The following is a 52,323-nucleotide window of genomic DNA, read 5'->3' on the forward strand; positions in this document are numbered from 1 at the left end:
GCCGTCAGCAGGAGCGCTTCTTTACAGACGACGAGTTTTCCGGCAGCGGCGAGCATTCCCAGCGAGGCGCAGAACAGAGCCGAAGCCGGCACGGGCAGCCCCATGAATTCGGTCTGCTGCGAAGTGTCGACATTGAATCGCGCCAGACGCAGGGCCGAAAAAGCCGCCACCGCGAAGAGCGCATACCGCCCGAGCACGTCTGCACCGCCGCTCCAGCCGAACGCCGAGGGTGCGTCGGCCCAAAGCGTGAAGAGCACCGCTGCCGGAGCCAGTCCGAACGAAATGTCGTCGGCCAGCGAATCGAGTTCGACGCCGATGGGCGACGTCCGGCGCAGAAGCCGCGCGGCGAACCCGTCGAAAAAGTCGAACACCGCGGCTGCGACGATCAGCCAGAAGGCCGCACCGAGATCGCTCCGCACGAGAGCGGCCTCAACGGCCAGACACCCGCACATGAGATTCGAGAGGGTCAGCAGATTGGGTATTGTAATCAGTTTGATCTTCATTCCTTAAAAATTTATCGTCGCAACGGAGGACAAAGTTACGAATTATTTTTATCTTTGTCTAACCGAATGGCAAATCCGACGTTTACGCCGAGCCGGACGCGATCCCGAGCCTGCTCGGAGACGACCCGGACGAGAAAGACCGTCGACATGACAACAGAACGTATATATAACTTATGGATAACCGAAAATATTGCGTGATCATGGCCGGAGGCATCGGGGCACGCTTTTGGCCCAAGAGCCGCCAGACGATGCCCAAACAGTTCCTCGACATCCTCGGAACGGGCAAATCCTTCATCCGCCACACCTATGAACGCTTTGCGAAAACAGTGCCCGGCGAAAACTTCCTCGTCGTTACCAACCAGCGTTACAAGGATCTGGTGCTGGAACATCTGCCCGAACTGCGGCCCGAACAGGTGCTCTGCGAGCCGGTGGGCCGCAACACGGCCCCCTGCATCGCCTATGCGGCCTACACGCTGCTCAGGAAAGACCCCGAAGCCGAGATGATCGTAACCCCGGCCGACCATCTGATCCTCGACGAAGAGGGCTTCCGCGCCGTGATCGGCGAATGCCTCGCCTTCGCCGCCGAACACGACGCGCTGATGACCGTCGGCATCAAGCCCACCCGCCCCGACACGGGCTACGGCTACATTCAGGTCTCGGACAGCAAGCCCGTCAGCAAGGTAAAGTGCTTCACCGAGAAACCCAATCTCGAACTGGCGCAGACGTTCCTCCAGTGCGGCGAATTCTTCTGGAATTCGGGCATCTTCGTCTGGAAGGTCTCGGCGATCGTCGAAGCGTTCCGCCGCTACCTGCCCGAACACGACCAGCTCTTCAGCGGCGTGATGCGCGCGCTGGGCACCGACGCCGAGCAGAACGTGGTGAACATGGCCTTCTCGGAGTGCCGCGCCATCTCGATCGATTACGGCATAATGGAGAAGGCCGACAACGTCTACGTCCGCTGCGGCGACTTCGGCTGGAGCGACGTCGGGACGTGGGGCTCGGTCTACCAGCACGCCCGCAAAGACCGCTACGCCAACGCCGCGCCGGCCGAGGGCTGCTACCTCTACGACACGCGCAGCAGCATCATCTCGCTGCCCGAAAAGAAGGTGGCCGTCATCAGCGGCCTGAAGGAGTATATCGTCGTCGATACGGACGACGTACTGATGATCTGCCCCCGCTCCGAGGAACAGAACATCAAAAAATACATCGACGAAGTGAAGTTCCACACGGGCGAGAAATACGTATAGCGATGTCCCGTCTGTACGACCTTTTCACGGCGCATCCCGCGGTTTCGACCGACTCGCGGCGCGTCGCACCCGATTCGCTCTTCTTCGCGCTGCGCGGCGCTTCGTTCGACGGCAATCGTTTCGCGGCCGAGGCGCTGGCCCGCGGTGCGGTCCGTGCCGTCGTGGACGACCCGGCGACCGCCGCGACGGACCCCGAGCGCATGATCCTCGTGCGCGACGCACTCGCCGCCCTGCAAGATCTCGCACGCGAACACCGCCGCGCGCTGGGGATTCCGATCCTCGCCATCACGGGCAGCAACGGCAAGACCACGACCAAGGAGCTGGTGAGTCGCGTATTGGCCGAGCGGTTCGAAGTCTGCGCCACCCGCGGCAACCTCAACAACCACATCGGTCTGCCGCTCACGCTTCTCTCGATGACCCGCGACACGGAGTTCGGCGTCGTGGAGATGGGCGCGAGCGCCTGCGGCGAGATCGCCCTGCTCTGCTCCGTCGCCGAACCCAACTACGGACTGATCACCAACATCGGACACGCCCACCTCGCAGGTTTCGGCGGTCCCGAAGGGGTGCAGCGCGGCAAAGGCGAGCTCTACGACTATCTCGCCGAAAACGGAGGCCGCGCATTCGTCGCCAGCAACGACGATACGCTCGTGGCGATGGCCGTCCGGCGCGATCCGCTGGCCGTGGAGTACTATCCGGCCGCATTGGGCGACGGAGTGGAAAACCGCCTCGAAGGAGCCTACAACCGCGCCAACATCGCCGCGGCGGTCGCCGTCGGCCGCTACTTCGACGTGGACGAGACGCGCATCCGCCACGCCATCGCCTCCTACCTGCCCGACAACTGCCGTTCGCAACGGACCGAGACCGGGCGCAACACCCTCGTCGTGGACTGCTACAACGCCAATCCGTCGAGCATGCGGGCCGCCCTTCGGAACTTCCGCACCGAGCAGCTCGGCGATCGGACATCGAAGGTACTGATCCTCGGCGATATGCTCGAACTCGGCGCATGGTCGCGCGAAGAGCATGCCGGGATCCTCGAAGCCGCCTGCGCCATTCCGGACGCACGGATTCTCGCGGTCGGCCGGGAGTTCGCCGCAGCCTGCGACGCGATCGGAGCCCTCCCCTCCGCTGCGCGGAAGTACGGCCCGCCATGCTCTCCGGTCGGAGAGCCATGCCGCGACGCACCGAAGTCGGCGTTCTTCGGCGACCCGGACACAGGGGCGCACGGCACCGTATGGACCTCCGGCTCGCCCGTATCCGGCCCGTCGGAACTTCCGGACCCCGCTTTTCGGACGAAACTCTCGGCCGCAGCCTCTCAGGCGGCACGCACCTCGTCGGAAGAATCCCGCATGCCGGAAGCATCCCGTATTACGGGATTTTCCGCCCATGCGGCGGCGCACCTTTCGGCCGCGAACGACCCGGCGACAGCTCTTCCGGCCGCGGAATCAGCGTCCGGCCGCCTATCCGCGACGGAGGCCGCCCAGCCCCGGTCCGCCGCACAGGAGTGTTTTCCGCAGGAGGCCGCAGTGCGGAAAAACGCCGAGCGGGAATCAACCGCACGGGAACACGCCGCACAAGGATGCGATACGGAGGAATCCGCCGCGGCGAATCCGACCGACGCCAAATCGTCCGCCCGTGCGGAGCACGTCGCCGGCCGACGGGAGAAGGACGACTGCGGCACACCCGGACGCCAAGCGCCCGAGTGGGGCGGGTCATTCCTCCGGCAGGACCATCCCGGCCCCCCGACGGCGGACGCACCCCGTCCGGCATCCGCCGCCGGAACGCCACTCCCCCCGCCGGAACAGGCGTGTGCGGCGCGCATCCTCCGCTTCCCCTCGCGCGACGAGCTGGCCGCCTTTCTCTCGGAGCATCCCGTGCGCAATGCCCTCGTACTGATTAAAGGCTCGCGCGGCATCGGTCTCGAAAAGATCGTGGAACTGCTTTAAGCGGCCGCCCCCCCCGAACGGCGGCGGTGCGGCAAAGAACCCCACCATACCGCACATACTATTCAGCGAACGACAAACGATGCGACGATGCAAGACCTGATCAACGGACGGTGCGGCTGGTGCGGAACGGACGAGCTGTACGTACAATACCACGACGACGAGTGGGGCAAACCGACCACCGACGACAAACGGCTGTTCGAACTCCTCGTACTGGAGAGCGCTCAGGCCGGCCTGAGCTGGATCACGATTCTCCGAAAACGGGAGGGATACCGCCGCGCTTTCTGCGATTTCGACGCCGTGCGCGTGGCACGCATGACCGACGCAGAGACCGAACGGCTGATGCGGTTCGACGGCATCGTAAGGAACCGGCTGAAAATCGAAGCGACCGTCGCCAATGCGAGACGGTTTCTCGCCATACAGAAAGAGTTCGGCAGTTTTTACCGCTACACGCTCTCGTTCTTTCCCGGCGGGCGACCGATCCGCCACACGTTCCGGTCGCTGGACGAAATACCGGCAGCGTCTCCCGAATCCGATGCCATGAGCCGGGACATGAAAATGCGAGGATTCAAATTCTTCGGCACGACGATCTGCTATGCCTTTCTCCAAGCCGCGGGATTCGTCGACGACCATCTGGCGGATTGCGTCTGTCGAAAAAGATAAACACGCTTCATGCGGCATATCGTTTCCCGCATACCTGCGGGACGGAAACGGATGCGATGCGGACACCTTCGTCCGCAATGCCCGACAGGCGCAGGACCGTTCGTCCCGCGGATGGTTCGGAGGACCTTTCCGACATCGGCCGGATTGCAACGTTTACGATCCGAAAAGTCCCGTGCCGTTTGTGCCGCAGCGGCTCGGCCGGCCACGAGCCGTCCGCGGACGCACCCCGCCGCTCCCTCGGAGCCGGCTGATTCGGGCATAGGACCGGCAAGTACAGGAAATTGCGTACTCAGACAACATTCCGGCAGCTTTCGAGCCGCCAAAATCCGGGAAAAGGCAGACTTTCATTCCATAGATCCGATCTTTACCTGCTTCCATATCGAATGGAACGGGATTTTCTCTTTCTTCCGCAGGCGCCGATCCGTCGCGGCGGCCAGCTTCGAACAAATCCGGCTTTCCCGCTCCGCCCGGCGGAAACGCCGGATTCTTTTCTTCCGTTTCGCGCCTCGGCAGAACCCGAATTCCCGTTCGCTCTGCGCTCGGCCCAAGGAAACGGTCGATTCTCACCCTTCGTATTCCCGCCCGGCAATTTCCCCGGCAAATTCGGATTACTCCCGACTCGGCGCAAATGTTCGTTTCCGAGCAATCGTTATCCCGCTCCGGAGTGCCCCGACCGGTCCGGCACTCGGCCGCTGATTCTACAGGCGCAAATAACGAAAGAATTGTTTTTATCCGATTTTATTCCTAATTTTATTGGCAAATCTCGCTCACGTATGATGAAATCGTTCCTTACCTTCGCAGCCCTGCTGCTCCTGCACGCCGCACCCCTCGCGGCGGCAGAACGGGAAGTCCGTCTCGAACGCGGCTTCGGCACCCTCTACGGCACCCTCCGCATCCCCGCAGAGGGCGCCCGCACAGCAGCTCTGCTGATCGCCGGCTCGGGTCCCACCGACCGCAACTGCAATTCGCGTCAACAGGGGCTCTACACCGACACGTTCCTCTATCTGGCCGATGCGCTGGAGAGGCAGGGCATCGCCTCGCTCCGCTACGACAAACGGGGTATCGGAGCCAGCCGCTACGACACGCCGGAAGGAATCTACGGCGTCTCGCTCGACGATTACATCGACGATGCGGCGGCATGGGTCGACTTCCTGCACGACGAAGGCTTCGAGAAGGTCGTGCTCGTCGGCCACAGCGAAGGGGCGCTGATCGCCCTCTGCGTAGCCGCGGATGCCGCCGCGGAAGAGACGCAGACAGTGCCGCCGCTCCCGACAACGGCCCCCGCGGCCGAAGCCGGGAACACGGCAGCCGGAGAGGCGTGCGGAACCGCCCGTACCGATAAAACCGCTCACGGCAAGACCCCCGGTCCGAAAGACAGGACGACGAGCCGCACGGCAAACGACGCAGCAGCAGACACAGCGGCAGCGGCGACAGGTCGAACGTCCGCCTGCACGACAGGGCATGCCACAGTCCATGCAGCCGGGCAGACGGCGGATCGTGCGGCAAAGGACTCGACGGTATTCGCAGCCGAACGCACGACCGGCGACGAGGCCGGCAAGACCGAATCCGGAACCCGGACGGCCGAAGCAGGCCCCAGCCGCAGACCGGATCACAGGATCGGCGGCGTCGTATCGCTCGCCGGCCCGGGATACCCCATCGACCGGATGCTGCTCACGCAGCTCGCGCCGCGCCTCGACATCGGAACGACGATGCGGCTGTCCGAAATCTTCAATGCGCTGCGTCAGGGCAAACCCGTGGACGACTGTCCCCGCGAACTGTCCGCGCTGTTCCAGCCCTACCTACAGAACTATTGGACCTCGCACCTCAAACGCGATCCGCAGCAGACGATCCGCCGTGTTCGCGTTCCGGTGCTGATCGTGGGCGGCACGAACGACATACAGGTTCCGCCCACCGATGCCCAAGTGCTCAAAGCGGCCCGACCGGATGCCGAACTGCTCCTCATAGAGGGCATGACGCACACGCTCAAGCAGGGCGAAGGGCGCACTGCCGAAGAGCAGATGGCGGTCTACATGGATGCCTCGCTGCCGCTCGATCCGACGCTCGCGGAGGCCGTCCCCCGTTTTATCCGCGGTCTGTGATTCGCGCAGAGTGTTCTCCCCCGAAAACCGCTGCCCGTTCGTCCGCAACCCGCCCCCGGAGGTCGCGGGGATCACCCGCCGTATGCACCCCGAAATGCCGGACGCCGAAACTCCGTCTCTTTCCCCGACGCGCGGCAACCCGCAGCGTCGCATCCGACCGACGATCCGGCAGTTGGGAAACCCCTGACTGCCTGCCGGACGTTCGTACGACGTGGAATCCGGGACCGTCTTTCGCTCCGCCGCGGAAGACGGGAACAGACGTGTCGGTGCGTCCCCATTCGCGGAACACCGCCCGCACGCCCCGGTCCGCAACCGCACCCCGCAGGTCGCCCGGCCCCTTCCGCCTCCTCGAAGCCCCCTCCTCGGGCCGGAGAGTTGGCGTTTCGAAAAAATTTCGTTATATTTGTCGTTCGGACAAGTATAAAACACAAAACGATGACCCTCAACGAATACCAGCAGCATGCGCTCGAAACGGCGATCTACCCCGACGACCAGCGCATCGTCTACCCCACGCTCGGCCTCACGGGCGAAGCGGGCGAAGTGGCCGACAAGGTGAAAAAAGTGATCCGCGACAATTCGCAGCAGTTCACCGACGAGCGCCGGCTCGAAATCGCCAAGGAGATCGGCGACGTGCTGTGGTACTGCGCCACGCTGTCGCGCGATCTGGGATTCGAACTGGACGACGTGGCCCGCTGGAACGTCGAAAAACTCCGCTCGCGCAAGCAGCGCGACCTGCTGCACGGAAGCGGCGACAACCGCTGACGGCATTCCAAAGCGGAAAGGCCGCAAACTGCGCGACTGCCGACCGGCACGAGAGCGGAGCCCCGCCGACTGCGGTCCGCGCAGCGACGACCACCGGGAAAAAGCGGCGGACAATGGCGGGGAGGGGAAGCACCGGAAACGCTCGCGGCAGACAGTGCGGACAGCGACGGTCCGGCACGAGACGCAACGGCCGCCGCCCCCCCTTCCGCGACGAAGCCGGAAGCGAAACAGGCAGGAGGCAGCCCACACCGCCGCAAAACAACCGCCGCCACGACCGAAAACGCACCAGACGGTACGGCAGACGAGCGACCAAGCCGCAGTTCCCACCGCGGCGATGGCGGCGACAGGCCTCGCAGACGATACCGGCGTAGACATCGCGGCCGCACGACGGCAAATGCGTCCCGCACACGACGCAGGCGGCCGGCGGACTGTCGCAACCGAAACGGCAGAAGGCGCGGCAGAAGGGACCGTACTCCGCAACAACCGGCGGCAGACGACACGCCCGAACCGACGAAAAGAATGGAAGACTTCATACTCAGAGAGATCGACAAGATCGGCGTATTGCTCCGGGGCATGCTGCACAAAATCGGCATACTCCGGCGAAGCGACGCACCGGAAACCGTCGGTCCAACCGCGAAAACCGAACTGGCAGACCGGCTCGACATCGAGGCACTGCTGGCCGAGGAGGACTTCGTGTCCGTGCTCGTCGAACGGCACGGATTCGGGCCGGACGATCTGGAGCTTTTCGCCGAACTGCTGGCCGATCTGGCCGCCGCGGCCGAGACGTCCGACGAAGCGCGGCGATGCGCCGCGGCGGCCTGCGCCGTCTACAGGCATCAGGATGCGCACAAGGCTCCCGCCTCGCTCGGCCGGTACTACATCCTCAAGGAATTAGCTAAGTACAACCCATAAAAACACTACCCGAAACTCCCTATGGAACAGAAACGACAACAGACCTCGATCCCCGAGAACGCCTACCGCGAACTGCGGCCGGGCGAGGAGTACACACCGCTGATGCCCGCATCGGCCAAACCGAAAGAGGTAACCCCCTACTCGGTAGGAATGGGCCTGCTGATGGCCATCGTCTTTTCGGCTGCTGCGGCCTATCTGGGCCTCAAAGTCGGTCAGGTGTTCGAAGCGGCGATTCCGATCGCCATCATCGCCGTCGGCGTAGGCAATCTGACCGGACGTAGGAACATGCTGGGGCAGAACGTCATCATACAGTCGATCGGCGCCTCGTCGGGCGTGATCGTCGCCGGAGCGATCTTCACCCTGCCGGCGCTCTACATCCTCGGACTCGACGCCCGGTTCTATCAGGTCTTCCTCTCGTCGCTCTTCGGCGGCATTCTGGGCATCGTGCTGCTGATCCCGTTCCGCAAATATTTCGTCAAGCAGATGCACGGCAAATACCCCTTCCCCGAGGCCACGGCCACGACCGAAGTGCTCGTCTCGGGCGAAAAGGGCGGCAATCAGGCCAAGCTGCTGGCCGCGGCCGGTCTCACGGGCGGCCTCTACGATTTCGTGGTCGGAACGTTCGGTCTCTGGACCGAGTCGGTCTCGACGCGCATCTGCGAGTGGGGCGCCGCAGCGGCCGATAAATTCAAAGTGGTCTTCGGCATCAACACCTCGGCCGCACTGCTCGGTCTGGGCTACATAATCGGTCTCAAATACGCGCTCATCATCACCGCGGGTTCGTGCCTCGTGTGGTTCATCGTCGTGCCGCTGGTGGGATCGTTCGCCCAGAGCATCGACCCCGCGGGCCTGACCGCACTCCTCGGCGTAACGAACGAAGCGATCCTCGCCGACCCGCAGAGCATCTTCACCCCCGAAAACCTCTATCAATTCATAGGCAAGCCGCTCGGCATCGGCGGCATCGCCATGGCCGGACTGATCGGCATCGTGCGTCAGTCGTCGATCATCAAACAGGCCGTGGGGCTCGCCGTCAAGGAGCTCGGAGGCGGCAAAAAGCAGGTCGAAACCTCCGTGCGCACGCAGCGCGACCTGACGATGAAGCTGATCCTCACGATACTCGTCGCCACGCTGGCCACCACCTTCCTCTTTTTCCAGTTCGGCGTGCTGCACAACTGGATGCAGTCGGTCGTGGCCATCGCCATCGTCTTCGTGATCGCCTTCCTTTTCACCACCGTGGCGGCCAACGCCATCGCCATCGTAGGTTCGAATCCCGTGTCGGGCATGACGCTCATGACGCTGATCCTCTCGTCGCTCGTGCTGGTGAGCGTCGGACTGAGCGGCCCGAGCGGCATGACGGCGGCGCTCGTGATCGGCGGCGTGGTCTGCACGGCGCTCTCGATGGCCGGCGGCTTCATCACCGATCTGAAGATCGGCTACTGGCTCGGCACCACGCCCCGCAAACAGGAGGGCTGGAAATTCCTCGGCACGTTCGTTGCCGCGGCGACCGTGGCGGGCGTGATGATCATCCTCAACAAAACCTACGGATTCGGCGCCGACAGCGTGCTCGTGGCGCCGCAGGCCAACGCCATGGCGGCCGTGATCCAGCCCCTCATGTCGGGCGGCACGACGCCGTGGACGCTCTACTGCTGCGGGGCGGTGCTGGCGCTCGTGCTGACGGCCGTCGGCGTGCCGACGCTCCCGTTCGCACTGGGCATGTTCATTCCCATGTCGCTCAACGCCCCGCTCGTCGTGGGCGGTCTGGTGGCATGGTTCGTCTCGTCGCGCTCGAAGGACGAGGGGCTGAACAAAGCCCGCATGGACCGCGGCACGCTCATCGCCTCGGGCTTCATCGCCGGCGGCGCCCTGATGGGCGTGGTGAGCGCCATCCTCAAATTCGCGGGCGCCGAGTGGAAGCTCACCGAGTGGGCGGCTTCGAACGGCGCCGAGTGGCTCGGACTGGCGATGTACGTCGTCCTGATCGGCTACTTCGGCTGGCATACGCTCAGAGCCCGGAAAGAGGAGTAACCCGCACACGACGGATCGCCGGAACCACGCACGGCCGTCCCGAAACCGGCGGTACGGAAGAGAGCGGAGCCGATGCGGACGGCGTGTACGCCGGCCGCGACCGACAAACGGCGCATGCGTCCGCATTCCGGCGACCGTCGTTTCCGGCAAACCGAGCGAAGAGCTTGTGCGAACTCCGTCAAGGCGAAAAAGCGAAACGAAAGATTCAACGAATAAAAAACTCGAAATATCATGGATTTAAAAGAACGTTTTCTGAAATACGTCTCCTTCGACACGCAGAGCTCGGAGGAGAGCGAAACCTACCCCTCGACCGACAAGCAGCTCGTGCTGCTGCATGAGTTGGCCGACGAGATGCGTGCGCTGGGACTGCAAGAGGTCTCGACCGACCGCTTCGGCTACACGATGGGCACGATCCCCGCGACACCCGGCTGCGAAAACGCTCCGGTCGTGGGTTTCATCGCCCACGTGGACACCTCGCCCGACATGAGCGGCAAGGACGTGAAGCCCCGCACCGTCGAGAACTACGACGGCGGCGACATCGCACTGAACGGCCATCTGACGATGAAGGTGGCGGACTTCCCCGAACTGAAGGAGTTCGTGGGCCATACGCTGATCCACACCGACGGCACGACGCTGCTCGGAGCGGACGACAAGGCGGGCGTGGCGGAGATCATGACGGCGGCCGAATACCTGATGGCCCATCCCGAGATCGCGCACGGCAAGATCCGGATCGGCTTCACGCCGGACGAAGAGGTGGGCCGCGGCGTGGACCACTTCGACGTCGCCGCTTTCGGCGCGGATTTCGCCTACACGGTGGACGGCGGTTTCGAAGGCGAACTGGAGTACGAGAACTTCAACGCCGCAGGCGCGAAGATCGAGATTCAGGGGCGCAACGTCCATCCGGGCTACGCCAAGGACAAGATGATCAACGCCATCGAAGTGGCCTGCGAGCTGAACGGCATGTTGCCCGCATGGGAACGCCCGGAGCACACCGAGGGCTACGACGGATTCTATCACTGCGTGGGGCTGAACGGCACGGTCGAGAAAGCTTCGGTGAGCTACATCATCCGCGATCACGACGCTTCGAAATTCGAACAGAAAAAGGTCTACCTGCACGACTGCGTGGCGCTGCTGGCGAAAAAATACGGCGAAGGCGTCTTGAAACTCACGCTCAAGGACCAATACTACAACATGCGGAAGATGGTCGAGCCGCATCCGCAGGTGATCGACAAGGCGCTCGAAGCGATGCGCATGGCCGGCGTCGTGCCCATCGTGAGGCCCATCCGCGGCGGCACGGACGGCGCCCGCCTCTCGTTCATGGGACTGCCCTGCCCCAATATTTTCACGGGCGGCATGAACTTCCACGGTAAATTCGAGTACGTCTCGCTCACCACGATGCACAAGGCGATGCAGACGATCATCAACCTCGCGCAGCTCTGGGCGAAGTGATCTTTCCGGACCGGCGGCGGAGCTCCGCCGCCGGTCCGGAAATTTCGAATACCGGTCCGCCACCACGCCTCCGCCCGCAAAGAAGCTGCGGACCGCCCAGCGGCGGCAACGACACGAATCCGAGGCGCGGTACAATCCGCAGCCGAGGACGGTGAGGGGAGAGACGGCCGAATTGCCGAACACCGCTCCGCAATGTCGGGGCAAACGGAGGGGGGGGGAAATAAAGAACAGCGTCGGATGCTCTTGTCGGTAACGCAATCCGAATCCGGAATCAGGCACCGGTTTCGGCCCCGGCCGTAACCGGACACCCCGCAGCCATCCGGCCGGATGACTGCCCGGCTCGCGACAGCCTGATCGCATCCTCCGCCGGCTGCGAACGGACAACACAAAGTATTTGCGACACCTGCTTTTTCATCATTTCATAGCGGGATGCCGTTGCGAAGTATATCCGCGGAAAGCGAAATATGTCCGCGGAAAGAGCGGTCCGCCGGCCGGCGGCAACGAACGGCCGGTCCACCGAGATCGGAAAGAAGATACTCTTTGTTCACGGTCCGCAATGGCGGAAACCGTCTCCCGATTCGGGGGGGGGCATACAATTCAAGGCGCGCCTCGTAAATACGCTGTAAAGCATCGCTTTCGAAGGGCCGGGCGCAATCCGGACCTCGATCGAAAACTGCCGAAACGAAAAAACAGACCAAAAATTCGACGAACGTATGGACCGATACGGGTTTCTGAAAGTCGCGGCCGCAGTGCCGCATGTACGGGTGGCCGACTGCGCGCACAACGCTGACCGCATCGTCGCCCTCGCCCAGCGGGCAGCCCAGCGGGGCGTGGAGATCGCGGCATTCCCCGAACTGTCGCTCACGGGCTACACCTGCGGCGATCTCTTCCTGCAACCGACGTTGCTCGAAGCGGCCGAAGAAGCGCTGGGCAGGGTGCTCAGAGAGACGCGCAAGCTGCCTCTCGCCCTCGTCGTCGGCATGCCCGTGCGCCACACGAACGAACTGTACAACTGTGCCGTGGTGATGGCACAGGGGCGGATCATGGGAGTGGTGCCCAAGTGCCACATCCCCAACTACAACGAATTCTACGAAGCCCGCTGGTTCTCATCGGGCGCCGAGATCGCATCGGACACGGTCGTGCTCGCCGGCCGGGAAGCCGACTTCGGCCGCGACCTCACCTTCGCGGTGAACGGCGCCGAGTTCGGCGTGGAGATCTGCGAAGATCTGTGGGTCGCCGCACCGCCGTCGTCGCAACTGGCGCTCGCCGGTGCGACGACGATCTTCAACCTCTCGGCTTCGCCCGAAACGGCAGGCAAGCACGACTACCTGCGCACGCTCGTGGCCCAGCAGTCGGCCCGCACGCTCTCGGCCTACGTCTACTGTTCGGCCGGCGCGGGCGAATCGTCGACCGATCTGGTATTCGCAGGCAATGCCCTGATCGCCGAGAACGGCACCATTCTGCGCGAAAGCGAACGTTTCGCCACGGAGGAGCAACTTGTCGTAGCCGACGTGGACATCGAACGGCTCGAAACCGAGCGGCGCCGCACGACGACCTTCCGCACGGAGGAGGCCGCGGCCGAAACGACGGTCGTCGAACTGGAGATCGCCGAGAGTCTGCGGACCGAGACCCTCGACCGCGACATCGCCCCTCTGCCCTTCGTACCGTCGGACGCGGCGCGGCGCGGCACGCGTTGCGAGGAGATTCTCTCGATCCAGAGCTGCGGCCTCGCCCAACGGCTCAGACATACGGGTTGCACATGCGCCGTCCTCGGCATCTCGGGCGGCCTCGACTCGACCCTCGCCCTGCTCGTGGCGGTGCGCACGTTCGACCGGCTCGGCCTCGACCGCAAGGGAATCGTCGGCATCACGATGCCGGGCTTCGGAACCACCGACCGCACCCACCGCAATGCCGTGGAACTGATGCGCGAGTTGGGGGTCGACGCCCGCGAAATCCCCATCCGCAAGGCGTGCGAACAACATTTCGCCGACATCGGGCTCGACCCCGCGGATCGCTCGGCGGCCTACGAGAATGCACAGGCCCGCGAGCGGACGCAGATACTAATGGACGTGGCCAACGCGGTCGGCGGACTGGTGATCGGTACGGGCGACCTGAGCGAACTGGCCCTCGGCTGGGCCACCTACAACGGCGACCAGATGTCGATGTACGGCCTGAATGCCTCGGTGCCCAAGACACTCGTTCGGCATTTGGTGGCATGGGCGGCGGATGCAGCCGGCGGACGTATCCGCGACATCCTGCTCGACATTTGCGACACCCCCGTGAGCCCCGAACTGCTCCCGGCGGACGAGGCCGGCGGCATCGCCCAGAGAACCGAGGAACTCGTGGGGCCCTACGAACTGCACGACTTTTTCCTCTACCACTTCGTCCGCTCGGGCTTCGGCCCCGCGAAGCTCCTCTACCTCGCACAGAGCGCTTTCCGCGGCCGCTACGACCGCAGGACGATTCTCCGCTGGATGCGCACGTTCTTCCGCCGCTTCTTCGCCCAGCAGTTCAAACGTTCGGCGATGCCCGACGGCCCGAAGGTGGGTAGTGTCTCTCTCTCGCCGCGCGGCGACTGGCGCATGCCTTCGGACGCCTCGGCCGCTGTCTGGCTGACGCAGCTCGACGAACTGGAAGAAGCCGGTTGACCGGACGGCGCCCCGTCCGGCACGCTCTTTTGAAAGAGTGTACGAAAAACAATGTTTTCGATAAGCCGAGCGCCGAGACGAACTCCGGTTCAGGTTCAGCCGAGGCGAGAAAACGACTGCCCGCAAGGCGAACGTTTTCGATAAGCCGAGCGCTGTGCCGAACTCTGGTTCAGGTTCAGCCGAGGCAAGAAATAGATGAAAGAAGCACAACGAAACATTCAACGAAAAATGAAGAAATTCTTACTTTGGACACTTCTGTTCTGCATGGCCGGTGCAAGTTCCTGCGACCTGCTCGAAAAAGAGAATGACCAAGGCGACGACGGACCTATCACGACACCCGACGACCGCCCGTTCCTTTCGATCGAACTGGAACGCTTGCGGACCCTCGTTCTTCCGGACGACGAGGTGCGGATCGGCTTCACAGTCCGCACCGGCAACATACCGGAACAGACGGAGGAAGAGCCGCTCGATATCGTCTATGAAGCATGGACCAGCGACGAATCGGTCTATGAAGCAGAAGTGCTGACCGAAGGGGACCGCGCGGGCGCACTCGTTGTCCGCGGCATCGGCGACGCGGCAGGACGCATCCCGGGCGAAGTCGTCCTGCGTGCCGCGAACGACCGAACGGCGCAGGAAGTCGTCGTAACGCTCGAAGAACTCTCCTGCACGCTTGCCGGCGCTCCCGCTGAAAACACCTATATCGCTTCGTCCGAAGGCGGTACGCTGGAGATCGTCATCGAAAGCAACGCCATGCGGCCGTTGCCTCTCACGGTAAACGAGGAGTGGATCGGATACGACTCCGCAGAGACGCAGATCGAAAGCGACGAAGAAGCCGGATTCAGCCGCCAGCGCCACACGCTGCGGCTCGAACCGCACACCGAAGGCAGTTCCGCACGCGAAGGCAGCGTCGTACTGCTCGCCGCAGACGGATTCGCACTGTTGGAATTCGTCGTTCGGCAGGAGGTGGACTTCGCGGCAAACGGCCGCGAAATGGTGCTCCGCGTGCGCGCCTCGGCCGGCAACGCACGCACGGTCCATCTGCCCCTGCTCGATGTCGACAACTGCACGGTCGATTGGGGAGACGGAACGATCGAGCGCTACGAGCACTACGACGGTTATGCGAACGCCATACACCACACCTACGAAACGGCGGGCGAATATGCGGTAACGATCCGCGGAAGGGTGCCGCGTATCTCGGTTTTCGCCATGCCTCAGGCGGCACAGACGAACTGCATCCTCGCCGTGGAAAAGTGGGGCAACCTCGGAGCCGAGGAGATCATTCTGCGCGACCTCACGTCGCTCGAACGGATCGCTGCCGACACGGACGGAGCCTTCTCGCTCATCGAGGTTTTCGACCGCACCTTCCTCGGCTGCACCGGACTGACCGAACTGCCCGCAGGGCTCTTCGCGCACGCCGCGGCCGCCGTAACTTTCGAAGCGACCTTCTACGAATGCACGGGGCTCCGGAGCCTTCCCGACGGACTGTTCGAGGGGGCGGACCCCAAAACCTTCGATACGGTTTTCGCAAGATGCACGGGACTCAAGGAGCTGCCTGCGGATCTCTTCCGCGGATGCCGGAGCGCCGATCTTTTCCACCGCACATTCGAAGAGTGCACGGGGCTCACGCACCTGCCCGCCGATCTTTTCGCCCCCTGCACCGAGGCATCGCGTTTCAAAGCGACCTTCTACGGCTGCACCGGACTGACCGAACTGCCCGCAGGACTTTTCGCACACAACTCCGAGGTCGACAGCTTCGGCGGTGAAACCATCTATTACGAAGGCACCTCCTACAAGGAAGAAAAAGGACTGTTCGCAGGCTGCACCGCCCTCCGGTCGATTCCAGAGACGCTCTTTGCAGGCAACCCGCAGGCGGAAGACTTCTCCATGGCGTTTCTCGGCTGCAAAAGCCTCACCCGCATTCCGGCCGGATTCTTCGATGCCAACAGCGAACTGGAGGATCTGACAAGTACCTTCGAGGGTTGCACGGCTCTCGAAACGATCCCCGAAGGATTGTTCGACCGCAACGAAAAACTGAGCGATCTGACCGACGCTTTCGCAGCTTGCGAATCGCTTCGCACGATACCCGCCGGTCTGTTCGACCGCAACCGTCTGATACTCTCTTTCTTCAGGACTTTCGCCGGCTGTTCGGCCCTCGAAGGCGAATCGCCCGCAACCGAAATCGGCGACCGCATATACCACCTCTACGAACGTGCGGAGAATCCCGTAGAGTTCACCGTGCCCGACGGCCGCTATTGCTATGCGGACTGCACCGGCCTCACAGACTACGACCGGATTCCCGAAGAGTGGAAATAGCTCCGGACACGCGACAGAAAGGGGGCGGGAATCACTCCCAAAATACGGCATCCCCCGGCTGGCAAAATCGCAGGCCGAGGGGAATTCGCATATGCGACAGATGAAGACCGAACGGCGCACGCCCCCCTTCGGAGCTGCCGCACGTCAGATCTGCTTGCGCAGCCGGGCCACGGGGATGCCCAGCATCTCGCGGTATTTGGCCACCGTGCGGCGGGCGATGCGGTAGCCTTTGGCGTTGAGCATGTCCATCAGGGTCTCGTCGGTCAGCGGACGCCGCTTGTCCTCCTCGTCGATGCACCGCTGCAACAGATTCTTGATCTCGTAGCTCGACACCTCCTCGCCCGAGTCGGTCTGCATCGCCTCCGAGAAAAGCGACTTGAGCAGAATGATGCCGAACTGCGTCTGCACGTATTTGCTGTTCACCACGCGCGAAATGGTCGAGACGTCGAGTCCCGTGCGGTCGGCGATGTCCTTGAGGATCATCGGGCGCAGCTTGCTCTTGTCGCCGTCCTTGAAATACTCCTGCTGGTAGTCCAGAATGGTCTGCATCGTCCGCATCAGCGTATCGTGGCGCTGTTTGATGGCCGAAATGAACCACTTGGCCGAATCGATCTTACTCTTGACGAACTGGAGCGCCTCGCGGTCCTTCTCCTTCACCGTACCGTCCGATGCGACCATGTCGCGGATCATGTCCACATAGCGGCGGTTGACGCGCACCTCGGGCACGTTGTACGAATTGAGCGACAACTCGAAACGTCCGTCGTGGAAGTCGAGCAGGAAGTCGGGGATGATGTAGGGCGTGGTATCCGTCCCGCCCTCCGAATAAAGATTTCCGGGCTTGGGCGAGAGGCGCCGTATCTCGTCGATGGCGTCGCGGAACTCGTCCTCCGTAACTTGCAGACGGGCGATCAGTTTCTCGTAGTGCTTCTTGACGAACTCGTCGAAATAGGAGGTCAGAATCTTGCGGGCCAGCCGCCGTGCACGGCTGTTGAGCGGGATCTGGTCCATTTGCAGCAACAGGCATTCCTGCAAGTTGCGGGCCCCGACCCCCGCGGGCTCCAGCTCGTGGATGATCTTCAACAGACGCTCCAGTTCGGCCGGAGTAACCTCGACGCCCATCGTAAAAGCGATGTCGTCCGCGACCGATTCGAGGTCGCGGCGCAGGTAGCCGTCTTCGTCGATGCTGCCGATGAGGTAGACCGCCAGACGCATCTCGCGCTCCGAGAGGTCGCGGTAGCCGAGCTGCTCGACCAGATACTCCTGCAGCGAGCGACCCTCGGAAAGGTAGACGGGCCGCTGTTTGTCGTCTTTCGAATAGTTGTTGATACGGCTCTTGTACGACGGCGTGTCGTCCTCGCGCAGATACTCCTCGACCGAAATCTCCCGCGGCTCCTCCTCTTCGGGCGAGCGTTCCTCCTCTTCGAGCACGATGTTGTCCTCGATCTCCTGCTTGATGCGCTGTTCGAGCTGCACGGTGGGCAGCTCCAGCAGCTTGATCATCTGGATTTGCTGCGGGGAGAGTTTCTGTTGCAGCGAAAGCACCTGTTTCTGGTTTATGGCCATATCGTATCCTCCAATTTAGAATTCCACAAGACAATCATATCCTTTCGAATGCCCGTCTTCCGCCTCCGTCCGCACCTCGGATCGCGGCTTCGCACGGCCCGGATCCGCGTTCACGAATCCGCCGCCGAATCCACCGGAAGAGGCTCCGGTCATGCCCCGGCGCGAAAACGATCCGGCCGGCGCCCCGAACAATCGAAGTCTACAATCGAATTCCATAAATATCAAAATTCGAAATTGGTCTCTTCTTCGTACATAAGGGTTTCCGGGCGGAGCGGTCAGAACTCCGCGTTCTTCGGGTAGCGCGGGAACGGGATCACATCGCGGATGTTGGTCATGCCCGTTACGAAGAGCAGCAGCCGTTCGAAGCCCAGTCCGAATCCGGAGTGAGGCGCCGAACCCCAGCGACGGGTGTCGAGGTACCACCAGAGTTCCCTCTCGTTCATGCGCAATTCGCGCACACGAGCACAAAGCTTGCCATAGTCGGCCTCGCGCTCCGAACCGCCGATGATTTCGCCGATTTTGGGGAACAATACGTCCATGGCGCGCACCGTTCGGCCGTCGTCGTTCTGCTTCATGTAGAAAGCCTTGATCTCCTTGGGATAGTTGACGAGGATCACCGGCCGTTTGAAATGCTCCTCCACCAGATAGCGTTCGTGCTCCGACTGCAAGTCGCAGCCCCAGTCGCAGGGGAACTCGAACTTGCGGCCCGAAGCCTTCAGAATCTCGATGCCCTCGGTGTAGTCCAGCCGCTCGAAATCGTTCTCCACGACGAAATGGAGCCGCGCGAGCAGCTCGGGGTCCCACATCTTGCCGAGGAATTCGAGGTCCTCGGCGCAATGCTCCAACGCATAGCGGATCAGGTATTTGAGAAAATCCTCCGCCAGCTCCATGTTGTCCTCCAGCTCGTAGAAAGCCATCTCCGGCTCGATCATCCAGAACTCCGACAGATGGCGCGGCGTATTGGAGTTCTCGGCGCGGAACGTGGGGCCGAACGTATAGATGCGGCCCAGCGCCAGCGCCCCCAGCTCGCCTTCGAGCTGACCCGAGACGGTCAGGTTGCAAGGCTTGCCGAAGAAGTCCTGCGCATAGTCCACCCGGCCCTCCGCCGTGCGGGGCACGTCGTTCAGATCGAAGGTCGTAACGTTGAACATCGCACCCGCCCCCTCGCAGTCCGATCCGGTGATGAGCGGAGTGTGGAAGTAGTAGAATCCGTTCCGGTTGAAATATTCGTGGATCGCAAAGGCCATGGCATGACGGATGCGCAGTACGGCCCCGAACGTGTTGGTGCGGGGACGCAGATAGGCGATGTCGCGCAGGAACTCCAACGAATGCCCCTTCTTCTGCAACGGATAGGTTTCGGGATCGGCCGTACCGTAGATCTCGATCCGCCCGGCCTGCACCTCGACCCCCTGCCCGGCACCCATCGACTTCACGAGCCGACCGTCCACGCGGATGCAGGCGCCCGTCGTAACGGGCTTGAGCTGCTCCTCGCCGAATTTCGCCAGATCGACCACGATCTGTATGTTCGACACGCACGACCCGTCGTTCAGAGCGATGAAGGCCACGTTCTTGTTGCCGCGCTTGGTACGTACCCATCCCTTGACCGTTATATCGACATCCACATCGGTCGATTTCAGTATTTCAGCGATTCTCAACCTTTTCATACGATTCGTTTTAGCTGTGATTTTCCAAGACTTTTTCGAATTTACAAAGGTAGGCAAATATTTGCGATTCGGCAAAAAAAAAGTACCTTTGTCCGACATAAACAAGTACAGGACACCATGCGAAAAATCCTCTTCCTGATCGCTGCGCTCGGATCGGCCGCCCCGCTCGCAGCCCAGACCGCGGGACGCATCCACCGCACCGAAGCCGCCCCCTACGACACCCGCCACGATGCCGAAGCCCGCAACCGCAAGGGCGACGGCGCCTATATCCCCTTCGCGCCCAAACCCGTGAGCGCCGGCGGCGAGGCCGTGAATGCGGCCCAGACGATCGACATACCCTACGCTTGGACCGACGGCAACGTCTTCCTCCATCTCGAAAACACCGGATCGGCCTATACGCTTACGGTGAACGGCACGGCGGTGGCCGAAGTCGAAGACCCCGCGACGCCGGCCGAATTCCACCTCTCGCCCTATGTACGCGAAGGCGCGAACGAGTTCGTCGTTACCCTGCGCCCCTCGCAGACGCCTCAGCTGCACGAAACCACGCCCCGCGCCCCGCGCAGCGCCTTCGCCGACAGCTATCTCTACATGCAGAACCGGCGCAGCATCGCGGATTTCACGCTCTCGCTCGTCCCCGACTCGACCCGCCGCTTCGGCGTATTGCGCCTCGACGTCGTCGCCCGGAACTCGTTCAACTACGACGAACCCGTAACGGTCGGCTACGACATCTACTCCCCGCAGGGCAAACTGCTCGATTACAGCATCGTGGAACGCACGATCGCCGGCCGTTCGACCGACACGCTGCACTTCGCGCCCTACATCTACCACACCTACGACAACAAATGGGAGGCCGGCACGCAGAATCCGCCGCTCTACGAGGTGATGCTCTTTCTGCGCCGCGACGGCGCCTACAAGGAGTACATGCCCCGCAAGGTCGGTTTCCGCGACATCGAATTCCGCGACGGGCGTTTTTACAGTTTCGGCAAGCCGCTCGCGCTCGCCGAGGCACGCTACAATGCAGGCGCCGATCCTGCGGCCACGCGGGCTCAACTGACCTCGCTCCGCAAGCAGGGCAAGAACACCGTCCGGCCCGACTTTCCGCAGCCCGCGTGGTTTTATGAAATCTGCGACGAACTGGGGCTCTACGTCATCGACCGCGCGAACCTCAACGCACCCTCGGGCCGCAGCGACCGCACCGTGGGCGGCACCCCCTCGAACGATCCGCAGCTCGCGGCGGAATACCTCGAACGGGTGAAGGCCATGTACTACCGTTCGCGCAACTTCACCTGCGTCATCGCCTACGAACTGGGCGGCGAATCGGGCAACGGATACAACATGTACAAAGCCTACCAATGGCTCAAATCCGTCGAACGGGAACGCCCCGTGCTCTACGGCGACGCTGCGGGCGAGTGGAATTCGGACCTGTAACCCCGTGTCGGAACCCGCGGATACGAGAAAGCCGAATCCACGCAAAACGCTGCCCGAACCATGCAGATCGAACTGATCGTCATCGGCAAGACCGATTCGAAAGAGATCGAATCGCTCGTCGCGCTCTATGCGCGGCGCGTGAACCGCTACTGCAAGTTCGGCATCACCGTGCTGCCCGACGTGAGGAACACGAGAAGCCTCACCGTCAAACAGCAGCGCACGGCCGAAGGCGAAGCCCTCGTGCGTCAGTTTTCGGAGGGCGATTTCGTGGCGCTGCTCGACGAGCGGGGCGAGGAGCAGCGCTCCGTGGAGTTCGCGCTCTGGCTCCAGAAGCGCCTCAACAGCGGCACGAAACGGCTCGTCGTCGTCATCGGCGGTCCCTACGGCTTTTCCGACGAGGTGTACGCCCGCGCCCACGCGCGGCTCTCGCTCTCGCGCATGACCTTCTCGCACCAGATCGTCCGCGCCATCTTCGCCGAGCAGCTCTACCGCGCCTTCACCATCCTGCGCAACGAACCCTATCACCACGAATAGCCATGCAGCAGCCCGCGATCGCCGTCATCACGCCCAACAGTCTCATGGGTCTGGGGCTGAAGACCCTGCTCGGGGAGTTGCTGCCCGCGGCGGAGATCTCGGTCTTCCACCGCTTCGCGGCCTTCGAAGAGAGCGGCCCGGAACGGTACGTCCACTATTTCGTGGCGATGCAGACCTTTCTGCGGCACAGCGCGTTCTTTCAGGAGCGGCCCAGACAGACCATCCTGCTGGGGCACGGACGCAGCACGCAGTTCGCCGAGATGCACCGGCTCGACGTCTGCGCGAGCGAGGAGCGGATCGTGCGCGACATCCTGCGGCTCCGCCGCGACGCCCGCCGTCCCGAGCATCGCATCGACCCGCAGGGACCGCCGCCCGCCGTGCTCTCGGCGCGCGAGACGGAGGTGCTCTCGCTCGTCGCGCGGGGACTGATGAACAAGGAGATCGCCGACCGGCTCCACATCGGCACCACGACCGTGATCTCGCACCGCCGCAACATCATGGAAAAGCTCGGCATCAAATCCGTCGCGGGGCTGACGCTCTATGCCGCAACGCTGGGCTACGTCGATGCCGACGATCTCTGAATCCTCACTAATTAGGATTGCACGCCCCGCCGGAAAACCGTTACTTTGCGCCCACAGAAAGAGACGAACGATGAACGACCGCCTGAAAAACCTGCTGCTCTCCGTCGCAGCCGCCGCAACCGCCCTCTCCGCCTCGGCGCACGCGGAGCAGACGCCCGTGGACACGGTGGTACACGTGGACCGCATACAGGTTACGGCCATCAAGCAGGGCCTCGACCTCAGGAGCAGCCCCGTCGCCTCGACCGTGCTGGGCAGCCGGACGCTCGGGCGCACCCGGACCAGTGCGCTGAAGGAGGTGTCGGAGCTGGTTCCCAACTTTTTCGTTCCGGACTACGGATCGCGCATGACCTCGTCGATCTACGTCCGCGGTCTGGGCGCCCGCATCGACCAGCCCGCGATGGGCATGAACGTGGACAACGTGCCGCTGATGAACAAGAACAACTACGACTTCGAACTGGTGGACGCCGAGCGCATCGAGGTGCTGCGCGGCCCGCAGAGCACGCTCTACGGGCGCAACACGATGGGCGGCGTGGTGAACGTCTACACGCTCTCGCCGCTCGCATGGCAGGGCACGCGCTTCGGGGCGGAGTACGGCAGCGGCCGCACGATGCGTCTGCGCGCCTCGACCTACCACAAACTCCGCGACGGATTGGGCATCGCCGCCGCCGCATGGTATGTGCGGAGCGACGGGTTCTTCGACAACCTCGCTACGGGCGAGCGGTGCGACTGGGAACGGCTCGGGGGCGGACGGCTCAAGATCCAGTGGCGCGGCAAGCGGGGGCTGCGGATCGAAAACACGGCCGCATTCTCCTCGCTCACGCAGGGCGGCTACCCCTATGCCTATGCCGGCGACCCGATCGCGGATCAGAACGGGCAGACGCTCGTCCGCCCGGGCGAAATCCGATACAACGACCCCTCATCCTACGACCGCACGAACTTCAGCGACGGATTCACGCTGCGCTACGACGCCGGGCGCTTCTCGCTGTCGTCGATCACCAGCTACCAGTACTCCGACGACCGGATGATCCTCGATCAGGACTTTCTGCCGCTCTCCTACTTCACGCTCCGGCAGACGCTGAGGGAGCACACCTTCACCGAAGATCTCGTGCTCCGCTCGCGGGGCGATCGCGCCTACCGGTGGCTCTTCGGCGCCTTCGGGTTCTACAAGCACGGACGCATGGAAGCCCCCGTACTCTTCAAGCGCGACGGCATCGACCGTCTGATCCTCGCCAACGCCAACGCCCACGACCCCGAGTACGACTATGCGTGGCGCGACGAAACGCTGCCGCTCGACAGCCGCTTCCGCATGCCCGATGCGGGGGCGGCGCTCTACCACGAATCGGAGTTCCGCACGGGCGGCTGGCACTTCACGGCGGGCATCCGCGTGGACTGGGAGCGGGCCGTGCTGCACTACGAGAACAGTACCACGGCCCGCTACACCAAGACCCGCCGTGCGGACGGCGCGGCCTACGACCTCGAATTCTTGCTCGACGAAGGGGGGCGGCTCGAACAGTCGTTCACCGAGGTGCTGCCCGAATTTTCGGTCCGCTACGCATTCGATGCGGGCAACGACCTCTACCTCTCGGCCGCCAAAGGCTACAAGGCCGGCGGCTTCAACACGCAGATGTTCTCCGACGTGCTGCAACAGAAGATGATGAAACGCATGGGCTTCGGCACCGAGTACGACATCGACCGCGTGGTGAGCTACAAGCCCGAGCGAAGCTGGAACTACGAACTGGGGGGCCGTTTCACGGCTGCCCGCGGAGCGCTGCGCGGCGACTTCGCCCTCTTCTGGATCGAGTGCCGCGACCAGCAGCTCACGGTCTTCCCCGAGGGGACGACCACGGGACGCATGATGACCAACGCCGGACGCACGCGCAGTCTGGGTGCCGAACTCTCGGTGCAGGCTTCGCCGTGGCGGAGGCTCGACCTCGACCTCGCCTACGGATACACGCACGCCGTCTTCCGCCGCTTCGACGACGGGCGGCACGACTTCCGCGGCAAACGCATCCCCTATGCGCCCGAGCACACGGCCTCGCTCCGCGCCTCGTGGAGCATCCCCACCGGCCTCAAGTGGCTGGGCGATCTGGTCCTCACGGCCGGAGCGCGCGGCGCGGGCCGCATCTGGTGGGACGAGGAGAACACACTCATGCAACCTTTCTACGTGCTGCTCGACGCCACGATCCGCATCGAACACGACCGTTACTCGCTGGACCTCTGGGGCCGCAACCTCGCGGGCGAACGCTACGACACGTTCCGTTTCGTCTCGATGGGCAACGCCTTTCTGCAACGGGGCCGTCCGCGCACGTTCGGAATCACGCTGAACATAAACATATCGCATAAAACGGACAAACCATGAAAAAACTCTTTCTGCTCCTGTTCGCCGCAGCGGCTTTCGCAGCGTGCGACGACGACAAGGACTACGGAACCGCGAACGAAGAGTACTCGGGTACGCTGACCGTAACGCTCCTGAGCGATCCCTCGCAGGTCTACACCTTCGACGACAAACGGTTCAGCCTCGTCAGCGCCGACGACGGCACGCTGACGCTCTGGATGCACGAGACGCAGTTCGTGCCCCAGATGCCCGTGCTGACGATGGAGGTGCCCGGAATCGCCTACACGCGCATGCCCGAACGGCTGAACCTGAGCGGCGAACGGCTCGTGCCGAAGATGGGCGGCACGCCCTACGAAAAGTACGTCATCACGAATCTCGCCGGCACGCTGACCGATGCCGAACCGAGCGACCGTCTGACGCTGAGTTTCGAATGTATGGGGTTCCGCGTAGCGTACGCGGGAACCGAAACCGACTGACGCAAACCTTTACGACCATGATAAAAGAAGAGTATCTGCCTTACGTAGACAGTCTGATCGAACTCGCCGTTCGGGAGGACATCGGCGACGGAGACCACACGTCGCTCGCTTCGATCCCCGCCTCGGAGCGGGGACGGATGCGTCTTTTGTGCAAACAGGAGGGCGTAATCGCCGGCATCGAGGTCGCCGAGCGCGTGCTGCGGCGGCTCGACCCCGGGGTGAAATTCGACGCGGTGCTCCGCGACGGCGACCGCGTGCGGCCGGGCGACGTGGCCTTCTACGTCGAAGGACGGCTGCAATCGCTCCTGCAGGCCGAACGCATCCTGCTCAACATCATGCAGCGCATGAGCGGCGTGGCGACCCAGACGGCCGTCTACGTCGACCGGCTCCGCGGACTGCACACCCGCGTGCTCGACACGCGCAAGACCACGCCCGGTATGCGCGTGCTGGACAAGATGGCCGTCAAGATCGGCGGCGGCGAGAATCACCGCATGGGGCTGTTCGACATGATCCTGCTGAAGGACAACCACATCGACTTCGCCGGAGGCATCGAGAAGGCCATAGCCGGCGTCCGCCGCTACCTCGACGAACGGGGCAAACGGCTGCCGATCGAATGCGAGGTGCGCACGCTGGAGGACATCGACCGCGTATTCGCCGCAGGCGGCGTCGACCGCATTATGTTCGACAACTTCACGCCCGCCCAGACGCGCGAAGCCGTCCGCAAGGTCGCCGGACGCTGCCAGACCGAGTCGAGCGGCGGCATCACGCTCGACAACCTGCGCGAATATGCCGAATGCGGCGTGGACTTCATCTCGGTCGGAGCTCTGACCCACCAGATCAAGTCGCTCGACATGTCGCTCAAAGCCTGCGAATAGGATGATGCCGAAGCCCCAATGCTCCGTCGCGCTTCTGGTGTGGCGCATCGCGCTCGTCTACATCGTGCTCATGCTCTGCCGCGCGGTTTTCTACCTCTACAACGCAGAGAGCATCGGACCGCTCGCATGGAGCGATCTGGGGACGCTGCTGGCCGGAGCCCTCAAGTTCGACACCGTATCGGCGGTCTATGCCGACGGGGCGTTCGTCCTGCTGTCGCTCCTGCCGCTGCACGCACGCGAGAAGCGCTGGTATCAGCGGATCCAATTCGGGTACTACGTCGTCGTGAACGCCGTGCTGGTCGTGGCGCTCAACCTCGCGGACGCGATCTACTTCCGCTACACGCAGAAACGCATCACGGCCGACGAGATCTTCTTCGCCGACAATTCGAACTCGGCCCGTCTCATCGGCAAGTTCATGCTCGAAAACTGGTGGATGGTGCTGCTCGCGGGGGCTTTCACGGCACTGCTCGCCGCGGGCTACCGACGACGCACTCCCGTCTGGTCGCCGCTGAAAGGCCGGGTCTACTACGCGGCGAACACCGTCATCCTCCTCGCGGCGGCGGGTCTCTGCATCGCGGGCGCCCGCGGCGGCACGACCCGCATGACCCGCCCGATCACCCTCTCGAACGCGGCGCTCTACACTCCGGACAACACGAAGGCCAACCTCATCCTGAGCAATCCGTTCTGCCTGCTGCGAACGATCGGCAGCAGCGGCGGCGCCAAGACCGTGCGCTACTTCTCCGACGAGGAGGCCGATCGGCTCTTCACGCCCGTCCACCGGCCCGCGGAATCGGCCCGGGCGCCTCTCGCGGGGCGCAATGTCGTGGTCTTCATCATGGAGAGCATGTCGGCCGACCACTCGGGCTATCTGATGCCCGAGCTCTATGCGGACAAGCCGATCGGGAGCTTCACCCCCTTTCTCGATTCGCTCATGCGCGAGGGCTACTGCTTCCGGCAGATGTATGCCAACGGCACGCGCTCCATACAGGCCATGCCCTCGGTACTGGGAAGCATCCCCTCGTTCAAGACCCCCTTCGTGCTGATGCCGCAGTCGCTCGGCCCAAGCCGCCAGCTCCCGGCCATCCTCCGCGACATGGGCTACGCGACGGCCTTCTTCTGCGGCTCCGAGCGGGGTTCGATGGGTTTCGGAGCCTATGCCCGCTCGGCAGGCATCGACCTTCTTTTCAGCCGCGAGGATTACGAGCGGCGGCACGGCAAGGGCGATTTCGACGGCTATTGGGGCATCTGGGACGAACCCTTCCTGCAATACGCGGGCGAGGAGTTCGGCGCACTGCCCGAACCGTTCTTCGCGGCGCTCTTCACCATCAGCTCGCACCACCCGTTCTACGTGCCGAAGGAGTGCGCCGGTTCGCTGCCCGAGGGCTACACCAAGATCCACAAGAGCGTGGCTTACGACGACCGGGCCTTCCGCCGCTTCTTCGAGCGCTACCGCACCGAGGAGTGGTTCCGACGCACGCTCTTCGTCTTCGTGGCGGACCATGTCTCGTCGGAAAAGTTCGCCCCCGAAAGCCGCTCCTATCCGGGCAACTACCGCATCATCGGCTTCCTCTACACGCCCGACGGCGCCCTGCGCGGCCAGACGGACGAAGTGGTGCAGCAGCTCGACCTCATGCCCACGGTACTGGGTCTCGTAGGCGGGGGGGGGACCGGACCCTACTTCGCCTTCGGGCGCGATCTGTTCAACGAACCCGAGCGACCGGCGTGGAGCGTCTCCTACGACGATCGGTTCCACGCGCTTACGCACGACCGGATCGTCCGCTTCGACGAACACGAGGCCGCGACCGTCGACCGTGAGGATGGCACGGCGGTTGCAGCCGATTCGCTCGAAGAGCGTTTCAAGGCCCTCATACAACAGTATTACAAGCACATAGGACAGAAAAACTATACCGTTCAATGATCGAATTCAAACCTATCCGACTGGAAGACAAGCCTGTAATCGAACGCTACACGATGCCGTCGGACATCTGCAACTGCGACCTCGCATTCGCCAACATGTTCTGCTGGCAGTTCATGTATCACAGCGCATGGGCCGAGATCGGAGGGTTTCTGGTGATCCGTTTCCACATCGGCGGCAGCGAAAAGATCGGGTACATGCAGCCTGTCGGCGAGGGGGATTTCGCACCGATCATCCCGGTCCTGCGCGAGGACGCCCATGCCCACGGACAGCGGCTCCGCATCATCGGCCTCACGGACCGGGGACGCGACATGATCCGGCGGGCACACATCGGGCAATTCGCGTTCGCCTCGGACCGCGCGATGGAGGACTACATCTACAACGCCGACGACCTGCGCAACCTGCCCGGGCGCCGTTATCAGCCCAAACGCAACCACATCAACCGTTTCACGGCCGAATATCCCGACTACCGCTACGAAACGCTCACGCCCGAACGTTTCGACGAGTGCATGCAGCTCGAACGCCAGTGGCGCAGCGAACGTGAAGGGCACGCCTCGGAGCTCTGTGCCGAGCAGCGGGCCATGCAGCGGGCATTCGCCTCATTCGAAGCGCTGGGACTCGTCGGAGGCTGCATCTACGCCGGCGGCAAACTCGCAGCCTTCACCTACGGATCGGCCGTCAACGACCGCACGTTCGACACCCATGTCGAGAAGGCCGACACCCGCTACGACGGCGCTTTCACGATCATCAACCAACTCTTCGCACAACATTTGCCCAAGCGGTTCACGCTCATCAACCGCGAGGAGGACCTCGGCATCGAAGGACTCCGGCGCGCGAAGCTCTCCTACCACCCCGCGATGACCCTGCGCAAGTTCACGGCCATACACCTCCATCCTGACGAAATCGCCGTCAAAGCGCTCTGGCAGGAGGCATTCGGCGACGGCGACGACTTCGTCGACCCGTTCCTCGTGCGCTATTACAGCCGCCGACGGATGCTCGCCGCCGAACGCGGAGGGACGCTCGCATCGATGCTCCACCTCCTGCCGTTCGCAAGCGAACTGGGGCGCACGACCTATGTCTTCGGTGTGGCGACGGCCGCCGCTTTCCGCGGTCGGGGACTGGCGACGGAGCTGCTGCGCCGGGCCGAGACGCTCTGTCGCGAACGGGGCGACGACGCGCTCGTGCTGATCCCCGACGGCGAAGGACTGCGCGAATTCTACGCCCGGCTCGGATACGAGGGCGATCTGCCCGTGGAATTTTCCGCACCCGACGGATTCGACTTCGGCACCGGCGAGTCGCTCCGCGACCGCGCCATGATTCTCCCCCTTCGCAGGGAGCGCGCAGTGTCGGAGCGGGTGCTGCATCTGACTTGGAACGAAACGGCCGCACAGGCGACGGAACCGGCCGCCACGGCGACCGCCTGAGCGCTCCGCCGCCCCGTACAGGCAGGCGGCTCCGAAATCGCCGCCCACTCGCCGCACCGCATTCCACCCGACCGACCGCGGAACGGTCCGCCCCGCACGGCAGTTCGCCGAAGCTGCGAGCCGCTCCCGGACAGTCGCCCGCGATCGGATGCGCCCCGAATCCGGTCGGCCGCCTCCGGCATCGGACGCCCTCGGAATCACCCGGGACGCCCGCCCGCACAAGACACGGGGCGGTGGTTGCGCACCACCGCCCCGTTGTCCGGAATGCAGCCCCGGCCTACTTTTTCGTATACTGGTTGTGGCCTTCCGGATTGTTGACATGCCCCGTGCGGGACGAACTGCGGTTCGTCGTCGTGTTGCTGCGCGTCGAAGCGGTGCCGCGCGTCGAAGCGGACGAACGGGACATCTTCTCGTCGTTCTTGTTCTGACCGCTCTGCGAGCGGCTCGAAGTCTTGTTGTCGGACTCTTTCATAACACCAAAATTTTTTAGTTAAACATAAGCGGCAAGCCCTGCCCTGCTGCATGCCGTTTCCAGCGGATGCGCACAGCGGACGGACCGTTCGGAAAACACGAATGCAAAACATATACCACAACCGCGTCCGAATGCGGTCGCGGGTTCCCGGCCGCGCGCTATTTTTTCACCCACACGGCCAACTTGCCGCCGCGGACCTTGAACAGCGCCTTCCCCCCGTCGCCGATCGTTACCTCCTCGTCGAAACTGCCCGTGATCTCGCGCCATGTTTCACGGCTGTGCGCTTCACCCACGGACATCTCCTTCTCGCCGTCGTCGCCGTTCGAAATCAACAGCGCCAGTCCCGAGTCCGGATGCCGCTCGTCGCCCGTGCGGGTAAAACCGACCGTATCGGGATGATCGAAGTAATCGTTCTGCTCGCCGTAGGCGCGCGTACGGCGCGCTTCGAGCAGGATGTCGAGAACCGTGCGATGAGGCGAAGGCTCGACTCCGACACCGTAATAATCCCCGTAAAACAGACACGGATACCCCTCCTTCATCAGCAGAATCAGCCCGTAGGCCAGCGGTTTGAACCACGATTCGACCTGCGATTCGAGCGAGCTGCCCCGCTGCGAATCGTGATTGTCCACGAAAGTTACGGCGAACGTGGGATACTTGCTTACGAGCGTATCGTCCAGCAAGTTTCGCAGATCGAAATCGCGGCCCTGCTGCGAGGCTTGGAACAATTTGTAGTGCAGCGGCGCATCGAACAGGTCGATCGTGCGGTCCACCGCATCGAGATAGGTCTCAAGATCGTTGAAATCACCGCTCCAGTACTCGCCCACGGCGTAGAACTCTCCGCCCCGCGCTTCGCGCAGGGTGCGCATGAAATCGGCGATAAACCGCCGTTCGATGTGCTTGAGGGCATCGAGACGCATGCCGTCGGCATCGAGCGAACGAGCGAACCACACGCCCCAGCGCTTCATCTCGGCCTGCACCTCGGGATGATCGAAATCGACGTCGTTGAAAATCAGGAAATCGTAGTTGCCGTTTTCGCCGTCGACGCCTTCGCTCCACTTCTTACCCTCGCCCTGAATGAGATAGATGGCCCGTTTGCCGGGTTCGTACACCTGATCCGTGCCGGAGAAATGGTACCAGTGCCATTTGAAATCGGAATACTTGTCCCCGCGGCCGGGAAAGGTGTATCCGGTCCATCCTTCGACCTCGACCGGCTGGCCGACGACATGCCCGCGGTCGGCGGGATCGACTTCGCAAGCCTTGAATTTCTCGGTAAAATCGGCACCGGTTTTCTGATTCATCACGGTGTCGAGGTAAACCGATATTTCATTTGCGTGCAGCGAGGCGACGGCCTCTTCCAGTTCGCCCCGTGTGCCGTACTTGGTGCGCACGGTTCCCTTCTGATCGAACTCCCCGAGATCGTAGAGGTCGTAGACGGCATAGCCTTCATCCTGCTGTTCGTCGGCTTTGTAGGCCGGCGGAATCCAGACCGAGGTTATGCCTATTTCATGCAAATGCTTCGCATCCTCTTTCAGGCGGCTCCACAACGTGCCGTCATTGGGCAGATTCCATTCGAAATACTGCATCATCACTCCGTTTTTCATATGGCAAGCAATTAAACGTCGAATTCATTCATCCGTTTCCCGCCTCGGCAGAACCCGGATCAAGTCCGGTTCCGCACCCGGTTCCCCGCCCCTCGACCCCGTGCAGACGCGGCCCGCCGCCTACCGGCTCATCGAATTCATGCCGGTTCCGCACACGACCTTCCCTGCACCGCCCCGGCCGGGGCTCCTGCCAGCGTCGGCACGCGACTGCCCGGACACGCACCCCACAGCAAAACGCATGCAAACCGGAGCTTTGCGACCGAAACTGCGACAGTTCGCTGTCGATTCCGGGGAAGAGAAGGGATGCATCGCACCAAAAAAGAGCGCCCGCGGTTGCGATCGCAGGCGCTGCATTTCGAATGGACCGTTGCACCGAGCCCGTTGCAAAGCCGAACCGATGTTCGGGTTCCGCCGAGGCGGGAAACGGACGCAATAAATTCATACCGACGGAATCAGCACTCCTGTTCGACAGGCTTGCGCTTTTCCGCTTTTCTCTCTTCTCCGTAACTGCTCCACTGCAAATTCTTTTCGGGCGTCGCCTTGCGGATTTCGCCGCTGCGCTCCTTGCCGAGTTTTTTGTCGGCACTGCGTACGGAAGCCTCCGTGCGGTCGGTACCCGAAGGTTTCAAGTCGGTGAGGCCGTCAGTCCGGCGCACCTGCGCAAGCGGGTCCTCCACATACTGCCACTCTTCGCCGAAGCCCGTGCTGGTCCCCTCGTTCCACGGTCCGCGGGCATCCCCGCCCATCGAATGATTGGAGTAGAGGTTGCTGTAACGGGGATCGCTCTGCAACACCCCGGGCGGGAAATTGGGCTGAATGGTATCCAGCGCAGCTTCGAACTGCTGGAAGTGTGCCACCTCGCGCGTCATGAGAAAATTGAGCGTGGCGAGCACATCCTTGTCGTCCGTGAACTGCATGAGGTATTCGTACACGATCTTGGCACGCGACTCGGCAGCTATATCCGAACGAAGATCCACCGTCAGATCGCTGTTCGCATTGACGTAGGAACCCTGCCACGGCACTCCGTTGCTGTCGGTGAGACGGGGCCCGCCGCCCGTAAGCACGCCGAACTGCGGATTCACCGAAAAGGCCGAATGGATGAAGTCGTCCTTGGATATGCCCTCGCCGAAGACTTCGCTCTTTTCGGCAGCGTCCTTCAGGTCGCCGTTGACGCCCGCAAGAAGCATCTGTATGGTCGCGCCTACGATTTCCAGATGCCCCAGCTCCTCGGTGGCGATATCCATCAGCATATCGTATTTGTCGGGATAGGGATTATGACAGGCGAAAGCCTGCACGAAATACTGCATCGCAGCCTTGAGTTCGCCGTTGCCGCCTCCGAATTGTTCGAGCAGAAGGCGTGCGAACCGCGGATCGGGTTTGGAAACCCGTGCATTGAACTGAAGTTCTTTGGAATGAAAAAACATATGCCTGAAATTTGAAATAACATAAAATTCCGTACGGTCCGGGGCCGCTGGGCACGGAAGCGCACCCCCTCCGGACGACTGCAACATATGCCGTTCGAAGCGAAGAACCTGTCGAATCGTCTCCCCCGGACCTTTCATTCGGTTCGCCGAACGACCGCAGCTTGCCTGCGGCGGCGAACGACGTGAAACGGCCCGCCGGCGGGCCGTTTCACGATCGGGTGTCGGATTTTACTTCCGCTCGTCGGAACCGCGGTAAGCATTTTCCTTGTGCTCCTCCCCGTGTTTCGAGGAATCGAGGCGATCCGAACGCTCCTGTCCCTGCCGACGGTCCTGACCCATCGAGTCGTTCCGCGACATCGACCCCTGCCGGTCGTAACGGCCCTGTTCTTCCATCCGTCCGCCGCTATTCTCCTGCGAGCCCGACTGCGGCTGCTGTCCGCGGGAAGGAGACTGTGCATCGTTCTGCGACCACTGATTCGTCGATCGGCGGTCGTCGTAAGCGCTGCCCTGCGCACCTCCGGAGTGCATGCCGCTGTTGTCGCTGCGACTGCTGCGGTTATCCATCGGGCTGTTGTTGTTGCCCATCGAATCGTTCTGCGAGCCGTTCTTCTGTTCGCGGTTCTCGCCGTACATTTTGTTGTTGTTATCCATAATCGAAATTTTTAATGATTACACCGCGAGAGATACAAATAGCGTACGAAACCGGCCTTTTCTACTATATTTTTTTTCTCGGTCCGCTAAATGCCTCGCTTGGCGTACCTCCGGCAGCCCACTCCGGCCGATGCACGATGCGCGGCGGGCAACCGCGAAACCAGAAACGCCCGAAATCCGACGGCACAGCGGCAAACGGAGACTGCACCTGCTCCAAAGAAAACCGCCGCGACCCGAAAGATCGCAACGGTATTCGGGAGCCCGCGGTTCGGGCAATGCAGCGATTTCCACATACTCGCCCATCGCTCCTCCTCGGTCAGGTTCCACGCGCCCCGGTCCCGAAGTCCGGTTTTACTCGTTAGCGTCCTATTTCGGGCTCCCCGATATTCGGCACAACGAGGCACGCTCCGCCCTGTCCGAGCGCAGCGATGTCCGGCAATGCGATTTTCGCACAGGTCCCGATCATCGTACGAATTATCCAAATATCGCCGGCCGTAATGCAGAAGGGAGGGGGGGGGAGGCTGCCGGCACGGAGAATCCGGCAGAGGATACCGCTTCCGCACCGCCAGACTCCGGCAAAAGACCTGCCGCTCCAGTCCGCACCGGAATCCGCGCGGCCTCCGAAATCCACCCGCCTCCCGGCATGCAGCCCCGAGCTCCGGAATCCGTCCAGCTTCTTGCTACCGCTGTACCCGCCGTCCGTCTCGAAGCTCGGACGCACACAAGCTCGTTCGAAAAACACATTCGCAGCCGCCGTTCCCGAACTTTCGCCCGATTCACAAAACCTGAACAGATTCCGGGCGGCACTCCTCGTCCGCCCCTGCAAACGATTTCGACCGACAGCCGGATCGTCATCCGGACCGGCTGACCGAACATCCCCCGGCACATAAATAGCGCTTATGCGGATGCAGCGTCCGCATAAGCGCTATTTACGAATAAAGAGAGGGGGGCTTTACTTCATTTTACGCAGGAAACATTCGATCGTATTTTCCATCAGACAGGCGATCGTCATCGGTCCGACGCCGCCCGGAACGGGCGTGATGAGCGACGCCTTGGGCTCCACAGCCGCGAAATCGACGTCGCCGCACAGTTTCCCCGTCCCGGGATCGCGGTTGACCCCCACGTCGATCACGACCGTGCCTTCCGAGACCATGTCGCCCGTTATGAATTTCGGACGGCCGATGGCCACCACCAGAATTTCGGCATTGCGCGTAACCTCCCCGAGATTTCTCGTCCGGCTGTGGGTTACGGTTACGGTGGCATTCTCGTCCAGCAGCAGCTTCGCCACCGGCAGCCCCACGATGTTGCTGCGGCCGACCACGACGGCGCGCTTGCCCTGAAGCTCCACGCCGGAGGCTTTGAGCAGCTTGATGATTCCCTTCGGCGTGCAGGGCAGCGAACAGGGCTGCTTCATCCAGAGCGCCGCCACATTCAGCGGATGGAATCCGTCCACGTCCTTCTCCTTGCGGATCGCCGCGATCACGCGATCCTCGTCGATGTGTTCGGGCAGGGGCAGCTGCACGAGAATTCCGTCGACGCCCTCGTCGTCGTTGAGCGTTTCGATGACCTGCAAGATCTCCTCCTCCGTGGCCGCGGCCGGACGGCGGATCGTAGTGTTGCGGATGCCCACTGCATCGCACGCCTTGGCCTTGCCCGTAACGTAGGAGACGCTTCCGGCATCTTCGCCCACGAGCAGCACCGCCAGATGGGGTGCGCGTCCGTATTTTTTCTCCAATTCGGCGACCTCGGCCGCCATATCGGCCTTCATTTTGGCCGACAAATCTTTACCGCTGATAATCATAGCTTACAAAAACTCATTTCTCTTCCTTGTCAAATACATAGTGGCCGATGTCGGAGCGGTGGAAAAGATTGCCGCAGCCGATTTTCCCGACGCTCGCCAAGGCCCGCCGGCGCGCTTCGGCGAGCGTGGCACCCCGCCCCACGACGAACAGCACGCGGCCGCCCGCGGTGAGGATGCGTTCGCCGTCTGCCTTCGTACCCATGTGGTAGACCGCTCCCGCGACTTCGTCCAGTCCCGCGATCTCCCACCCTTTTTCGTAGGCACCGGGATAGCCTTTCGATGCCAGCACGATACCCAGCGCAGCTCGGTCGTCCCACTCGATCCGCACGTCGCGGCCGTCGGCCACGGCGCAGCAGACCTCCGCGAGGTCCGTCTTCATGCGGGGCAGCACCACCTCCGTCTCGGGATCGCCGAAACGGGCGTTGAATTCGATCACCTTGATTCCGTCCGGCGTCTTCATCAGACCGCCGTAGAGTACCCCCGTGAAAGGACACCCCTCGTCGACCATCGCATCGGCCGCACGCTGCATGATCCGCTCCAGCGCATAGGCTTCGTCCTCCTTCGTGATGAACGGAAGCGGCGAATAGGCGCCCATGCCGCCCGTATTGGGACCCTCGTCGCCGTCGAAAGCCCGTTTGTGGTCCTGCGCCAGCACCATCGGGAAGACCTTGCGTCCCGAGACGAAACACATGAACGAGAACTCGGGCCCCGTGAGAAACTCCTCGACGACGACCTTGCCCCGGCCGAACCTGTCGTCGAGAAGCATGTCCCTCAACGCCGCTTCGGCCTCGGACAACGTCCGCGCCACGACCACCCCTTTTCCGGCGGCCAACCCGTCGTACTTCAGCACGACCGGCAGCGGACGCGACCCGACATAAGCCAGCGCTTCGGCATAATCCGCGAATGTCTCGTAGGCCGCCGTCGGAATACCGTATTTCACCATCAGCTTCTTGGCGAACTCCTTGCTCGACTCGATGCGCGCAGCAGCTTTCGTAGGACCGAAAATACGCAGCCCCGCCGCACGGAACGCATCCGCGACACCGGCGGCCAAGGCCGCCTCGGGCCCGACGATCGTCAGTCCGACACCCCGCAGCGCCGCGAAGTCGCGCAGTTTCTCCACCTCGGTCTCCCGAATCGCCACGCACTCGGCCTGCCGCGCGATACCCGCATTGCCCGGAGCGCAATAGATCTTCCCGACCCGCGGCGAGCGCGCGAGCGCGTCGACGATCGCATGTTCGCGGCCTCCGCCGCCGATAACCAGCACCTTCATACCGCGATCAATGTTTGAAATGACGTTCTCCCGTGAACAACATGGCGATCCCAAGTTCGTCGGCCTTGCGGATTGAATCCTCGTCGCGGACCGAACCGCCGGGCTGAACGATAGCCGCAACGCCGTACTGCGCGGCGAGCGCGACCGTATCGTCGAAGGGGAAGAAACCGTCCGACGCCAGCACGATCCCCTCCGTCGCACCTGCGGCACGGGCCTGCTTCAGTGCGATTTCGGCCGAGCCGACACGGTTCATCTGGCCTGCGCCGACACCCACCGTACAGCCGTTCTTCACGGCCGCCAGCGCGTTCGACTTGACATGCTTCACGATCCGCCAACCGAACTCCAAATCGGCCATCTGCTTCGGCGAAGGACGCTTCTTCGTAACACACATATCGGCCGTCAGCGCCCGGGTCTCGATGTCCAGCTCCTGCACCAGCAGTCCTCCGTTCACGCTGACGTATTGCATCGGACGCACCTCCGAAGGCTCCATCCACACCTCCAAAAGACGCAGATTCTTTTTCGTGCAGAGCACTTCGAGCGCCCCCTCTTCGAACTTCGGCGCCATGACGATCTCCAAAAAGACGGACTTCATCCGCTCCGCCGCCTCGCGCGTTACGGGGCGGTTCGTCGCCACGATACCGCCGAAGATCGAGACTTTGTCCGCCTCGTAGGCCTTCGTCCACGCCTCGACGACGTCCCGGCCCGTCGCGGCGCCGCAGGGATTCATGTGCTTCAGCCCCACGCAGAACGGCTCGTCGAACTCGCGCACGATGTTCAACGCGGCGTTCGCATCCTGAATATTGTTGTAGGAGAGCTCCTTGCCGTGGAGCTGACGGGCGAAAGCCAGCGAATAGGGCACCTCCGCCCCTTCGCGGTAGAACTTCGCGCTCTGGTGCGGATTCTCGCCGTAGCGCAGCGGCTGCACGAGGTCGAATTCGAGAAACAGCTTCTCGCCGAGCCCCGCCTGCCGGCGCATGTAAGCGGCGATCGCAATATCGTATTCGGCCGTATGGGTGTAGGCCTTGGCCGAGAGTTTCAGCCGCGTCTCGCGCAGCGTGCCGCCCGTGCGGCGGATCTCGTCGAGCACCTGCCCGTAGTCGGCCGGATCGCACACCACCGTAACGTCGGCCCAGTTCTTCGCCGCGCTGCGCAGCATCGAAGGACCGCCGATGTCGACGTTCTCGATCGCATCCTCCATCCGCACGTCCGGCCGGGCGATCGTCTCGCGGAACGGATAGAGATTCACGCAGATCAGGTCGATGTATTCGATGCCGTTGTCCGCCAACGCCTTGACATGACCGGGATCGTCGCGGCGGGCCAGCAGGCCGCCGTGTACCGCAGGATGCAGGGTCTTCACACGGCCGTCGCAAATCTCGGGGAAGCCCGTAATGTCGCTGATGTTGAGTGTCTCCACGCCTGCGTCGTGCAGGAGTTTCTGCGTACCGCCCGTGGCGATCACCTCCCAGCCGAGGGCCCGCAAACCGCGTGCGAATTCCACCACACCCGTCTTGTCGCTTACGCTTATCAATGCTCTCATCGTCTTTCTGTTATATGTAATTTTCGCTGTTTTCAATGATATTCGTCGCACTGTCTGTTTTTCGGAACGCCGCTAAACCGCATGGCTTTGCGCCCCTTCCCCACACACGGACGAGCATGCAGCCCCTTCGTTCGGCACGATCCCGCCCCGTCGACCGGCACCGCGAAAACGCCCCCTCCGCCGGCCGGTTCTGCAAACTCCTCTTGCAAAATGAACCCCAAGGCCCCGTTGGCAAGTCGCGCCGGCGGAAATTCCGTCCTCGGCCGACCGAACCCCGCGCCCTTCCCTTGCGACGTCCGAATCCGGGAAGGCACCCTCCCGCCGTCCGTTTCGAAAAACCATCCGGAGGGCGACCGATCCGTTCCGCCCGCACGCCTCGCCGCGGCATTTACTCCGCGGTCAGCAGCCGACGGATCGTCTCGACGTAGAGCGGATGCTCCACGGCATGTATCATGGCCTCCAGCTCGTCCGGGTCCGAACCTTCGTAGGGGAATGCCCGCTGGGCGATGATCCGCCCCCCGTCGATCGAGGCATCGACATAGTGGATCGTAACGCCGAAGACCTTCACTCCGTAATCGAACGCATCGCGGATGGCATGCGCCCCCTTGAACGCGGGCAGCAGCGCCGGATGGATGTTCACGATCCGCCCCCCGTAGGCGCCGAGCAGCACCTCGCCGCAGAGGCGCATGTAGCCCGCGAGGCAAACCAGATCGACCCCCGCGGCATCGAGCCGCCGCACGATCTCGCGTTCGTAATCCGTTTTCGAAGCGTATTGTTTCGGATCGAACGCGAAACACTCGACCCTGTGATCCGCAGCCCGCCGCACGACCCGCGCCGCAGGCTTGTCGCACACCGCGAGCGCCACCTCGGCGGGGATTTCGCCCCGCTCGCAGGCCGAGACGATCGCTTCGAAGTTCGATCCGCTGCCGCTGGCGAATACCGCAAGCCGTTTCATACGCCTACTCGATAACGACACCCTCGGTGTCCGTTACGCGGCCGATCACCGCGGCGCGTTCGCCCTGCGCCGCGAGCAGCTCGATCGCCAGCGGCGCCTCGGACGCATCGAGCGCGATGACCATGCCGATGCCCATGTTGAAGATGTTGAACATCTCGCGGTGAGGCACCCGGCCGTATTTTTCGAGAAAGGCGAAGACGGGCAGAATTTCCCACGACCCCTCGTCGATCCGGATGCCCTGCCCTTCGCGGAGGATGCGGGGAATGTTCTCGTCGAAGCCGCCGCCCGTGATATGGCTGATGCCGTGCACGTCGCAGCGGCGGATCACCTCCAACACCGGCTTCACATAGATCCGCGTCGGCGTGAGCAGCTCTTCGCCCAGCATCTTCTGCGACAGCTCGGGATAGACCTTGCGCAGATCGAGGCCGTTGTCGTCGACGATCTTGCGCACGAGACTGAACCCGTTGGAGTGCACGCCGCTCGACGCGATGCCCACCAACACGTCGCCGACCCGCACCTTCGACCCGTCGATGAGCCGCGACTTCTCGACCACGCCGACCGTGAAGCCCGCGATGTCGTACTCGCCCTCGGCGTACATGCCCGGCATCTCGGCCGTCTCGCCGCCCACGAGCGCACAGCCCGCCTGCCGGCACCCCTCGGCCACGCCCGCCACGATCGCCTCGATCTTGCGGGGTTCGTTGCGGCCCACGGCCACATAATCGAGGAACACCAGCGGCTCGGCGCCCTGCGCCAGCACGTCGTTCACGCACATCGCCACGGCGTCGATCCCGATCGTGTCGTGCTTGTCCACGGCGAAAGCCAGTTTCAGTTTGGTCCCCACTCCGTCGGTGCCGCTCACCAGCACGGGCTCCTTCACCCCGAGCGCCGAAAGATCGAACATTCCTCCGAACGCCCCGATATTGCCCATCACGCCGAGGCGCGAAGTCGATGCCACGTGTTTCTTGATCCGCCGCACCACTTCGTATCCGGCTTCGAGATTCACGCCGGCCTTTTCATAACTTTGTGCCATATAAATCTTCTCCTTTAATCGTTCGTTTTTTGCAATCGTTTCCCGCCTCGGCAAGCCCGAGTAAACTCGGATTGCACTCGGCTTACCGAAAACGTCGGATTTCTTTCGTCCGCCCCCGCGCAGCCGGATAAGATCCGGTCGCGCGCCCGGCCCGACGAGGCGTCTCCTACCAGCGCCCGGCCGTCTTCTTCCGGCCGTCGAACCGGCTCCGCTGTGCGCAGCCGCTCCGTCCGCCCTCAGAATTTGCCGTCCTTGTTGGCCTCCTCGATGCTCTGGTAGAGCGCCGTCGGGTACCGGCCCGTGAAGCAGGCCAGACACAATTCGCTCCGGCCGCCGGCGCGGAACAACGCCTCCTGCGACAGGAAGGCCAGCGTGTCGCAGCCGATCAGCGCGCGCACCTCGCCGAGCTCCTTGCGCGCGCAGAGCAACTCTTCGTAGGTCGAGGTGTCCACACCGTAGAAACAGGGATTCTTGATCGGAGGACTTGCGATGCGCAGATGCACCTCCGTCGCCCCGGCCTCCCGGAGCATCGCAACGATGCGGCGCGAGGTCGTGCCGCGCACCACCGAATCGTCGATCAGGATCACCCGCCGGCCGCGCACGAGCGAACGCACGGGCGAGAGTTTCATCCGCACGCCCTTTTCGCGCAACTCCTGCGACGGCTGGATGAAGGTGCGGCCGATGTACTTGTTCTTGATGAGCCCCATTTCATAGGGCAGTCCGCTGGCCTCGGCGTACCCCATCGCGGCGCTGAGGCTCGAATCGGGCACCCCCACCACGATGTCCGCCTCGACGTGCGACTCCTCGTAGAGCAGACGGCCCGTCTCCTTGCGGAAGGCGTGGACGTTGCATCCCTCGATGTCGCTGTCGGGACGTGCGAAGTAGATATACTCCATCGCGCACATCTCGTGGCGCTTGTACATCGAATAGTCGGTGCTCCGCAGTCCGTGGCGGTCGATCGTTACGATCTCCCCGGGCTCGACGTCGCGCACGAACTCCGCGCCCATCACCTCGAATGCGCAGGTCTCGCTGCTCACCACATAGCCGTCGCCGAGCCGCCCGATCGACAGCGGACGCAACCCGTATTTGTCGCGGCAGGCATAGATGCGGTTGGCGGTCATGACCAGAAACGCGAAAGCCCCTTCGAGCATGTTCAGCGCGTCGATGATGGCATAGATGCGCGGGCGTGTATGATTGCGGGTCTCCTTCTTGATGAGGTGGGCCAGAATCTCGCTGTCCGACGAGGATTGGAACAGACTGCCCTTGTTTTCGAGGTAGGTGCGCAACCGGGCCGAATTCACGATATTGCCGTTGTGCGCCAGCGCGAAGTCGCCCGAATTGTGGCGGAACAGAAACGGCTGCACGTTCTCGATGCCGCCGCCTCCCGTTGTGGAATAGCGCACATGACCGATGGCCATGTCGCCCCTGAGCGTGCGGAGCGCTTCCTCCTCGAAGACCTCCGTAACGAGCCCTTCGCCCTTGATGCGGCGGAAAACTCCGTCGTCCACGCTCACGATGCCGGCTCCCTCCTGTCCGCGGTGCTGCAAGGCATGCAGGCCGTAGTAGGCGAGCGAGGCGGCGTCCGGCACCCCGTAGACGCCGAACACCCCGCACTCCTCGTGCAGTTCGCGGTCTCGAATCAACTCCGTCATCCCTAATCGTTTACGGCTTTCTGCAAACGCGCCAGAATCTCCTCGTAGGCTTCGCGCACACGGCCCAGATCGCGGCGGAAGCGGTCCTTGTCGAGTTTTTCGTTGGTGTCCATATCCCACAGGCGGCAGGTATCGGGCGACACTTCGTCCGCGAGCACGATTTCGCCGTCCGACGTCTTGCCGAACTCGATCTTGAAGTCGATGAGATTGATGTTCATCCTGCGGAACAGCGCGACGAGCACCTCGTTGATCCGGGCCGTCATCTTATAGATAAGGTCCAGCTCCTCGTAAGTCGCGGCACCCAGCGCCACGGCATGGTGGTCGTTGATGAGCGGATCGCCCAGCTCGTCGTTCTTATAGCAGATGTCGTAGATCACGTTCGAGGGCTTGGTGCCCTCCTCGATACCGAGGCGCTGCGCCATCGAGCCGGCGATCACGTTGCGCACGATCACCTCGAGCGGGATGATCTGCACGCGGCGGCAGACCTGTTCGCGGTCGTTGATCGTCTCGATGTAGTGGGTCGGAATGCCCGCCTTGCGGAGCTCGTGGAAAATGAGGGTCGAAATCGCGTTGTTCAGCACGCCCTTGTTGTCGATCGTAGCCTTCTTGATGTTGTTGAAAGCCGTGGCCGCATCCTTGTAGCGGATGATGATCTTGTCGGGATCGTCCGTGAGGAAAACCTGTTTCGCCTTGCCTTCGTAAAGCATTTCGAGCTGTTTCATAGTCTGGTGTATTTTGAATATTCGTTCTATCTTTTCCGGAAATAGTCTACCGCATTGCGGAAGATCGCCTGCTCGCGGTTGCCTGCGATGTTCTTGAACAGATCCTTCGCGTAGCGCTCCGTGTGGCCCATCTTGCCGAGTATCTGTCCGTCGCGCGAGACGAGGCCCTCGATGGCATAGTTCGATCCGTTGGGATTGTAGGGCGCCTCGGCCGTCGCATGGCCGTCGGGCCCGGCATACTGGAAAGCCACCTGTCCCGCCGCGAAGAGTTCGCGGGCCAGCTCTTCGCCCGCCACGAACTTGCCCTCGCCGTGGCTCACGGCGATCGAGTGCAGATCGCCGACTTCGAAACCGCTCAGCCACGGCGAATTGGTCGAAGCCACGCGCGTGGTTACGATCTGCGAGACGTGGCGGTTGATGTCGTTGCGGAAGAGCGTCGGCGACGCCTCCGACACCGTGCCGAGCCGTCCGTAAGGCAGCAGACCCGACTTGACGAGCGCCTGAAAGCCGTTGCAGATGCCGAGGATGAGGCCGCCGCGGTCGAGCAGTCGGTGAATCTCCTCCTTTATCTCCTCGTTGTTGAGCACGTTCACGATGAATTTCGCGCTTCCGTCGGGTTCGTCGCCCGCCGAGAAGCCGCCGCAGAGGGCCAGAATATGACACCCGGCGATGCGCCTCTTCATCTCGCGAATCGAACGCAGGATGTCGTCGCCCCCGAGGTTGCACACGACGCTCGTCTCGACCTCGGCGCCGGCGCGGCGGAAGGCGCGCGCCGTATCGTAGTCGCAGTTCGTACCCGGGAAGACGGGCAGATAGGCCACCGGCCGCTCCACGGCTTCGCCCTTGTAGACGAACGTGCGGCGCTCGGGCACGACCTCCAGAACATGTCCGCCGCCGGGTCCTCTGTCGGGATAGACCTGCGCGAAACGCCCGGTATTGGCCTCGTAGAGTTCGTCGAGCGGCATCCGCACGCCGTCGATCGTGAGCGCCTCGTCGGCGACCGTACGGCCGATGAGTTCCGCACGGGGATGGTCCAACTCGCCCGCGCACTCCGCGAGGATCGAACCGTAGGCGTAGTCGAAGAGCGCCCCTTCGTCCATTCGGACCTCGGCGCCGATCCGGTTGCCGAAGGACATTTTGGCCAACCCTTCCGCCACGCCGCCGAAGCCGACGGCCCACGCCGAGCGGATGCGGCCCGCTTCGATCTCTCCGCTGACGAAGCCGAAGTTCTCCTTCAACTGCGCCGTATCGGGCATACGGTTCGCCTTGGGCGTATGTCGGATCAGGTAGAGGTTGTTTCCCGCCTGCTTCCAGTCGGTCGAGATCACCCGCGAGGCACCGACCGTCGTGATGCCGAAGGCCATGAGCATGGGCGGCACGTTGATCCCTTCGAACGTCCCGCTCATCGAGTCCTTGCCGCCGATCGAGGGCAGCCCCAGCTCCACCTGCATCTTCAGTGCGCCCAGCAGCGCCGCCAGCGGCTTGCCCCACGACCCGGGATTCGAAGTCATCCGTTCGAAATACTCCTGATAGGAGTAGCGCATGCGGTCGAAGCGCGCACCCGCGGCCACGACCTTAGCCGCCGCCTCCACCACGGCGTAAGCCGCGCCGTGATAGGGACTCCACGACGCAAGAAATGGATTGTAGCCGAAAGCCATGATGCTGGCCGTGTCGGTCTCGCCCTCCACGGGCAGTTTCTGCACCGAGACCTGCGTCTCGGACCGCTGGGTGCGGCCCCCGAAAGGCATCAGCACGGTCGAGGCGCCGATCGTGGAGTCGAACATTTCGATCAGCCCCTTCTGCGACAGGACGTTCCGGTCGGCGAGGTTGCGGCGCATCCGCTCGGCCAGATCCGCGCCCTCCACCGTGCGGCGGAACGGATCACGGCATTCGACCGCACCGACCGCAGCCTCGGCATAGTGCTTGGCACCTGCGCTGTCGATGAACTTCCGGTCGAGGTCCACGACCAGAAGCCCCTTATAATACATGCGCATGCGGTTCGTATCGGTTACGTCCGCGACATGCGTTACCTCGATATTCTCCTCGCGGCAGTAGCGGCAGAACTCCTCGGCGTCCTTGGCTTCGACGACCACCGACATACGCTCCTGCGACTCGCTGATGGCGAGCTCCGTAGCGTTCAGACCGCTGTACTTCACCGGCACGCGGTCGAGGTAGATGTCCAGTCCGTCGGTCAGTTCGCCGATCGCCACGCTCACGCCGCCTGCGCCGAAGTCGTTCGACTTCTTCACCAGTCGCGTCGCCTCCGGGCGGCGGAACAGCCGTTCGAGCTTGCGCTCCTCCGGAGCATTGCCCTTCTGCACCTCGCTGCCGCACGTTTCGAGCGACTTGCCGGTGTGTTCCTTCGACGAGCCCGTGGCCCCGCCGATCCCGTCGCGGCCCGTGCGGCCGCCGAACATCAGCACCACATCGCCCTTAGCGGGCTTCTCGCGCCGCACGTACTCCGCTTTCACCGCCCCCACCACGGCACCGACTTCGAGCCGCTTGGCGACATAGCCGTCGTGGTAGATTTCACGCACGTGCGTGGTAGCCAGACCGATCTGGTTGCCGTAGCTCGAATAGCCTGCCGCGGCCTTCTTCGAGATCACGCACTGGGGCAGCTTGCCCGCGAGCGTCTCCGCCACCGGCTGATAGATATCGCCCGCACCCGATACGCGCATGGCCTGATAGACATAGGCGCGGCCCGACAGCGGATCGCGGATCGCGCCGCCCAGACAGGTCGACGCGCCGCCGAAAGGTTCGATTTCCGTGGGGTGGTTGTGGGTTTCGTTCTTGAATTGCAGCAGCCACCGCTCGGGACGGCCGTCGACCTCCACGTCGACATAGACCGAGCAAGCGTTGTTCTCGTCGCTCACCTCCAGATCGTCCAGCAACCCCCGCTTGCGCAAAAAGCGGGCGCCGATCGTGGCCAGATCCATCAGGCAGAGGCTCTTATGCTCGCGGCCCAGCTCGCGGCGGATCGAGAGGTACAGAGCGAGCGAATCCTCGATCTCGTCCTTTGCGAACGACTCCTCGACGGTGATCTTCTCCAGTTCGGTCGTAAAGGTCGTGTGGCGGCAATGGTCGCTCCAGTAGGTATCCAGAATGCGCAGCTCCGTCTCGTAGGGATCGCGGCCTTCGCGGCGGAAATAACCGACCACCTCGGCGAGGTCGTCGGCATTCATCGCCAAGCCCTGCGCTTTGCAGTAGTCCGCCAAGTCGGCCTCCTCCATCCGTCTGAACCCGTCGAGCACCGGCACGGGCTTCACCGCGGCCTGCTCCGCGTCGTCCAGCACCGCGAGGTCCTTTTCGCGGGACTCGACGGCATTGATGTAGTAACGGCGGATGCGGCCGAGCGCCTCGTCCGACAGATCGCCGTCGAAAACGAGCAGCTTCGACGATTTGATCCGCACGTCGGCCTGCGGGTCGATCAGCCGCACGCAATCCACGGCCGAAGCGGCCCGCTGATCGAACTGGCCGGGCAGACACTCCACGGCCAGATACCTCGTGCCCGCAAGATCGCACTCGTCCGTAACGCGATCGGTTACGACCTCGCCGAAGACGGCATAACGGCTCTTCTCAAGCAACTCCTCCGTGAAACCGAAGAGGTCGTAGACATTCACGAGACGCAGCGTGCGCAGGCCGAGATCGAGGTTGTCGTTCAGCTCGCGGCGCAGGCTTTCGGCCTCGACCTGAAAACAGGATAATTTTTCGACGAAAATGCGGTAATTCTTCATTTATCTGTTGATTTTCTTTCTTCCGTTTCCGGCCCCCGGCAGAGCCCGAACTCGCGCTCGCCTCTGCGCCCGGCTCAGCGAAACGGCTGGTTTATCTTCTTCCGTTTTCCCGCCCCGGCAGAATGCGGAAAGGTTCGGCACCGCGCACGGCCCGACCAGACGGTCGAGTTAGCGGCCGCTACCTGACGAACCGGCCGGCCCACTCCTTTTCGTAGCGCGACAAGTCCGTACCGACCATCGTAATGTGGCCCATCTTGCGTTTGGGGCGGCTCTCCGTCTTGCCGTAGATGTGCACGTAAACGCCTTCGTGCGCTTCGTCCGCCACGGTTTCGGCGGCCGCGAGGTCCTGTCCGAGGATGTTCTTCATCACCGTCGGCGCCGTCAGGCGCGGCTCTTCGAGCGGCATGCCTGCCAGAAAACGCACCAGTTCGCGGAACTGGTTGGTCGAACAGCCCTCGATCGTATAGTGGCCGCTGTTGTGCGGACGCGGGGCCATCTCGTTGAAATAGACCTCGTCGTCTTTGACGAAATACTCGATGGCCAGAATGCCGCGGTAGCCGCACTCGCGCATGAAGCGCCGGCTCTCGTCCGCCATCCGGCGGTGCAGCCCGTCGCTCATGTCGGCAGGCACGACGCAGAGGTCGAGGATGCCGTCGCGGTGGATGTTGCGCCCCACGGGGAAGCAGACCGCCCGCTCGCCGTCCGAGACCGTGATGACGCTCGCCTCGAAATCGAAGCGCACGAACTGCTCCAGAATGCAGGGAACGGACAGCATGGGCAGCGCCTTCCGGACGTCCCGCTCCGACCGGAGCACCATCTGCCCGTGGCCGTCGTAACCGAGCGTGCGGGTTTTCAGCACGGCGGGCAACCCGATCCGCCGCACGGCCTCGCGCAGCGAGGCTTCGTCGTGCACGGGTGCGAAAGCAGGGGTTTTCAGCCCGTGTTCGCGGGCATTCACCTTCTCGCGCAGACGGTCCTGCGAATCGTAAAGGGGCCGGAAACCCTGCGGAATGTTGTATCTTTCGCACAACGGCACCAGAATATCGCCCGGGACATTTTCGAATTCGTATGTAACCGCATCGCAGCGGCGGCAGAGCCTTTCGAGCGCCGCCGCATCGTCGAACGCCGCCACGATGCGGTCGTCCGTCTCGCGGAAAGCCGGAGCGTCCGGCGCCGGATCCAGCGCTACGCTCCGCACTCCCAGCCCGTGGGCCTGTTGCGCGATCATCAGCCCGAGCTGGCCGCCGCCGATGATGCCGATCGTTTTTTCAGTCAAAACCCTCTCTGTTTATCTGTGGTCCATGAATTCGTTCCGCGGACTACAACTCCGCCTTCAGCACGTCGGCCGTCTGCGCGGCACGGAAAGCGTCGAGCTTCGCCGCCAGCGCCTCGTCCTGCAGCGCGAGGATCGAGACGGCGATCAGCGCGGCGTTCCGGGCGCCGTTGATGGCCGTGGTCGCCACGGGTACGCCCCCGGGCATCTGCACGATCGACAACAGCGAATCCAACCCGTTGAGCGCCCGCGACTTCACGGGTACGCCAATCACCGGCAGCGGCGTCATGGCCGCCGTCATGCCGGGCAGGTGGGCCGCTCCTCCGGCTCCGGCGATAATCACGCCGATGCCGCGTTCGCGGGCCGTCTTCGCATAGTCGCACATCAGATCGGGCGTGCGGTGCGCGCTGACCACCCGTTTTTCGTACTCGACCCCGAAACGTTCGAGCGTTTCGACGGCATCCGCCATCACCTCCCAATCGCTCGTCGAGCCCATGATTACACCGACTTTTTTCATATCTTTTTCGAATTTCATCCGAACCGTAAAGCGAAACCGCCACGACACGAGAGGTCATGGCGGCATCCTGTCTATCCGAGCACCCTGCATCCGGACACTCCCTGCCGAACCGGCGTACGCATACGGCCGGACATCCGCCGCAGATGCTTGCGGCACGCTGCGGAATGATACGCAGGATTTTTGCCCTGCTGCCGTCCGCGCCGTATCCTATTCGGGTAGTGTTCCATCGGGTACCGTCTTTACACCGTACAAAAATAACGACTTTCCACGATACTGCCAAACTTATCGGAAGATTCTATCGACAAATTTTGAACATTCGCGCCCCGTGCAAGGAAGCGTCCGTTTTCCCGCACGGACGCCGGAATGCGGCCGCACGGACGGCAAAAACAGGGCGACCGAGAGCTTATCCCCGCACAACACGCGAACGGTCCGCGGCGGTCGACGCCGCGGGCAGGCAAGGCTCCCGGCCGCACAGCCCGAACGCTCCCGTAACGCCGCCGAACCATGCCGCCCCCATCGCACGGGCACCGGTCATCCAACGGGTCTCTGCCGGCCGACTTTCCGGAACGGAATCCTCCGAAACACCTCGGCGACCGACGGTACGGTGCGGATACGGTTCGGGCGGATGCGCACCGCAGGTATTCGCACGACTGCCCCGCTCCCTCGTGCGCCCCGCTCCTCAGTTCCGGCGGCGGCAATACCCGATCCGCCCGGGAAGTGCCCGGCGCAGGTCGAACACGTCCGCCCCCATAGGGGAGCGAAGTCTTCGGGAAACATTCGCCTCCCGCCGGCAAATCCCTGCCGCCCGGAATACGCATGCAACAGCATGCACACGTCCGCAACACCCCGCAGAGGCGAAACCCGCAAAAACGTCCCCCCCCACAACGGCAGGCCCGCATCTATTTGGGTCGGCTCTCGCAATAAGCGCAGCGCCAGCCGTCGCCCGTCTTGCGGAACAGGCGGTCCACATCCTCCGTCGCCGAGATGCAACGGCGGTTGGGACACTCCATCTCGTTGACCGAATAGGGTTCGGAGAAGACGGGCGTCCGCTCGAAGGGCCGATTCCCGTCGGCCCAGCGGAGCAGCGTATGGATCAGCGCCATGCGCACGAACTTACCGTTCTCGACCTGTCGGAAATAGGCCGCACGCGGATCGTTGTCCACCGCCCGCGCGATCTCGTTCACGCGCGGCAACGGGTGCAGGACGATCATATCCTTCTTGGCAGCCCTCATCTTTTCGGGATCGAGCACGAAGCTGTCTTTCACGCGGTCGAACTCCTCCTCGTCGAGGAACCGCTCCTTCTGCACGCGCGTCATGTAGAGGATGTCCAGCTCGGGCATCACCTCCTCCATCGTGCGCACCTCGCGGAACTCGATGGCCGACCGTGCGCGCATCTCCTGCAACATGTAATCGGGCAGGCGCAGCTCCTCGGGAGCGATCAGGATCGCCCGCACCCCCTCGTAGCGCGAGAGGGCCTTGATAAGCGAGTGGACCGTGCGGCCGAACTTCAGGTCGCCGCAGAAGCCGATCGTCAGATGGTCGAAACGGCCCTTTTCGCGTTTGATCGTCAGGAGGTCCGTGAGGGTCTGCGTGGGATGCGAATGGCTGCCGTCGCCGGCGTTGATTACGGGGATGCCCGCATACTGCGAAGCCACCAGAGGCGCCCCCTCTTTGAAGTGGCGCATGGCGATGATGTCGGCGAAGCAACGGACGACGCGCACCGTGTCGGCCACCGTCTCGCCTTTCGAAACGGACGACGACGCGGCATCGGAAAAACCGATGACCGTACCGCCCAGTTCGAGCATCGCCGAGGTGAAACTCAGGCGCGTGCGGGTGCTCGGCTCGTAGAAGAGCGTGGCCAGCTTGCGGCCTTTGCAGGATTCGCTGTATTGCTCGCGGTGGGCGATGATGTCCTCGGCCAGCGCGATGATCCGCTCGGTCTCGGCGACCGTCAGATCGGTGGGATCGATCAGGTGTCTCATTAGGTTTATTCATTTAACTGTCGGGGAGCCGCTTCCCGTTGCAAAAAAAACGCCGGTTTTATCTTCCGTTTCCCCGTTTGCGCAATCTTCGGCCGAGTTCGGACCGAACTCGGCCGGGCGGATACGCCGGATTTCCGGCGAAAAGCGCTCCCGCCGGTGCGCCGTCCGACACGGCGGACCGCATTCCGGCCGCCGGCCGCCGGCAGACCGCTATTTCATCCACGATTCGTCCGACGGATCGTCGCGGAACCGCAGCAGACGCGCCTTGTCCTCGGCTTTGATATACCCTTCGTCCGCGGCCACTTCGACCAGCGCATCGAGGTTCGAGAGGCTGTGGTTCTCGACGTTCGCTTCACGCAGACGATCCAGTCCGCGCTGCATTCCGTAGGTGAATATCGAGGCCACGCCCAGCACCTCGGCACCGGCTTCGCGCAACGCTTCGACCACCTCGATGCACGAACCGCCCGTCGAAATGAGGTCTTCGATCACCACGACCTTCTGTCCCTTTTCGAGCCGGCCCTCGATGCGGTTGCCGCGTCCGTGGTCCTTCGAACCGCTGCGCACGTAGCCCATCGGCAGGCCGAGGATCGTGGCCGTGATGGCCGCATGGGCGATACCGGCGGTCGAGGTGCCCATCAGCATTTCGGCCTCGGGATAGCAGGTCCGCACGATCCGGGCGAGCCCCGCCTCGACATGTTCGCGCACCTCCGGAGCACTGAGCGTCAGTCGGTTGTCGCAATAAATGGGGCTTTTGATACCGCTCGCCCACGTAAACGGCTGCTCGGGGCGCAGGAACACCGCGCCGATCGAAAGCAGATCTTTCGCTATTGATTTCTCCATCATCTTCGTATTTCGTATTACGTATTTCGGTTTTTTCTGGGTCCCGCTCTTCCCCCGCCTCTTCCCGCCCGGCGAACGGCAGGTATTGCGCAAGCGCGGAAAATCCGCCCGCCGGAGGTACGCCCCCCGATGCCCGCGCCCCGTCCGAACGAAGCGCGGACGATTCGACGCAGTCGGAAGGAACCCGGCATTCCGCTTCCTTCCGCCTCAACGCACGCCAAGCGGCGACGAGCCGCGGACGAAAGGAAACAGGCAAACGACGGCGGACGCATCTTCCGGGTTTCGCCCGACACGGCTACGGACCGCGCCTACTCCAGCGCCTTGCGCAGGACGGACTCCACTTCGTCGGAATAGATACCGCCCTCGTGGATCTTCCGTCCGTCGATGTAGAAAGTCGGCACGTAGTAATAGTCGTAGCGGTCGGCTACCTCGGGCTGTTCGGTCTCCTCGATCATCTCGATCTCGATCGGCCGCAGCTCGGGATGCGCGGCCTTGGCCGCGTCGATGTACTGGAGCGCCTTCTTGCAGAAGGGGCACTGTTTCTGGTAGAAAAGCGTGATTTTTTTCATTCTGTCATTCGTTTACGAATTCGCCGACGCACCGGCGGTAGGCCTCTACGGGATCGGGCGACGCGGTGATGGGGCGCCCCACGACGATGTAGTCCGAGCCGATCTCCCGCGCACGGGCGGGAGTCGTTATGCGCACTTGGTCGGCTGCGTCCGAGTCTGCAAAACGCACGCCGGGAGTTACGGTGAGGAACTCCGCTCCGCAGGTTTCGTGCACCATGCCCGCTTCGAGGGGCGAGCAGACCACGCCGTCGAGTCCCGCCTCGCGGGCGTTGCGGGCGTAATGCACGATCGTGTCGTTCATCGGCGCCCCGATCAGCAGCTCGCGCCGCATGCGCTCCTCGCTCGTGGAGGTGAGCTGCGTAACGGCGATCAGCAGCGGCCGCGAACCGTCGGCGCGCGTCAGTCCCTCGACCGCGGCCCGCATCATCTCGACCGTGCCGGCCGCATGGACGTTGCACATGTCCACGTCCAGCCGCGACAGCACGGCCATCGCCTTCTTCACCGTATTGGGAATATCATGCAGTTTCAGATCGAGGAAGATCCGGTGGCCGCGGCGCTTGATCTCGCGCACGACGGCGGGCCCTTCGGCATAGAAGAGCTCCATACCGATCTTGAGGAAAGGTTTGCGCGGCTCGTCGCGGAACAGATCGAGGAATTCGAAGGTCTCTTCGGCGCTCTTGAAGTCGCAGGCGATGATTACATCACGATTCATAGCTATATTTTCTCTGTTTTCCATGGTTATCCATTCGTTTTCGTACAGTCGTCTCATGATGCGGCGGGCTCCTTTACCTGCGGTCCTGCGGGGCAAAACGCTGCGGCGCCTCCTCCCGGCGGTCTTCCACGGATCGGAAGCGCCGGTCGCAAAAGAATCGGTCTCCGGGAGAAGGGAGGGGCGAAGACGCCAAGTCCTTATTTTATCTAAAACATAACTAAGTAC

At 62.9% G+C, this 52,323-nt stretch carries 38 protein-coding genes and 1 pseudogene (1 of these 39 cut by a window edge); 18 read left to right on the forward strand and 21 right to left on the reverse strand.

All coding sequences use genetic code 11. The features are described 5' to 3' along the window. On the reverse strand, positions 1 to 503 hold the 5' portion of the coding sequence (pssA, locus tag BN3659_RS09825) for a CDP-diacylglycerol--serine O-phosphatidyltransferase (RefSeq protein WP_091536598.1). Its footprint begins 247 nt before the window's first position; only the first 503 of its 750 coding nucleotides appear in the window; the start codon lies at positions 501 to 503; the stop codon falls past the left edge of the window. Positions 504 to 676: 173 nt separating this feature from the next. Here pssA and BN3659_RS09830 point away from each other — a divergent pair, with 173 nt between their 5' ends. The 10 genes and pseudogenes from BN3659_RS09830 to BN3659_RS09880 all read left to right on the forward strand — a co-directional run bounded on the left by BN3659_RS09830 (position 677) and on the right by BN3659_RS09880 (position 16,561). Then, complete coding sequence (locus tag BN3659_RS09830; protein ID WP_171847749.1) at positions 677 to 1,750, forward strand: mannose-1-phosphate guanylyltransferase; 1,074 nt, start codon at positions 677 to 679, stop codon at positions 1,748 to 1,750. Between the two features lie 2 nt (positions 1,751 to 1,752). After that, positions 1,753 to 2,874, forward strand: a pseudogene (locus tag BN3659_RS13530) (UDP-N-acetylmuramoyl-tripeptide--D-alanyl-D-alanine ligase); the annotation flags it as partial. Positions 2,875 to 3,780: 906 nt separating this feature from the next. Beyond that, entirely contained in the window at positions 3,781 to 4,353 is a 573-nt protein-coding gene (locus BN3659_RS09840) for a DNA-3-methyladenine glycosylase I (RefSeq protein ID WP_091536602.1), read from the forward strand. A gap of 773 nt (positions 4,354 to 5,126) precedes the next feature. Next, positions 5,127 to 6,452, forward strand: a complete 1,326-nt coding sequence (locus BN3659_RS09850; RefSeq protein WP_141682557.1) for an alpha/beta hydrolase — start codon at positions 5,127 to 5,129, stop codon at positions 6,450 to 6,452. 435 nt (positions 6,453 to 6,887) lie between these two features. Next, a complete protein-coding gene (locus tag BN3659_RS09855) occupies positions 6,888 to 7,214 on the forward strand; it encodes a nucleoside triphosphate pyrophosphohydrolase family protein (RefSeq protein WP_091536606.1) in 327 nt (108 codons plus the stop codon). A gap of 519 nt (positions 7,215 to 7,733) precedes the next feature. After that, positions 7,734 to 8,126, forward strand: coding sequence for a hypothetical protein (locus BN3659_RS09860; protein ID WP_091536607.1), 393 nt, complete (start codon positions 7,734 to 7,736; stop codon positions 8,124 to 8,126). A gap of 21 nt (positions 8,127 to 8,147) precedes the next feature. After that, positions 8,148 to 10,151: an OPT family oligopeptide transporter gene (locus tag BN3659_RS09865; RefSeq protein WP_091536609.1), complete on the forward strand. Its 2,004-nt coding sequence runs from the start codon at positions 8,148 to 8,150 to the stop codon at positions 10,149 to 10,151. 231 nt (positions 10,152 to 10,382) lie between these two features. Next, a complete protein-coding gene (gene pepT / locus BN3659_RS09870; protein ID WP_091536610.1) occupies positions 10,383 to 11,600 on the forward strand; it encodes a peptidase T in 1,218 nt (405 codons plus the stop codon). 713 nt (positions 11,601 to 12,313) lie between these two features. Further along, positions 12,314 to 14,248, forward strand: coding sequence for an NAD(+) synthase (locus BN3659_RS09875; RefSeq protein ID WP_091536612.1), 1,935 nt, complete (start codon positions 12,314 to 12,316; stop codon positions 14,246 to 14,248). A gap of 228 nt (positions 14,249 to 14,476) precedes the next feature. Further along, the gene (locus BN3659_RS09880) at positions 14,477 to 16,561 is read left to right on the forward strand and encodes a leucine-rich repeat domain-containing protein (RefSeq protein ID WP_091536613.1); all 2,085 of its coding nucleotides are present in this window, start codon (positions 14,477 to 14,479) and stop codon (positions 16,559 to 16,561) included. A gap of 144 nt (positions 16,562 to 16,705) precedes the next feature. Here BN3659_RS09880 and rpoN read toward each other — a convergent pair whose 3' ends face one another. Then, positions 16,706 to 18,124 carry an RNA polymerase factor sigma-54 gene (gene rpoN, locus BN3659_RS09885; RefSeq protein WP_091536615.1) on the reverse strand — a complete coding sequence of 473 codons (1,419 nt, stop codon included), beginning with the start codon at positions 18,122 to 18,124 and terminating at the stop codon, positions 16,706 to 16,708. Positions 18,125 to 18,399: 275 nt separating this feature from the next. Further along, a complete protein-coding gene (gene asnS / locus BN3659_RS09890) occupies positions 18,400 to 19,788 on the reverse strand; it encodes an asparagine--tRNA ligase (protein WP_091536617.1) in 1,389 nt (462 codons plus the stop codon). Positions 19,789 to 19,905: 117 nt separating this feature from the next. Between asnS and BN3659_RS09895 the strand changes: the two genes are divergently transcribed. The 8 genes from BN3659_RS09895 (at position 19,906) to BN3659_RS09930 (ending at position 29,356) form a co-directional block, all read left to right on the forward strand. Then, positions 19,906 to 21,216 carry a glycoside hydrolase family 2 TIM barrel-domain containing protein gene (locus tag BN3659_RS09895; RefSeq protein ID WP_091536618.1) on the forward strand — a complete coding sequence of 437 codons (1,311 nt, stop codon included), beginning with the start codon at positions 19,906 to 19,908 and terminating at the stop codon, positions 21,214 to 21,216. Between the two features lie 60 nt (positions 21,217 to 21,276). Continuing rightward, complete coding sequence (gene rlmH / locus BN3659_RS09900) at positions 21,277 to 21,750, forward strand: 23S rRNA (pseudouridine(1915)-N(3))-methyltransferase RlmH (protein WP_091536620.1); 474 nt, start codon at positions 21,277 to 21,279, stop codon at positions 21,748 to 21,750. Between the two features lie 2 nt (positions 21,751 to 21,752). Continuing rightward, positions 21,753 to 22,331, forward strand: a complete 579-nt coding sequence (locus BN3659_RS09905) for a helix-turn-helix transcriptional regulator (RefSeq protein ID WP_091536621.1) — start codon at positions 21,753 to 21,755, stop codon at positions 22,329 to 22,331. A gap of 70 nt (positions 22,332 to 22,401) precedes the next feature. Further along, complete coding sequence (locus BN3659_RS09910; RefSeq protein ID WP_091536623.1) at positions 22,402 to 24,690, forward strand: TonB-dependent receptor; 2,289 nt, start codon at positions 22,402 to 22,404, stop codon at positions 24,688 to 24,690. Beyond that, entirely contained in the window at positions 24,687 to 25,142 is a 456-nt protein-coding gene (locus tag BN3659_RS09915) for a hypothetical protein (RefSeq protein WP_091536625.1), read from the forward strand. The genes BN3659_RS09910 and BN3659_RS09915 overlap by 4 nt, the downstream gene beginning before the upstream one ends. A 17-nt stretch (positions 25,143 to 25,159) precedes the next feature. Then, positions 25,160 to 26,017, forward strand: a complete 858-nt coding sequence (gene nadC, locus BN3659_RS09920; RefSeq protein WP_171847750.1) for a carboxylating nicotinate-nucleotide diphosphorylase — start codon at positions 25,160 to 25,162, stop codon at positions 26,015 to 26,017. Position 26,018: 1 nt separating this feature from the next. Next, complete coding sequence (locus tag BN3659_RS09925) at positions 26,019 to 27,935, forward strand: LTA synthase family protein (RefSeq protein WP_091536626.1); 1,917 nt, start codon at positions 26,019 to 26,021, stop codon at positions 27,933 to 27,935. After that, a complete protein-coding gene (locus tag BN3659_RS09930; protein WP_091536628.1) occupies positions 27,932 to 29,356 on the forward strand; it encodes a GNAT family N-acetyltransferase in 1,425 nt (474 codons plus the stop codon). The genes BN3659_RS09925 and BN3659_RS09930 overlap by 4 nt, the downstream gene beginning before the upstream one ends. Positions 29,357 to 29,633: 277 nt before the next feature. On the opposite strand, the gene BN3659_RS09935 is transcribed toward BN3659_RS09930, so the two are convergent. The 18 genes from BN3659_RS09935 to pyrF all read right to left on the reverse strand — a co-directional run bounded on the left by BN3659_RS09935 (position 29,634) and on the right by pyrF (position 52,098). Beyond that, positions 29,634 to 29,828 (reverse strand): hypothetical protein, encoded by a 195-nt coding sequence (locus BN3659_RS09935; RefSeq protein ID WP_091536629.1) that lies wholly within the window; start codon positions 29,826 to 29,828, stop codon positions 29,634 to 29,636. A 158-nt stretch (positions 29,829 to 29,986) separates the two neighbouring features. Beyond that, a complete protein-coding gene (locus BN3659_RS09940) occupies positions 29,987 to 31,429 on the reverse strand; it encodes an alpha-amylase (protein WP_171847751.1) in 1,443 nt (480 codons plus the stop codon). A 452-nt stretch (positions 31,430 to 31,881) separates the two neighbouring features. Beyond that, positions 31,882 to 32,853, reverse strand: a complete 972-nt coding sequence (locus tag BN3659_RS09945) for a manganese catalase family protein (RefSeq protein WP_091536633.1) — start codon at positions 32,851 to 32,853, stop codon at positions 31,882 to 31,884. A gap of 228 nt (positions 32,854 to 33,081) precedes the next feature. Further along, positions 33,082 to 33,504 carry a hypothetical protein gene (locus BN3659_RS09950; RefSeq protein ID WP_091536634.1) on the reverse strand — a complete coding sequence of 141 codons (423 nt, stop codon included), beginning with the start codon at positions 33,502 to 33,504 and terminating at the stop codon, positions 33,082 to 33,084. A 952-nt stretch (positions 33,505 to 34,456) separates the two neighbouring features. Then, complete coding sequence (gene folD / locus BN3659_RS09960) at positions 34,457 to 35,305, reverse strand: bifunctional methylenetetrahydrofolate dehydrogenase/methenyltetrahydrofolate cyclohydrolase FolD (RefSeq protein WP_091536637.1); 849 nt, start codon at positions 35,303 to 35,305, stop codon at positions 34,457 to 34,459. A 13-nt stretch (positions 35,306 to 35,318) separates the two neighbouring features. Continuing rightward, complete coding sequence (gene purD, locus BN3659_RS09965) at positions 35,319 to 36,575, reverse strand: phosphoribosylamine--glycine ligase (protein ID WP_091536639.1); 1,257 nt, start codon at positions 36,573 to 36,575, stop codon at positions 35,319 to 35,321. A gap of 7 nt (positions 36,576 to 36,582) precedes the next feature. Then, positions 36,583 to 38,112, reverse strand: a complete 1,530-nt coding sequence (gene purH / locus BN3659_RS09970; RefSeq protein WP_091536640.1) for a bifunctional phosphoribosylaminoimidazolecarboxamide formyltransferase/IMP cyclohydrolase — start codon at positions 38,110 to 38,112, stop codon at positions 36,583 to 36,585. Between the two features lie 388 nt (positions 38,113 to 38,500). After that, a complete protein-coding gene (gene purN, locus BN3659_RS09975; RefSeq protein ID WP_091536642.1) occupies positions 38,501 to 39,067 on the reverse strand; it encodes a phosphoribosylglycinamide formyltransferase in 567 nt (188 codons plus the stop codon). A gap of 4 nt (positions 39,068 to 39,071) precedes the next feature. Beyond that, entirely contained in the window at positions 39,072 to 40,097 is a 1,026-nt protein-coding gene (gene purM / locus BN3659_RS09980; RefSeq protein WP_091536644.1) for a phosphoribosylformylglycinamidine cyclo-ligase, read from the reverse strand. A gap of 236 nt (positions 40,098 to 40,333) precedes the next feature. Further along, the gene (purF, locus tag BN3659_RS09985) at positions 40,334 to 41,749 is read right to left on the reverse strand and encodes an amidophosphoribosyltransferase (RefSeq protein ID WP_091536646.1); all 1,416 of its coding nucleotides are present in this window, start codon (positions 41,747 to 41,749) and stop codon (positions 40,334 to 40,336) included. A gap of 2 nt (positions 41,750 to 41,751) precedes the next feature. Further along, positions 41,752 to 42,471, reverse strand: coding sequence for a phosphoribosylaminoimidazolesuccinocarboxamide synthase (gene purC / locus BN3659_RS09990; protein ID WP_091536648.1), 720 nt, complete (start codon positions 42,469 to 42,471; stop codon positions 41,752 to 41,754). A 26-nt stretch (positions 42,472 to 42,497) separates the two neighbouring features. Next, positions 42,498 to 46,205, reverse strand: coding sequence for a phosphoribosylformylglycinamidine synthase (locus BN3659_RS09995; RefSeq protein WP_091536649.1), 3,708 nt, complete (start codon positions 46,203 to 46,205; stop codon positions 42,498 to 42,500). A gap of 178 nt (positions 46,206 to 46,383) precedes the next feature. Further along, entirely contained in the window at positions 46,384 to 47,481 is a 1,098-nt protein-coding gene (gene purK, locus BN3659_RS10000; protein WP_091536651.1) for a 5-(carboxyamino)imidazole ribonucleotide synthase, read from the reverse strand. A 43-nt stretch (positions 47,482 to 47,524) separates the two neighbouring features. After that, complete coding sequence (gene purE / locus BN3659_RS10005) at positions 47,525 to 47,995, reverse strand: 5-(carboxyamino)imidazole ribonucleotide mutase (RefSeq protein ID WP_091536653.1); 471 nt, start codon at positions 47,993 to 47,995, stop codon at positions 47,525 to 47,527. Between the two features lie 899 nt (positions 47,996 to 48,894). Then, positions 48,895 to 49,977 (reverse strand): aspartate carbamoyltransferase, encoded by a 1,083-nt coding sequence (gene pyrB / locus BN3659_RS10010; RefSeq protein ID WP_091536654.1) that lies wholly within the window; start codon positions 49,975 to 49,977, stop codon positions 48,895 to 48,897. A gap of 210 nt (positions 49,978 to 50,187) precedes the next feature. Beyond that, a complete protein-coding gene (gene pyrE / locus BN3659_RS10015) occupies positions 50,188 to 50,817 on the reverse strand; it encodes an orotate phosphoribosyltransferase (RefSeq protein ID WP_091536669.1) in 630 nt (209 codons plus the stop codon). A 308-nt stretch (positions 50,818 to 51,125) separates the two neighbouring features. Further along, complete coding sequence (locus BN3659_RS10020) at positions 51,126 to 51,386, reverse strand: glutaredoxin family protein (RefSeq protein ID WP_091536656.1); 261 nt, start codon at positions 51,384 to 51,386, stop codon at positions 51,126 to 51,128. 4 nt (positions 51,387 to 51,390) lie between these two features. Continuing rightward, positions 51,391 to 52,098 (reverse strand): orotidine-5'-phosphate decarboxylase, encoded by a 708-nt coding sequence (pyrF, locus tag BN3659_RS10025; RefSeq protein ID WP_091536657.1) that lies wholly within the window; start codon positions 52,096 to 52,098, stop codon positions 51,391 to 51,393. Positions 52,099 to 52,323 lie beyond the last annotated feature (225 nt).

It is taken from the genome of Alistipes sp. CHKCI003 (assembly GCF_900021155.1).
In the GTDB taxonomy this organism is placed as follows: Bacteria; Bacteroidota; Bacteroidia; order Bacteroidales; family Rikenellaceae; genus Alistipes; species Alistipes excrementavium.

Bases quoted from the DNA above. Each gene is read 5' to 3' on its own strand.
- BN3659_RS09855 (WP_091536606.1), top strand. From the start codon at position 6,888: ATGACCCTCAACGAATACCAGCAGCATGCGCTCGAAACGGCGATCTAC.
- BN3659_RS09865 (WP_091536609.1), top strand. From the start codon at position 8,148: ATGGAACAGAAACGACAACAGACCTCGATCCCCGAGAACGCCTACCGC.
- BN3659_RS10020 (WP_091536656.1), bottom strand. From the start codon at position 51,386: ATGAAAAAAATCACGCTTTTCTACCAGAAACAGTGCCCCTTCTGCAAG.
- pepT (WP_091536610.1), top strand. From the start codon at position 10,383: ATGGATTTAAAAGAACGTTTTCTGAAATACGTCTCCTTCGACACGCAG.
- purE (WP_091536653.1), bottom strand. From the start codon at position 47,995: ATGAAAAAAGTCGGTGTAATCATGGGCTCGACGAGCGATTGGGAGGTG.
- purD (WP_091536639.1), bottom strand. From the start codon at position 36,575: ATGAAGGTGCTGGTTATCGGCGGCGGAGGCCGCGAACATGCGATCGTC.
- rlmH (WP_091536620.1), top strand. From the start codon at position 21,277: ATGCAGATCGAACTGATCGTCATCGGCAAGACCGATTCGAAAGAGATC.
- asnS (WP_091536617.1), bottom strand. From the start codon at position 19,788: ATGAAAAGGTTGAGAATCGCTGAAATACTGAAATCGACCGATGTGGAT.
- pyrE (WP_091536669.1), bottom strand. From the start codon at position 50,817: ATGGAGAAATCAATAGCGAAAGATCTGCTTTCGATCGGCGCGGTGTTC.
- folD (WP_091536637.1), bottom strand. From the start codon at position 35,305: ATGATTATCAGCGGTAAAGATTTGTCGGCCAAAATGAAGGCCGATATG.
- BN3659_RS09925 (WP_091536626.1), top strand. From the start codon at position 26,019: ATGATGCCGAAGCCCCAATGCTCCGTCGCGCTTCTGGTGTGGCGCATC.
- BN3659_RS09895 (WP_091536618.1), top strand. From the start codon at position 19,906: ATGCGAAAAATCCTCTTCCTGATCGCTGCGCTCGGATCGGCCGCCCCG.
- BN3659_RS09905 (WP_091536621.1), top strand. From the start codon at position 21,753: ATGCAGCAGCCCGCGATCGCCGTCATCACGCCCAACAGTCTCATGGGT.
- BN3659_RS09860 (WP_091536607.1), top strand. From the start codon at position 7,734: ATGGAAGACTTCATACTCAGAGAGATCGACAAGATCGGCGTATTGCTC.
- rpoN (WP_091536615.1), bottom strand. From the start codon at position 18,124: ATGGCCATAAACCAGAAACAGGTGCTTTCGCTGCAACAGAAACTCTCC.
- purM (WP_091536644.1), bottom strand. From the start codon at position 40,097: ATGGCACAAAGTTATGAAAAGGCCGGCGTGAATCTCGAAGCCGGATAC.
- purC (WP_091536648.1), bottom strand. From the start codon at position 42,471: ATGAAACAGCTCGAAATGCTTTACGAAGGCAAGGCGAAACAGGTTTTC.
- BN3659_RS09880 (WP_091536613.1), top strand. From the start codon at position 14,477: ATGAAGAAATTCTTACTTTGGACACTTCTGTTCTGCATGGCCGGTGCA.
- purH (WP_091536640.1), bottom strand. From the start codon at position 38,112: ATGAGAGCATTGATAAGCGTAAGCGACAAGACGGGTGTGGTGGAATTC.
- BN3659_RS09945 (WP_091536633.1), bottom strand. From the start codon at position 32,853: ATGTTTTTTCATTCCAAAGAACTTCAGTTCAATGCACGGGTTTCCAAA.
- BN3659_RS09850 (WP_141682557.1), top strand. From the start codon at position 5,127: ATGATGAAATCGTTCCTTACCTTCGCAGCCCTGCTGCTCCTGCACGCC.
- BN3659_RS09930 (WP_091536628.1), top strand. From the start codon at position 27,932: ATGATCGAATTCAAACCTATCCGACTGGAAGACAAGCCTGTAATCGAA.
- BN3659_RS09830 (WP_171847749.1), top strand. From the start codon at position 677: ATGGATAACCGAAAATATTGCGTGATCATGGCCGGAGGCATCGGGGCA.
- BN3659_RS09910 (WP_091536623.1), top strand. From the start codon at position 22,402: ATGAACGACCGCCTGAAAAACCTGCTGCTCTCCGTCGCAGCCGCCGCA.
- nadC (WP_171847750.1), top strand. From the start codon at position 25,160: ATGATAAAAGAAGAGTATCTGCCTTACGTAGACAGTCTGATCGAACTC.
- BN3659_RS09875 (WP_091536612.1), top strand. From the start codon at position 12,314: ATGGACCGATACGGGTTTCTGAAAGTCGCGGCCGCAGTGCCGCATGTA.
- purN (WP_091536642.1), bottom strand. From the start codon at position 39,067: ATGAAACGGCTTGCGGTATTCGCCAGCGGCAGCGGATCGAACTTCGAA.
- BN3659_RS09940 (WP_171847751.1), bottom strand. From the start codon at position 31,429: ATGAAAAACGGAGTGATGATGCAGTATTTCGAATGGAATCTGCCCAAT.
- BN3659_RS09950 (WP_091536634.1), bottom strand. From the start codon at position 33,504: ATGGATAACAACAACAAAATGTACGGCGAGAACCGCGAACAGAAGAAC.
- pyrF (WP_091536657.1), bottom strand. From the start codon at position 52,098: ATGAATCGTGATGTAATCATCGCCTGCGACTTCAAGAGCGCCGAAGAG.
- purF (WP_091536646.1), bottom strand. From the start codon at position 41,749: ATGACGGAGTTGATTCGAGACCGCGAACTGCACGAGGAGTGCGGGGTG.
- pyrB (WP_091536654.1), bottom strand. From the start codon at position 49,977: ATGAGACACCTGATCGATCCCACCGATCTGACGGTCGCCGAGACCGAG.
- BN3659_RS09935 (WP_091536629.1), bottom strand. From the start codon at position 29,828: ATGAAAGAGTCCGACAACAAGACTTCGAGCCGCTCGCAGAGCGGTCAG.
- BN3659_RS09915 (WP_091536625.1), top strand. From the start codon at position 24,687: ATGAAAAAACTCTTTCTGCTCCTGTTCGCCGCAGCGGCTTTCGCAGCG.
- BN3659_RS09995 (WP_091536649.1), bottom strand. From the start codon at position 46,205: ATGAAGAATTACCGCATTTTCGTCGAAAAATTATCCTGTTTTCAGGTC.
- BN3659_RS09840 (WP_091536602.1), top strand. From the start codon at position 3,781: ATGCAAGACCTGATCAACGGACGGTGCGGCTGGTGCGGAACGGACGAG.